Raw genomic sequence first — 48330 nt, 5'->3', positions numbered from 1 at the left:
CCCCCAATCACCGCTACACCCGCCCCACTCTCCCGCCGTTTCTCCGTCGCGCCGATGATGGATTGGACTGACCGTCACTGCCGGTACTTCCTACGCCTGCTGTCGAAAAACGCCCTGCTCTACACCGAAATGGTCACCACCGGCGCGCTGCTGAACGGTGATCACGAGCGCTTCCTGCGTCACAACGAAGCCGAGCATCCGTTGGCTCTGCAACTGGGCGGCAGTGTCCCGCTGGACCTGGCCGCGTGCGCCCGTATGGCGCAGGAGCACGGTTACGACGAGGTGAATCTGAACGTTGGCTGCCCGAGTGATCGGGTGCAGAACAATATGATTGGTGCGTGCCTGATGGGGCATCCGCAGTTGGTGGCGGATTGTGTGAAGGCGATGCGTGATGCGGTGTCGATTCCGGTGACGGTGAAGCATCGGATCGGGATCAACGGGCGGGACAGTTATGAGGAGCTGTGTGATTTCGTCGGCACGGTGCGGGATGCCGGGTGCACCAGTTTTACGGTGCATGCGCGGATTGCGATTCTGGAGGGGCTGTCGCCGAAGGAGAACCGGGACATTCCACCGCTGCGTTATGACGTGGCGGCGCGGTTGAAGGCGGATTTTCCGGAGCTGGAGTTCATTTTGAACGGCGGGATCAAGACGATGGAGGCCTGCCATGAGCATTTGCAGACCTTTGACGGTGTGATGCTGGGCCGTGAGGCTTATCACAATCCGTATCTGCTGGCCGAGGTGGATCAGCAGTTGTTCGGCAGTTCAGCGCCGGTGATCACTCGCGCCGAGGCGTTGGCGCAGTTGCGGCCTTATATTGCCGAGCATTTGGCGACTGGTGGGGCGATGCATCACATCACGCGCCATGTGCTGGGCCTGGGCACCGGTTTCCCGGGGGCGCGCAAGTTTCGGCAGTTGTTGTCGGTGGATATTCACAAGGCCAAGGATCCGTTGGCGTTGCTGGATCAGGCGGCGGAGTTGCTGGCGGGTCGTTGATCGAGGCGTTGAATGTGCGGGCAACGAATGACCGTTGCCCGCGGCTGTAATTCTTTTGATGTACTGACAGGATGTCTTTTGTTTATGCCCACGTTGAATTTCCCTGGCTTCAAGCGCTGCACCCTCCTTGCCTTGTTTTGCGTCACGTCCAATGTTCAGGCCCACTGCGACGGGCTGTGTCTGGGTAACACCGATACGCCATGGGAGGTGACCAAGCTGTCTGGTTTCACGCTTGTCTCTTTGCTGCTCACGCCCTTTACGGCCTCGCAAGAAACCACCGAAAGCCATAAACGCGTTTACTCCGCCGAGGAGCTGGAAGACGCGCGACTCTACCTCGCCAGCGACGGCATGCTGAAGGCTGCGTATTTCACGTCAGCCTTGCAGCGTTTTCGTCAGGAATCGCCTGATACGGAGTTGAGCGACCTCGCCGTCGCGGCGCTGATCAGCAGTCAGTGATCAGGCCGCCGCTTCCGTCCAGTTCACCCAGCCAAACACCCACGTCGCCAGGATCAGCAAGCCGAAGGCGATCCGGTACCAGGCAAACGCGGCGTAGCTGTGGTTCGCAATGAACTTGAGCAAGCCGCGTACGGCGATCATCGCGAACACGAACGCGGTGACGAAGCCCAGGGCGAACACAGGCAAGTCGCCCGCCTGGAACAGTTCCCGGTACTTGTAGCCTGAGTACACCGCAGCACCGACCATGGTCGGCATCGCCAGGAAGAACGAGAACTCCGTGGCGGCCTTGCGCGACAGGCCGAACAGCAAGCCGCCGATGATGGTGGAGCCGGAGCGCGAAGTACCCGGAATCATCGCCAGGCACTGTACGAAACCGATCTTCAACGCGTCGGACCAGGCCATGTCGTCGACGTGCTCGACGCTCACCACATGATCCCGACGTTCGGCCCACAACATCACGATACCGCCCACCACCAGTGCGACAGCGACGGTGATCGGATTAAACAAGTAATGATGAATGGCATCGGCGAATAACACGCCCAGTACGACCGCCGGGAAGAATGCGATCATCAAATTAAGCGTGAATCGTTGCGCATTGCGCTGGGTCGGCAGGCCTTTGACGATTTCGAAGATCTTCGGGCGAAACTCCCAGACCACGGCAAGAATGGCACCCAGTTGAATAATGATGTTGAACGCCATGGCGCGTTCGCCACCAAAATCGAGCAAGTCGGCAACGATAATCTGGTGGCCCGTACTGGAGATGGGCAAGAACTCGGTGAGACCTTCTACCGCACCTAAAATCAACACCTTGAACAAGGTCAGTAAATCCATTAATCCTCCGTCAGAACGCTCGTAAAGAGCGCCCGATCAACTGTATTCAGGCATTGGGTATCTGAAGTTAAACAATTGGTAGATCCAGACCCATTGCCCGACTCGGTGACGGAGAATATGTCTTATCAAAAGACACACTCAAGCCATGTTAATAATCGTCCGTCTGTGAACTTGTTCTCTTAGTAGCAAAAAAAGCCCTCACACCCTAAAATGTGACCCACCTCACATTCTCCAGTTTCAAGCCACGACCAATAGTGGCCATAGGACATAAAACAGGTCGCCATAATTACAAAATAGTGGCACCATTGCACATCGCCACCATCTAACGGCCTTCGTTTCGTTAGTTCACAGCCCCGAGAAAATCAACTAAAAGCTTGAAATGCTTAATTATTGTTAGAAAACTCGGGAGCCACGTCTAAAAACCGCGTAAATGTTACCAATTGTCAGTCACAGATGAGAACCGGTGCTTTAACATCCCGATGTCAGCACTTTTTCGAGTCAACGCATCATGCTTACAGGGAACTTGGCGACTAGCAGCCCACACCGGACAAACAACGAGCCAGGCGTTCTCACTCTGGCCCGTACCCGTGCTGTGGCTGAACATTTTAGAGCGTTGATCGCGCAGCATGTGCAGACCGATCTGGCTCTAGAGGCCAACTCCTTCACTAGTTCATATCAGCAAAATGAATATCACGGCTCATATCGAGCCATCTTCATCATCATCGACACTCCCCAGGCACTCGAAGACAATCTGGCGCGGGTGGAAAACCTGCGTGCCGACAACTTGAAGCCGATCATTTGCGCGGTCATTACAGGGCGCGGCGCCTACAGCAAGATCAAATACCATCTTGCGGGGGCCGACTTCTGTATCAAGCTCAATACGCTTGCCGACGAAGGCGCCGAGTTGTTCGGTGAGTTCTTCAGCAGTGAAGAATGGCTCAGGGATATAGACCTGGTGCTGGACCCGACCCGTATTTGCCTGTCGGACACCAGCAAGAAACTGGACATTTCCTTTGCCGAAATGAAGATTCTGGAAGCGTTTGCGCAGACCAGTAATCACATACTCAGCCATGATGAAATCGCCAGCATCATGGGGCTCAACAGCAATTTCTACGATCCCCGGGCACTGGAAAAATCCATCAGCCGCTTGCGTGGGAAAATCAAGGACGTGTACGGTACGAACGCCATACAGAGCATTCGCGGGTATGGCTACCGCCTGATGAGGGGGTTGATCTCGACCGCCTGAGTCAGGAAATCATCATTTGCAGCATACGAGGGAACGTCTGATGCAACGCTATGAAAATCCAACGTCTCACCGTTTTATCCGCAATATCTATCCAATAAAAAGCTGTCAATTGAATGAGCGCTGCAACACTTAAACATAACAATAAATCATTACTCTAAAAGCAGACCAAGTGGAACTTATCGCGGCCATAATTGGGCCCAGACCCTGCCTGTCGATTATTTCCGAGCGCGTTATTACTCGTCTGCCGAATACCTTTTAGCCATATTTGGTGCGTTATTTCAGGAGAGAGACATGGAAACCAGTACAACCCTCCCAAGAAAATATTTTGTTGTCGTGACGAACAATTCCGCGTCGCAGCGCGAGCTCGAGAGCATTCTCTCCAGTGAGCGTTTCAATTCGTTTGGTACGTCTCAGGCACAGATGTTTGTTGAAGGTGTTGCTTCGCCCTCTTCCACTCCCACGCTGATGGAGTTCACTTACCCACGCGGCACAAGGAAAAGCGTCGCTCGCAGTATTGAACATGATACCCAGCGAATATTGGCCACCCTCGAGTCCGAATGGCTGGCTGCACAATCTACTCATTCATTCCAGAACACCCAGGCCATAACGTCGGACGTCAACGACACTTCCCGGCCGGTCACAGAAGCCTGGCACCTCGACAATGATCAAGGCGTACTTGTCCGGGAGGATATCGAGATCAGTCTCACCGGCCTCGAAACCGCACTCGTCAGGAAAATGCTGCACCATGAAGAACGCGTTGTCAGTCGCGACGATCTGATTCTCAGCATCGGTCGGGAACCGGAACAATATCGCGGTCTGGAGATGTGCCTGAGCCGTCTTCAAGACAAATTCAAAAGTGCCAGTAACGGTGAGCGACTGTTTCGCGCTGTCCGTAATCGCGGTTATTGCCTGATCCAGGAAGTTGTTGCCTAAGCACAGCCTTCCCATCAATGAACAGAAGCAAGTGCAATTACAAAAATAAAAAAGCACTTTGCTTGGTTTAACCCTCCTTTGTCAGTAATGCCTCCCTCCTCACCCTTCCTACGATAGCAAACACAACAGGGATTATTAACCCTCCGCCCTTCGACCTTTTCTAACGTTTGATATTCTTCAATTCAAATGATTGGCACATTGCCATCTTGTTAGAACTCGTCAGACAGCTTCTTCCCCAATAACTTAGTCTATTGATTGACGACAGTTCGGCATACCGATGTTGTTACCTCAGAACATGGGCACCTAAAACAAAAACAAATCTGCTTAACAACTCGGATTTCAACTGTCGAAACCTGAATGGAAGTCTTTTGGGGATATCGCATATGGATCTCACTCTACGTATCAACCGAAACACGGGCCTCAAGGGACTTACCTTCTGGGGCCAATGGGCACTGGCACAGTGCTTTATTGTTTCACTGTTATTTATATTGGCTGAGCAGCACACGGGAACGGTCGAGTTCTATTACCGGATGTGCACCATGCTGGCGGTGTTGGCCTCGGTTCCGGCTTATACCTTCAGCGGCGCTTACCGAAAGCGAGACAACTACCTGACCGGTCTGGGACGGCTGTTCATGGGCTGGTCGATGACCATGGCCGGGCTGACGTTCATCGCGTTCATCTGCAAGGCCGATGAGCTGTTTTCGCGCCAGGTGATCCTTGACTGGGCGGTGTACGGCTTCCTCGGACAAGCGTTGCTGTATGCACCGCTGCATGCGTTCTCCAAGTACTACCAGCGTTCACGCAAAAGCGAGCACAAGACCCTGATCGTCGGCACTGGCGAACTGGCCCTGGGCCTGGCGAAGAAGCTCAGCGAACACGAAAACCTGCCGTTGGTGGGTCTGGTCAGCAACGGCACCCTGCCCGCTCTGGACGCAAATGCACCACGCGTCGTCGGCGATCAGGAAAACCTGCTGGAACTGATCAAACGCCACGACATCCGTCGCCTGTACATCACGCTGTCGCTGTCCGAAGCGGCGAAGATCGAAGCGATGTATGTCGATCTGCTGGATGCCAACGTGGACGTGGTCTGGGTGCCGGATCTGAACAGCCTGACGCTGCTCAATCACTCGGTAAAAGTCGTGGACGGCCTGCCGGCGATCTACCTCAACGAAAGCCCGCTGACCAGCCGCCCCACCGCCGCCCTGAGCAAGAGCCTGATGGAGAAAAGCGTCGCGCTGCTGGCCATCGTGCTGTTGAGCCCGGTACTGTTGCTCATCTCCCTGGCGGTTAAGCTCAGCTCCCCCGGCCCGGTGTTCTTCAAGCAGGATCGCCATGGCTGGAACGGCAAGGTGATCCAGGTCTGGAAGTTCCGCTCGATGCGCGTGCACGATGACCGCGACGTCAAACAGGCCAGCCGCAACGATTCGCGCATCACCGCCGTCGGACGCTTCATCCGCCGCACTTCGCTGGACGAACTGCCGCAACTGTTCAACGTGCTGCAAGGCCACATGGCACTGGTGGGCCCTCGCCCGCACGCCGTGGCGCACAACAACTACTACTCGGGGAAAATCCTCGCCTACATGGCGCGCCACCGAATCAAACCGGGCATCACTGGCTTGGCACAGATCAGCGGTTGCCGGGGTGAGACCGATACTCTCGACAAGATGGAGAAGCGTGTCGAGATCGACCTCAAGTACATCAACAACTGGTCGCTGTGGCTGGACGTGAAGATCCTGGTGAAGACGCCGTTTACCCTGTTGTCGAAGGATATTTACTGAGACGCAGAGCTGCAGAAAGCAACACTGCAAGGGGACGAAAGTCCCCTTTTTTGTGGGCGGGATTTGGGAGTTGGCGGGCAGCTTGCGAGCACGCTGGGTCAGTTGAATTGATGCCGACCGGACTGACGCCAATCGCGAGCAGGTTCGCTCCCACAAGGTTCCGGGCAATGCTGAAGATCAGGCATTACCCAATAACCTGTGGCAACGGTGGAAGGATCAACAAAGGCATCCACCACAAACAAAAACGGGAGCCGAAGGGCTCCCATTTTGGCTTCCCGGTCTCCCGGACTTACTCGGTAATTTTCCCGAAGTTGCGATAGAACATGTCGTCTTCGCGGCTATCGGTCATCGAGTGCAGCTGGAAGCTGCGATTGAGCCTCGCGCCACCGTCACGGGTCAGCGGCGCCCAGACCAGGTTGGCCCGGCGCATGGTCGACATGCTCATCATCTCGTCGAACGGAATGGACAGGTAAATGCCCTTGTCGAAACTACCTTCGCCGTATTCCGTACTGCCGGCGGTGGTGATGGTCGCCCACGCACCGAAGCGCACACCGTTGGAAAACTCTCGCGAGATATCCAGCGTGCCGCCAAAGTCGCCCGCCAGATAACGCCCGACGCTGACCGCCGCGAGCGTTTCGTAAGGCAAGTCGGTGTAGCCGGTGATGTGGCCGGTCAGCACCGAATAATCACGCAGGTCGAAACCCTGGTCGAATTCGCGCTGACGCACGTAGTTCAGGTCCGCACCGATCGCCCAGCGCTCCCCGGTCGGACGGAACAGCACCTCGCCGCCGACACCCGCGAACATCGATTCCAGATAACCGCCGTAGACCATGCCGTACAAGTCTTTGTCCAACTGCTCGGCGTGGCTGACCTGAAATAATGGCATGGTGGTTTCTGAAGTGGTCAGGTACTGGCGCAAGTCGGTGCGCACACGCGGCAGACCGCTAGGTGCGTCGTATTTGAACTTGTCGAAGTTGTTCGCCAGGTTCTGGCTGAGCATGCCGCTCCACCAGGTGTTGCGGTTGAAGCGGAACTCGGCGTCGAGGTCGGCACTGAATTGATAGAGCAAACCATCCGGGCCGCCGACGTTCTGCTTGAAGCCCAGACCGGCGCCATAACTGAAGTGCTGCGGCGCCTGGGTGTAGAGCGTCTTCTCGTTGTGCGGCATCGCCGGGTTGACCTCGGTGGTGCGGTGCAACGTTTGCAGCGGCTCCTCGTTGTTGATCACTTCGCGGAAGGTCTGGCGCGGCACACTGGTTTCTTCCAGCGGCAGGTCGTAGCGCTTGTTGACCACGGTGAACCAGTTGATGTCGTCGTTGACGCTGTTGTCCAGAATCCGGCTCGCACGGCCGACAGCCTTGGCCGAATGAAAATAACGCTGCTGCTCGCCGTACACGATCAACTCGGAATTACGCTGGGCGATGCGCTCGACCTGATAGCCCGCGTTCTGCTGCAAGCGTTGCGAAACGTTGGCCCAGTCGACCTGATCCGGCGCCGTGGTCGGTGCCTTGGCCGGCAACGGTTCCGGCGGCGGATCGAAGGTCTTCGCCGGGGCTTTGCGGCTGACGAAATTGGTGTGGAACGTGACGCCGAACATGGCCGTATTACCGCGTTCCCACGCCGCGCTCACGTCGAGGGAGTCGGTCACCTTGAACACCGCGCCGAGGTTGATCGGCGAGTCCTGCTTGATCACGTTGTCCTTCGGTTCGTGCTTGTAGTCGTTGCCTTCGTATTCGAGTTTCAGGCTCAGGCGATCCCATGGCGTCTGGTAACTCACACCGCCGAAGAACGATGGCTGGCCGCGAAAATACGAGCCGGCATTGACGTCACCGGTGCCTTCCATCGCCGGCCGGGTCTTGAAGCGATCGTCGAGATAGCCCAACGGGTTGTCGACATCTCCGCGATTGCCGATGTAACCCCAGGCAATGCCGGCGCTGAAATCCAGGTTGTCGAAGCGCTTGTTGGCCACCAGGAATTCACTGGCGAACAAACCCGTACCGCCGACGTCTCGGAAGCCCAATGCGATATCGGGCGCCCAATGGGTTTCTTCCCAGAGCCGGACTTTGACGTCGACCGCCTTGTCCTTATAGCTCTGGTTGCCGCTCATCGACTCCGGGCCGTAAGGGCGGTTGGTGATGGCGGTGTAGCGAAACGAGCCTTCGAGCCAGTCCAGCGGCTGCAACGAAACGCTGTAGCGGCTGTAAGGCTCGGTGCGGTTGGCGTTGACGCTCAACTCGCCGGCCGGGGCCATGCGCGCGGTGGGCGTCTGCAACAGACCGGTGCCACCAAAATCGCCCTGGGTAATGCGCGGCTCGGCATGGGCCAGGCCGCACGGCAATAACAACACAGCTGCAAAACGCAAATTCAACGAACCACCTCAGCCAACTGCGTGGCAATAAATTCGGCCAACTGCTGATTCAGTTCAGGGATAGGCGGGTCAAGATCATCATTTTTCAAGGGCACCAGAATCTTGCTGCCGGCTACGGGAAACTGCCCGCTCTCACGATTCCAATGGGCAATGCCGACGCGCCGCGAAACGCCGTTGGGCTGGATCAGCCACAGGTAATCGGCGTCGGCGTCGTCCTCCAGCAGTACGCAGCTGCTGAGGTATTCGCGCGCCTCGAGCAACGGTTGATAAGGCAGTCGGCAGGTCCCGGCAACGGCGCCGAGCACTTGCACTTCATCGACCCGCTGCGGGTAGATCAGGCGATCACCATCGTCCAGACGGATGTTGCGGGCGAACCCGACTTCCAGCGCCACCGGGTCCAGATCCGCGATCTGGCGCCCGGTGACCGGCATCTGCCGCACGTCCTCGGCCATGCGCACCGCCAGGGCTTTGCGGCTCGGTCGATCGAACAAATCGGCCATGCGTTGCAACACGTCCAGGTCGAACAGCACGCCGACCTTGAGCCGGGTTTGCTGCTCCAGCAGGGACTGGCGCAGCAACTCGCCCGCCAGCCAATAACCTTCGGCATTCGGTACGGCGACGCTGATCACATCGGTCAATCGCCCACCTGCCGGCAACTCGACCGGCCCCGGGTTGGCAACGTCGCCGGTGACGGTCACCGCTGCCTGGCCTGCGCCGGCGAGCAACATCAAACTCGCCGACAGAACCCTCAAGCGCTTCATGGCACGTGCCTGCGATCAGGGGTCAGCTGCACGATCTTCACTCGCAGTTGCGAGGTCAGTTGCTGCTCACTCTGCACAATGAAACCGTCAACCGGATCGACCCAGTAACGGTTGGTCGCCCGCAGGCCGATGGCCGGGACGTCGATACGCTCATCGACACGCAGCACGGCGTATTCCTTGTTGAGAATCTTCAGGGTTTCCATGGATTTTCGGGTGAAGCGGCTGTTGACGATCAGCCCGACTTCCTGGCCCTTGTAGAGATCGATCCAGCGCTGACTGGTGTCGCCATCGGCAACGTTGTGCAGACCACGCTTGAACGGCGACGCATCGGACAGCCGCGTGCCGTCCAGATCGCCTTCCGCGCCGAGGCCGATGGTGCGCACGGCGAGACCGTCGCGCAGCAGCAGAACCTGCTTGCCGGAGGCGACCCAGAACTGCAGATCCTCACGCTCGCGCACCAGTGCCAATACCCCGGAGCCGGACGGCGTGGTCAGTTTGAGTTGCGGGTAGTTGACCTCGGCCACCTGGGCCGGCGTCACGTCGATATCATCCGGGCCGACTACCGCCGACTTGAGGTTGGTCACCGACGCGACCATCAACGGGTTGCAGCCACACAGCAACAAGGCCGCCATCAGGCAGACGCCAACATTCAACGTTTTCACAGTCGGGCCTTATTTGCTGTTGTTGGTGAATTCGCTCCAGTTCTTCGCAGCGGAAGCACCCGTTCCGACAATCGATGCCGACGGCACCAACTGGCTGATCAGACGGTTCCAGCGAGTCACGTTGGCAGGCCCTACATAAACGACGTCCTGCGGGCGCACTTCGAAGTGCGTGGCGAGGACCATGGCGGTGGGAGATTCGGCTTCCAGTTGATAGATTTTCGCGGGTTCGACATCAAGGTTTTCCACGCCGCGAATGACGTACACGGCGTTGCCGTTGGCGGTGGTCTGGCTCAGGCCGCCGACCGAGCCGAGCACGTCGGACAGGTTCATGGTCGCGGTCTTGAAGCTCAGGGCGCGTGGCTGGTTGACTTCACCCATCACGTAGATGCGCTTGTTGTCGTTGTACGGCAGATACAGTTTGTCGCCACCCTGGAGGTAGACGTTCTGCAACTCGGAATCCTGCTGGTTGAGGTTATCCAGATTCAGCGGATAGACGCGTCCATTGCGCGTCAGCAACAGCCCGGACAAGTCGGCATTGTTGGTGTCGATGCCCGCCGAACCGAGGGCTTCGACCACACTCAGCGGGTTGGTGGAAATCGCTTGCGGGCCGGCCTTGGCGACGGCGCCGGTGACCACGACCTTCTGACTGGCGAAGCGCAGCACGGCAACATCCACTTGCGGCTCGGCGATGAATGCCGACAGCCGTTGTTCGATGTCGTCGCGCAGTTGCTGGATGGTCCGGCCGGCGGCCTGGACTTCCTTGATGTACGGGTAATACAACGTACCGTCGGAGCGCACCAGGCGACCGTTGGCGTCGATCTGCTGCTGCGCGCCCGACGGCGCGGTCAGCTCGGGATGATCCCAGACCGTGATGTACAGCACGTCGTTGTTGCCGATGCGGTATTCGGCAGGCGTCGCCAACAATTCCGTAGGCACCGACTCACGCTTCTGCGTGGCCCGGTTCATGGAGATCAGCTTGGGCGTGATCGGAATCAACTCGACCCGGCTGCTTTCACTGGCGCCCTGGCGGGTGATGCCAAAGGTGCTCAAGTGTTGACCGGGGGAAAACATGCAACCTTGCAGAGCGAGACTTGCCAGCATTAAAAGAGAAAAACTACGAGTCATAATGGCACTACGCTATTCAAGGGCGAATCCAAAACAAAGTCACCCGACTTTCGTCGGGCGACCTTGTACTGCACCAACAGTTACTTCAGTTAGTTGTGCGTGCCGGTTGTACCCGTGGTACCGGTGGTACCCGTTGTACCGCCGTTGGCACTTCCACCACTGTTGGACGCCGCTACGGCACTGGCGACCATTGCAGTACTGGCTGCAGGCGCTGTAGAAGCCGCGACACTGCCCGATACATTGGTCACCGCAGTAAGCGGCGCTTCAGCTGCGGATGCCCAGTTGCTCAACATCGTCAACAAGGCAATCGCCATCACTTTTTTCATATCAACTCCTTTCTAACATTGCACCGTTACATCGGGTGTTTCGTTAGAGGTGGTAGAGTTCAAGTCGCAAAAAGCGCGAACAAGATCCGCTGTTCTTTCACAGTCAGACTCAACTGATAAAGTCGAACGGCAGGTTATATCTACGGACTTGCAAAAGGCATTGCCAGTGTAATTTCCCGACGATATCTAACAACCTGACCGAAAATAACATTGGACTAAATGGCCATCATTCCAGGTAACCCCTGGGATGATTCGACTGCCAGCGCCAGGTATCGGTAACCATGTCCTGCAAGTTTCGTGTGGCTTTCCAGCCCAGTTCCTTTTCCGCTTTGGAAGCGTCGGCCCAACTCTCGGCAATATCGCCAGAACGCCGTGGCATCACCCGAAATGGCACCGGCTTCCCGCACGCCTGTTCGAAAGCTCGCAGCACTTGCATCACGCTGTAACCATCGCCGGTGCCGAGGTTCCAGGTATGAATGCCGGTGCGCCCGTCGATGGCCTGCAAGGCCTTCAGGTGGCCGTCCGCCAGATCGACGACGTGGATGTAATCGCGCACGCCGGTGCCGTCTGCCGTGGGGTAGTCGTTGCCGAAGATCGACAACTCCTGCAGGCTGCCGACCGCGACCTGACTGATGTAAGGCAGCAGGTTATTGGGGATGCCGCTCGGGTCTTCACCCATGTGGCCGCTGTCGTGGGCGCCGATCGGGTTGAAGTAACGCAGCAGCGCGATACTCCAGCGCGGCTCGGCCTGGCTCAGGTCGCGCAGCACATTTTCGACAATCAGCTTGGATTGGCCGTAGGGATTGGTCGGGATGCCCGTAGGGAAATCCTCGCGGATCGGCATCTGCTCAGGCTCGCCGTACACCGTCGCCGAGGAGCTGAACACTAGCCGGAAAACCCCCGCCGCTGCCATCGCCTGGCACAGCGTAATGCTGCCGCTGACGTTGGTTTCGTAATACTCGAGCGGCTTGCGCACGCTCTCGCCGACCGCCTTGAGGCCGGCGAAATGCAGGACGGCGTCGATCGAATGCTGCTGGAATATCCGGTCCAGCAACGCCCGGTCGCACACATCGCCGCGGACCATCACTGCACTTTTGCCGCAAATGCCTTCCACTGCATGCAGTGCCGCATCGCTGCTGTTGCAAAGATTATCCAGAACAACAACTTCATAACCTGCTTCAAGCAATGCAAGTGTGGTGTGCGAGCCGATATACCCGGCGCCACCCGTTACCAGAATCTTCATAGCGCGGTCCATAGTGGGGAAAGTGCCAACTAGCGTGTCAAGCCCCATTTGTTTAATGTGTGTCTTGCTTCACACAAACAAGGCGACAACAATCCAAAACAAAAACAGTTCCATCGCTGGCCAAAAATATTCTTAAAGGCCAAACTGTATTGCCCGGTACTTATTAGCACTCTCGCACTTTCACCACTATCTACAGATACCGACTAAAAATAACTGTTATTTATCAAGCCGACATCTAATAACATTACCCCGCTTTACACTAAGCTAACATTGCCACTTACAACCTGACTCAGGTATTAAAGTACAGCTTCATCAACTTGCAACTTTTCTTTATTGCAATGTAACCGATGGCTGTATGCCATGAATGTCCAGGAAACTTCTATGATTCGTAAATGTTTGTTCCCCGCTGCCGGCTATGGCACGCGTTTCTTGCCGGCCACCAAAGCCATGCCCAAAGAGATGCTGCCGATCGTCAACAAGCCGTTGATCGAATACGCCGTTGAAGAAGCACGGGACGCCGGCCTGCAGCACATGGCAATCGTCACCGGACGGGGCAAGCGCGCGCTGGAAGACCACTTCGACATCAGCTACGAACTCGAACACCAGATTCGCGGCACCGAGAAAGAGAAGTTTCTGGCCGGCACTCGCGAGTTGATCGACACCTGCACCTTCTCCTACACCCGCCAGGTGGAAATGAAAGGCCTGGGTCACGCGATTCTCAGCGGCCGCCCGCTGATCGGTGACGAACCCTTCGCCGTGGTCCTGGCCGACGACCTGTGCCTGAACCTCGAAGGTGACGGCGTGCTCACGCAGATGATCCAGCTCTACAAGAAATTCCGCTGCTCGATCGTGGCCATCCAGGAAGTCCCGCGCGACCAGACTCACAAGTACGGCGTGATCGCCGGCGAGGCGATTTCCGACGGTATCTACCGGGTCAATCACATGGTGGAAAAACCCGCGCCACAGGACGCCCCCTCGAACCTGGCGATCATCGGCCGCTACATCCTGACGCCCGACATCTTCGACCTGATCGCCGACACCGAGCCGGGCAAGGGCGGGGAAATCCAGATCACCGACGCCCTGATGAAACAGGCGCAGAACGGTTGTGTGCTGGCCTACAAATTCAAGGGTCTGCGCTTTGACTGCGGCGACGCCGAGGGTTACCTGCAAGCGACCAATTTCTGCTACGAGAACGTCTACCTCAAGGGCCGTTAAACCGCCCCCGCGCACATCCGACGAGGCAATCATGAACATCGCACAACATTCGACAGACATTGAACGGGAGGTGGACAACCTCGGGGTGATGAGCTGGTTGTCTCGTCATCAGCCGTTGCCCAGCGCCAACGAATCCTGGCTCGGGACCATCCTGCTGGTGGAGCGGATCGGCATGTTTCCTTCATCCGGGGACATTCGCCGGCCGCTGCGCGATCCCTATCCCCTGCTCGCCCATCTGAAACGGATCTACGGTGAACAGGCGCTGGAGGTCGATGACCACGACGGCCTGAAAGTGATTTTCAGCGACTGGCGATTCCGGGTGCGCATCTGCTGCAACGACCCGGCGATCATCATCACTGTGGAAACCCGCTGCGTGACGCAGTTGATGCCGCAAAAGACCGCAGAGCTTCTGGGTCACGTGGACAACTTCGACAAGGGCTGAACCCTTATTCCGAGGCGGCGCCGCAGGAAGCCCCGTGGTTGCCGCCGACGATCATCCGATAGAAGTAATCGGCAATCACCTTCCCGCCCGTGGCCGGCACCGGATGTATCTTGTCCGGGCCGATCATCGCCGCAGCGTAACGTTTGACGTCCGTACCGAACGCGCATTGCAGATTGGCGTAGCCCAGATGCTGCTCACGAGCCCAGGGCTCCAACACCTGCGCATACGCCGACATCGGATAGGCACTGGAGCGCGTGGTGTCCTGGCGCATGATCAGGTTGACGCTCGCTGTTGGCTGAATCTCGCGGACCATCCCGACCAGGCCCTGAACGTTCTTCAGGTACTGCTCCGGTTTCACCCCGAAACCCTGATCGTTGCCACCGAGCATGATCAAGTAGATGTCTGCGGGGATCTTCGAGACCACCGCTTTCCACTGCGCCTGCCATTGACCGTCGCCATGATAAAAGTCGGCAGAGGCCGCACCCGACGCCGCCAGTTTCGACACCCGCAAACCGGCCTGATCGTTGCTCATCCACAGACCGAACAGCGTTGGCGCGCCCTTCACCACTTCCAGCCTGAACGCCCAGTCCGTCGCGGCGGATGTACCTGACAACGGGACCTCCTGGACACCGGCACCGCTCAGTTTCAACGGCTGCCAGGATTGCGAGGGCGCCCAACGATAGCGGATTTCATTGGGTTCGCCGTTGCCGAGATAGAGCAGTTTTGCCTGGGTGACGGCGGTGTTTATCGTTTCGCTCGGATGAGCATCGACTTGCAGCCATGCACCGGGCCTTCCGGTTACGGTGCGGCTGTCGGGGCTGGCCTGGCCGAGGCTCGACACCTGCCAGTCGCCACCGAAGTATTTCTCGCTGCTGCGGGTGTACTTGAAATGGCTGCCGCCCAGCGCCGCGCCATGGTTGAAACCGACATAACCGGGGCCGGCAAAACCAACCTCACCGACCAACCGCTGCACCAGTTTGTTCAGATAGAAATCCTGCCCGGCGCTGTAGCTGTCACCGATCACCGAGACCGACAGAACCTTCCCGGCCTTGCCTTCGCGCCACTGGGCAAACCGCTGGCGAGCGTCGCCGACTTCGACCACCGATGCCGCGACCGGCGCGGCATCATCCACTGCAACCATCAAACACTTCCTTTAGCCGAGACTTGCGCCGGGGAGACGTTCCCCGCCGGTTTTTTCGCCGCCGCACGCTCGCCCAGAAACAGCACCGAAGTGAAGTTGAACCGACTGAAGATCGTCGACAGCAACACCGGCCCGAGCAAGCCGCAAGCCACGCCGCAGAACACTAGAACGCTTTCGTCCTTGATGCCCAGGCGTCCGAGCACCGAACGCGATGTCGCGGCGAACAGCACATGAAACAGGAAAATCGCGTAAGAGTAACCACCGAGCCAGGTCAGCGCCTTCGAGCGCATGTCACTCGACAGCAACGCAAAGCAAGACACGCAACCCACCGTCAGGCCGATCAGGCTGCGACGATCGATGATCAGCTCGCGATCCAGAGCCGCGATGTACAACAGCGTCAGGGAAATCAGCACGAACACCAACGGGCCGAGCACTTTGAATCGCTGCTTCAACGCGCTGACATTCTCTTGGCCAATCATCCCCGCCACAAAGAACGGCAACAGATAAGTCGCACCATTGATGCCGAACGCATCGAACGTGAACGGCGGCAGCAGAAACACCGCGGCGGAGAACGCGAACAGCAGGTACAAACGCGTCGCCGAACGCAGCAAGCCACGCCATTCCAGGAGGCCGACAAACATGAAGATGATGAACACCGCCTGCAAGAACCAGAAGTGGTTGATCGGCACAAAGAACGACAACAACGCATCGATCACGCCGACGTCCTTGTTCACGCCCGGCCCCACCGCCTGCAGCACGGAAAACGGCACACCGACGCAAAACAGCGGCACGATCAGCCGCCGCACCTTGCCGCTGAAGAACGCCGAAAAGTCATTGCCGCGAATCTTGTAGATGGAATAGATGTAGCCCGAGATAAAGGTGAACAGCGGCATGCGCACGTACACCATCGAATCGGCAATCACCCGGAACGGCGAGCCGATGTCGATCTTCAAACCGCCGCCCAACGGGCCGATCACGTGGTAGAGCACCAGCAACAGGCACGCGAGGCCGCGCAGGGTTTCGATCTCCAGCGACTTTTTCTTGCTCGACATAAAACACCCGCCTCAATTCAGAATTCTTGACTCGACCTGCACCGGTTTGTTCGCCCGCAACATCAACCCCAGGCCCACGAACAGCACTGGCACCACCATCGAAAAGTGCCGGGCGAACGAGCCGAAGTCCGGTTCGAACAGACCTTGAACCAACAGAAACGCCAAGGGAATCGCGATCAGCTCCTTGGGTTTGGTCTGGATCGGCGCGCCTTTGTAATCGGTCGAGGTGATGACTTTGAACAGCAGCAACGCGGTCATGATCATCAACGCCACGAAGATCACCTGACCCGGCCCGGACAGCAGGATCAGCTCCACGGGGAACGACAACCGGAAGAAGATGATCATCGAATCCAGGGCCTGCGAAACGAAGTCGCTACCGCTGAGCCACGAGACGATCAGCGACTTGGAACCCTCCTCGCCCGCCGTGCGCAGTTCGTTGTTGCTGGCACGAATCGACGACACCGGAAAGCCCAGCGCCAACTGAATCGCCATGGCCACCGCCAGATAGAACAGGAACAGCATCAGGAAGAAGGTCATGCGCGACACGTACTTCTTCATCATGCAGACGCCGACCCAGGACAGCGAAAACAGAATCCAGTAGGGCCGGATCAGCACGCCGTAGATCACCGCCGACAGGAAAAATCCGCCGCGGTATTTGCGCGTCAGCGAGCTGAACAGAATGCTCAGCACCGCCACCGACACGATGATTTCCTTGGTCAGGTTTTCCAGGAAAAACGAGCGGACGATGCCCCACAGACACAGCGTGCCGAAGATCGCCAGCGGCATGCGCCGGAAAACCACCACGGGAATCGCCGTGAGGAAGAAATTGCAGAACATCCCGTAGGCCCAGGCATTGGTCAGGTTGATCCCGGTGGGCCGCAACAGGAACGCCGAACACTCGTAGGACGAGCGATCCGGCGAGAACGGGTTCCAGAAATTGCAGTTGTCGGCCCGGGCATAAGACGACCACAAAGTCATCGCATCCGGGCCCGGATCGCGGGGGATCAGCAGCGGCATGGCCACCGACAGAAACAGGCCGGTGAACAGGATCAGGAACGACAGCGACGAGTCGAGTTTCTTGCCGCGAAACTCGATGCACGGCAGTTTCAGGCCCATGACACGACAGCCTTTTTCGCGCGCGTGGCACGGGTCAGCAGCGCAATCACGCCGAGTTGCACGATGATCCCGAAGACGTTGCCCCAGGCCGCGCCGTAGATCGAATAGTGCTTGATCAGCAGGTAGCTGACCGGTACCGAAATCAGCAGGCAAATGGCCGAACTGGCGAGGGATACCCGGCTGTTTTTCGACGCGATCAAGCCACCCCAGACGATGTCGCCAATGGCGCGCAGAGCAAAGGAAAAGATCAGCACACCGAGGATCCCGTTGTCCGGACGCGGCACCGCCGTTGCGACGTAATCGAGCACGATGTTGAAGAACAGGTAAATCAACACCGACACTCCGGCCGAGACCACCAGCGAACGCATCACCCACTTGTTCACGAACAACTGGGTGACCGTGAACGGTTGTTGATCCGCCTGATAACGCTTGGCGAGCACCGGAATGCCAACCACCGCCACCACCGCGTAGGACAACGCCTGCAAGGTGTTGGCCGCCGACCACGCGTACACATATTTACCGAGGCTGGCGTAGGGTTCGAGGTCGATGATCAGAAAGCGCTCGGCGTACTGACTCAAGGCGATCAGACCGGTGCCCAGATAGAACGGCAGCCCGGCTTTCCACACGGTCGCCGTCGCCAGCGTCCCTTCTTCGCGCCCACGATGAACGTTCACCACAATCAGGTAACCGGCGACGATCACCAACACGTTGGCGATGACCCACAGCCACAACACGCTGACGATCCCGGACACCCAGCCGAGCATCATTCCGCCCACGGCCAGCAGCGCCCAAAGACCAGTCTTGATGAAAAACAGCAGCGCACCCGCCGTGGCTTTCTGCGCGGAAAACACGAACGAGTTGATCTCGAAAGACAGGTGTTCGGTCAGCAGTACCAGCGTCACACAGGCGATCAATGCCGTCGTCGCCTCGACCTGCTGGAACAGTGAATAAATCAGCACTGTCACCACCGACAACAGCAACCCCACGGCCAGGTACAGCAGCAGAACCTTGTCGACGACCCGCTTCGAGCTGCCGCCGACACTGATCAACCGATTGATCTCGGAGCTGAAACCGACGCTGTAGAACTTCGACGCGATCAACGACGCCGCGACCACCACCCCGTAGAAACCCAGCGCCTCGTAACCGAGGTAATGGGTGATGGCGAGCACCAGCAAGAACTTCGCGCCCAGTGCTCCGCCGCGCAGCAACAAGCGGAATATCATCGAATGACGCCCTTGATGATGTCGTCCATGGCCACGGTTTTCGCCTCGATTTCACGGCAGGTGTCGGTCAGGCGTTTGCCGAAGTTCGACAGCGCGTTCGGCGCAAAAACCGTGTCGATGATGGTGTCGACATTGATGTCGCCGCCGTTGATCACCCAGTCCTCGACGCCCATGTCCTGATAGGCGCCGAAGCCTTTGCGCTCGTAGCTGATGTGGTACGCCGGCACCCCGGACAGCAGCGATTCGATCGCCCCGTGCAGACGCACGGAAATCACCAGGTCCGGTTGGTATTTGGCCAGCGTCGCCTTCAATGGCAGCAGGTCTTCGGTAATACCCAGTTCGTGATAGAACGCACCGTCGTCGTTGCCCCGCACAGCGCTCTGCACAGCGCAGACCACTTTGCTTTTGTTCTTCAAACGCTGCAGCAACACTTTCAGATTGGCCACGTAGGCGAGCTTCTTTTCCTTGCTCCACGCTGGCGGTTTGCGCAGCACCACGCACACCGTGGCCGGCGTCGAGGCGCAGCGGGTGAACTTGGGTTGCTGAAGGATTTTGCCGGCCAGGGCCTGCACCGCCAGGTCCGGTGCGCGGTAGACATTTTCGCAGGCATCGAACAACGCCGAGGAGCGGTTATCGCGCACGAACACCGCATCGGCGCTGGCGTAGTGGCCGACGATCTTGTCGCTCTCACCGTGGAACGGCCCGATGCTTTGCGGCAGGTACACCGACGGCACTTTGCTGAGGATCGCCGTTTCCAGTTGCTTGGCGTGGCCCAGTTTCAGCTTGATGTGTTCGAAGGCACTTTTGGAGCGCATGTAGCCGCCACCGACGCCGACGATCAGATCGGTTTTCTTCAACAGATCTGCCAGCCCCGCGTAGGACTGATTGAGGAATACCGCCTGCTTGACCCGGCCCAGGCCCTTGGCTGCCATGACCGGCGCATCGAAGCGCGGGTGCGGCAGGTATTTGAAAGAGTCCGGATCGGAGGCCACGACACTGATCGCGGTGTCCTCGCCAAAGTTGCGCTGCACCAGCGCGATGGCCAGATCGACCAGCAGACCATCGCCGGAATTGGAAGCACTGTAGCCATGCAAAATCGTTACGTTCATGAGCGAAGTTCTACTTAATAAGAGGGAGCGGAATACACGTCGTAGGTCTGGCGGATCATCAACGCGGCGCTGAAGCGCTCGCGGACGATGCGCCGACCTTCGAGGCCAAGGACCGACAACGCGGGTTTCTGGATCTGCTTCAGGCGATCGGCCAACGCGTGGTGATCGCCGGTGGGGAACACGTAGCCGGATACCCCGTGAGTGACCAGTTCCGGCAGCGAGGTGCAGTCGCTGGCGATCACCGGCAGGCCCAGCGCCATGCCTTCCAGCGGCACCATGGCGAAGCCTTCCCAACGACTCGGGACAATCAGCGCATCAGCCTGTTGGTACAGCGCGTTGACTTCGGCGGGCGTGACCCACGGCAGGTATTGAACGCCGTCCATTGGCGGGCACTCGACTGTTGCCTCGTTGACCGCACTGCCGACCACCGTCAGTTTCAGATCGTTACGCCCGGCCTTGGCATAGGCCTTGAGCAGCACGTCGAAACCTTTCTGATAGTCGAGCCGACCGACGAAGAGCAGATGAATCGGCTGCGGATCCTCGGCTTTGCGCGCGTCATCCTTGGGATGAATGCCGTTGTAGATCAGCCGCATGCGCTTGCGCTCGATGCCGAACGCTGCGGCTTTGTCCATCTCGTACTGGCTGACGCAGATGATCGTGTCGGTGACCTTCTGCAACACCCGCTCGATCCACGCATAGACTTTCTGCTTGATCGGCGAGCTTTCCATCAGGAACGAAAAGGCATGCGGGCAATAGACGATTTTCGGTTTGCGCCACGGCCGCAAAAGCACGCACACGCAACGGCCGATCACCCCGGAAAACGTACTGTGCAGATGCACGACATCGGGTTTTTCCTTGAGCATCACTTGCGTCAGGCGCCAGGCAAAACGCAGCAGCGAAGGCACATTGCGCCCGGTTCGATCGAAAGTACGGATCTGTTGCGGCGCGATGCCGTGCAGTTCCTTTTCCTGATCCTGCGGCACCAGATACACCAGCTCGTAGTTGGCGCGGTCATCTTCCGGGGACGCGGAAATCGTGCGGATCACCGTCGCGACGCCACCTTTGATCGTTTCAGCCACGTGCAGTATTTTTTTCACAACCCACCCACTTTCTTGCCGGTAAGGACAATCACTGATTTTCAGGACTTGTCGGACGCGTATTCGTAGTTGTAATAGCCGTAGCTGCCGTTGCCGTAGTAACTGGCCGCACGCTTCTCGACGCCGTTGAACACCGCGCCTTTCAACTCGATGCCGTTCTGGGCGAAGCGGCGAATCGTCAGTTCGATCTCTTTGGCCGGGTTCACCCCGAAGCGCGCGACGATCAGGCTGATGCCCGCTTCGCGACCGACAATCGCCGCATCCGTCACCGCCAGCAGCGGCGGTGTGTCGATGATCACCACGTCATAACGCTCGCTGAGTTGCGCCAACAGTTCGCGGAAATTGGCGTGCATCAACAGCTCGGACGGATTGGGCGGCACCTGGCCACGACTGATGAAATGCAGGTTGTCGACTTCGACCTTGTTGATCGCCTGTTCGAGGGTGCAGCGTTTGACCAGCAGGTCCGACAAGCCGTTGGTGATCGGTGTGTTCAGCGATTTGTGCAGATGCCCCTTGCGCATGTCGGCATCGATCAGCACCACCCGCTGCCCGCTCTGCGCCATGACTGCCGCAAGGTTGGAAGACACAAAGGTCTTGCCGACCTGCGGGCTCGGGCCGGAAATCATGATGCGGTTGTTGGTCGAATCCAGCGCCGCGAAATGCAGGCAGGTGCGCAGGCTGCGGATCGACTCGATGGACAGGTCCGTCGGATTGCGCAGGGCCAGCAGATACGCGGGGGTGTCCACCGTGACTTTGGCGCGGACTTTCTTGGTGTCCTCTTCCTGTTGCAGGGCGCTGTAAGGGATCGACGCGTAGACCGGCAAGCCGAGCTGCTCGATGGCTTCCGGCCCTTCCAGGCCCTTGCTCAACGACTTGCGCAACAGCACCAGGGCCACGCCGACAAAGGCGCCGAGGAAAGTCGCGATCAGCACGATCAGGGCTTTCTTCGGTTTGACCGGGCTGGTCAGGTCGACGTCTGCCGTATCCACCAGACGCACGTTACCCACGGCGCCGGCTCGGATAATGTCCAGCTCCTGGGATTTGTTCAGCAACTGGGTGTAGATCTGCGAAGCGACTTCGACATCGCGGGTCAGGTTGAGCAGTTCCTGTTGCGTGGCTGGCAGGTCTTGAACCTTGCCTTCCAGCGACCGCTGTTGCTGGGTCAATTCACCGATCTGGGTCATCAATGCGCGATAGGCCGGGTGCTGTTTGGTGAACTTGCGATCCATCTCCGCCTGTTGCAGTTTCAGCTCGGAAATCCGCGTTTCGAGGGCGACGGACTGGCCGAGCACCGATTGGGTTTCCAGGGAGATATTCACGGTCTTGCCGCGAGTCTGGTAGGCGTTGAGCGCATCGCTGGCCCTGGCCAGATCGCGTTTGACCTGCGGCAACTGGCTTTGCAGGAAGGCCAGGCTCTGCGCCGCTTCGGCCGAGGTGCGTCGTACGTTCTGATCGACGTACAGCGACGCGATCTTGTTGAGGATCTTCACCGCTTCAGCGGCGTCGCTGCTGGCCAGGGCCAGACGGATGATCCCCGATTCCTTGCCCTGCTCGGAAATATCCAGCGCGTCCTGATACCCCTGGATGGTCACGATTCGTGGGTAGCGCACCACTTCGAAACGGGTGCCGGGGTTGGCCAACAGTTGTGTGATCTGCCCTTCTACGCCGTCCTGCGCGAAGGCTTCGCCGGCAACGCCTTCTGCCAGCAGGTTGTCGTTGTCATCGAATAGCTGGAAGCGATGCTGCTCGCCGGCGATCAGGCTGAGTTTCTTGCCCAGCAGCTCCTTGGGCAGATCGAGCCGGGAAAACTCCAGGCGCTCACCGCCCCAGGCGTAGCTGTTCAGGCCGAAACGCGGCGGTGCGACGCTGAGTTCGGTCTCACCGCGATAGCGACGGGCGAGAAACCCGCCAATCACCGGAAAAGTATTCGGGGTGACATCGATGTCCAGGCGCAGATCGTCGACCGTCTTGCCGATCACTGCACGGGATTTGATGATCCCGATCTCGGTCACGGACGGCGATTGCCCGCCCAGCATGCTGTTGAGATCGGAAAAACCGAGCATGTCGTTCTTCTTCGGTTCGACCTGTACCAGCGCGTTGGCCAGATATACCGGCGTGGCCAGAATCGCGTAGGCAACGCCGGTCATCATGAACGCGCCGGTGAAGGCGCCGATCAACCATTTCTGATCGATCAAACTGCCAAATATGCCGAGAAGATCAATACTGTCTTGATCGTTGTCACGGGTGCCGACTACTGACGGTAACTGCATAAGTCTTTCTTACCATTCACTGTTCTGAAGAATATTCATCAATGCCCGAGGCGTTGTGCCCATGAGCCAACAGCATCTTCAATCAATGCATGGGCATGAATAAAAGCGGCCTGCCCTTGACGATACGGATCCTGTATTTCTCGCTCGTTCTGCCACTTGCCGAGAAGAAACACTTTGCCTCTGGCGTGAGAGGCAATCTTCAGTACTTGTTTTACATGTTCTTTTTCCATGACCAGAATCAGGTCTGATTCATTGACGATGTCTGCTGTCAGTTGCCGCGCCTTGAACCCTTCGGCGCTCTGTCCACGGTCTTCCAGCACCTGACGGGCCGTTCTCTCCATGGACTCGCCAACCCGTGCAGACAGGCCTGCGGAGGTGACCGTGATCGTCGAGGGCGCCAGCGCGTTACGCAGCAACAGTTCAGCTGTCGGACTTCGGCAAATATTGCCCACGCAGACGACAAGGATCTTTCTGAACAAGGTTTACATTCCCGTGTAATGTCAATCGGCCAACATGCCGTGTGGATTGAAATGAACCCACCGGACTTTCCTGCATTCGGAAATAGATTCGCCTGTTAGTACCGGTGCATTAAGTACCACGGGGTCTAAAAGTCACCCAACCAGAATTACCGGACTAAAAATAACTGTGATTTTCAGGGTATTTTCCCGACCGAAGTTTTCCGACAAAAAATAACATCGATGCACTTTGTACCGTTGCGACGCTCTAAAAACGTGCGATGTGATAACCAATGGCCAGTGTCATTTCTAACAAGGAACACAGAAATGAAATCAACACACCTCAAACGGCTTGCCGCCCTGACCCTGTCGGTGCTCGGTGTCACCAGTCAGGTTCACGCCACTGAATTGTTCCCTGAACTGCCCGCCAACAAGACCATTGGCGTGCAGGTGAAGATCCAGACCTTTTCCCCCACCGACGCTGCAAAGATCAAAGCGGCCGGCCTGGGTTTCGTGCGTTTTGGTGTCTGGACGGACAGCGTGGGTGACCCCAGCTATCAAAAACAGGTCAACGATGCCTTTGCGACCGCCCGGGCAGCCGGCCTGCCGGTGCTGCTGACCGTACGTTCGACCCAGGCGCTGACCTCCGCACCCGGCAACAACCGCGATTTCACCTCGGCCGGTGAGACGTTCGCCCGCGCGGTGACGACCCTGGAGAAAGCGTACGGCCCGCAACTGGTCGCCATCGAGATATGGAATGAACCGGATCTGGACACCTACTGGCCAACCGGCAATTTCAGCACCACGTTCGCGCCCTTCATGACCGCTGTGTGTAAAACGCTGCAGGGAAATCCACCGTCGACACCCCTGATCGGCTTCGGCTTCGCCCGGCCACCGAGTGACAGCTCTGCATCAACGGCGGCACTGAACAGCATCGTCAGTGCCTACCCCAAATGCTTGAGTGCGATTTCCTATCACCCGTACGGCATGACCACGACGCAGATCAGCAACGCACAGACGTTCATCCAGCAGAAATTCCATCTGCCGGGCGTCATCAGTGAATGGGGCGTGTCGTCACTCGCCTCCAATGGCGGGAATGCGGGACAGGCCAGCAAAATCGGCGCGTTCGTCACCGATATGAAAAGGCTCAACATCCCGCTGACATCGATTTACGAATGGAAAGACACCACGTCGGGCAGCAATGACCGGGAAAGGAACTTCGGCATGCTGAACGCCGACGGCCAGCCGAAACCTGCGGAAGTCACGGTTAAAGCCGAGCTCAATCCTATGTAATCAGCTGGCCCACAGAGTACTGACGGTCAGATGCCTTGAACCTGTGGCCGGTTTTGGCATCGTATTTATCGACATCGCGCCCCGATCATTCAAACAGCCGTTTTCAGGTTGTTGCCCACGGGGCAATCGATACATCCACATGCCCTTGAGTGGCCGTCAGCGCTCGGGTAATGTCGTCAGACCCATAGGACAGAGCACGCTCATGACTTCCAAGCTGGAACAACTCAAACAATTCACCACCGTGGTTGCCGACACCGGCGACTTCGAAGCGATTGCCCGGGTCAAACCGGTCGACGCCACCACCAACCCTTCCCTGCTCCTCAAGGCGGCGGCCATTCCGGCCTATGCCGAGCTGCTGAACGCCGCTGTTCGCGACTGCAAGGGCGATGTCGGCCTGGCCAGCGACCGCTTTGGCGTCGCGGTGGGTCAGGAAATCCTCAAAGTGATTCCGGGCCGCATTTCCACTGAAGTGGATGCACGTCTGTCGTTCGACAAGGACGCGATGCTCAAGCGTGCGCACCGTCTGATCGAGCTGTACGACAAGGCCGGCATCGGCCGTGACCGCGTGCTGATCAAGATCGCCTCGACCTGGGAAGGCATCCGCGCCGCCGAAGTGCTGGAGAAGGAAGGCATCCAGACCAACCTGACCCTGCTGTTCTCCTTCGCTCAGGCCGCTGCATGCGCCGATGCCGGCGTGTTCCTGATTTCGCCGTTCGTGGGCCGCATCTACGACTGGTACAAGAAGGCTAACGGCAACGACTACACCGGCGCCGATGATCCGGGCGTGCAGTCCGTCACGCGCATCTACAACTACTACAAGGCCAATGACTACAAGACCGTGGTCATGGGCGCAAGCTTCCGCAACCTCAATCAGATCGAGCAACTGGCGGGCTGCGACCGCCTGACCATCAGCCCGGACCTGATCGACAAACTGGCGGCAGACACCGGCAAACTGGAGCGCAAACTGGCTCCAGGTCACGCAGGCGAAGCACGCCTGAGCCTCAATGAATCGCAATTCCGCTGGTTGTCCAACGAAGACGCGATGGCCACCGAGAAACTGGCCGAAGGCATTCGTCAGTTTGCCCGCGACCAGGAAAAACTCGAGGCGCTGCTGCAAGCCAAGCTGTAATGGGCTGACGGCAAACGCAAAAAGGGCGAACCCTCACAGGTTCGCCCTTTTTTGTGCCTGATGGCGGGTGAATCAATGCCTTTCGAGGGCATTCACCAGATCATGGAAGGCTTCGCGATTGGAGTCGTTCAGGCCCATGAGGATCTTGTGCGCTTCCAGCACCTTGATCCGCACGACTTCCTCCGACTGATCCTGATCCGGCAGGTCATCGAGACATTCCGGGCAAGGCACGGGATGGTTGACGATATTGAACACCTGCTCGAAACCCATCGATTGCAGCAGACGGGTGATGTCGTCGTGGGTGGTGACCACGGTCGGAAGCAGGCCGACCTTCTGCCGCGACAGGATCGACAGCTTGGCCAGCAGGCCCAGCGTGGTGCTGTCGATGCTGCGGGTTTCGGTCAGATCGATCACGATCGCGTTGAAATTCAGCGCGGTGAAGATCTTCTCAATAGTCGCATCCAACGCCGAACACAGGGTCAGGCGAACTTCACCGACGAACTTCAGGACGAAGGTGCCGTCCTGTTCGGCGAACTGGATTCTACCGGTACTCATTAAAGATTCCTGCTCAACACCAACAAGGCGATATCATCCGGCATCTCCCCTAGCGTGGCCAATCCAAAAACCTGCCGCAGGCCATCCAGGCTGCCGCCCGCCGACTTGACCCGTTGGGGCAAGGCAGCTTCTTTCTCTTTGAGTGTGGGTTCTGGCAAAAGATCCAGAATGCCATCAGACATCAGCGTCAGGCTGAACGTCGGTGGCAGCTCGAGCACGTGATCTTCGTAGGTGGCTTCATTGAAAAGCCCCACGGGCAGACCGCGCCCCTCGAGGTAGCGAACACTGTCAGGCGTGTACAACACAGGCAACGGCAGATGGCCGCCGATGCTATAGGTCAACAAACCGGTCTCCTCGTCGATGACTCCACCGACCATTGTGACGTGTTTACCCAGCTTACAACTGATCAGCCCCCGGTTGATATGACCAAGGACTTCCGAAGGCTTGAATTCCGGCAAGGTGCCGTTGCGCTTGGACTCGAACAGCAGGCGCGTGGTCATGAACTTCAGCAGGACGGTGACGAAGGCCGAAGAGGCGCCATGGCCCGAGACGTCCGCCAGGTAGAACGCGACCCGACGCTCGTCCACCCGGAAATAGTCGACAAAATCACCCGACAGGTACAGCGACGGAATGATCTGGTGGGCGAACTTGAATTCGTCGATGGTCCACGGGCTGACCGGCAGCATGTTCATCTGCACCTGGCGACCGGCGTTCTGGTCTTCCTGGAGCAGGTTCAGGCTGGCTTCGAGCTCACGGTTGGCCTTTTCCAGCTTCTCGCGGTAGCGCTGGTTTTCCAGCAGCAGGCGCGCACGATCCAGGGCCCGGCGCACGGAGTGCTCGAGCACGGCCAGATCTTCGAGAGGTTTGATCAGGTAATCCGCCGCGCCCAGGCGCAGGGCCTCGACCGCATCGTTCATCACGCCGGCACCCGAAACCACGATCACAGGAGTCTGTGGTGACCGCTCGGTGACCTGACGGATGAGTTCGAGACCGCCCATCTGCGGCATGCGCAGATCGCAGATGACCAAGTCGGGCTTGTCTTGCTCGAATACCTGAAGACCCTGCTGACCGTTACTGGCCTGCAAGACGCTGAAACCACTGTCTTCCAAATAGGCCGCGAGGCTCGCGCGCACTACTTCGTCATCATCGATTATCAGCAGCGTGGCACTGGTTTTTGGCATGTGGGCAAACGGCGCCAGAATTAGGTTGGCGTAGCAGGCGGGGCAACGGCCCGGCGCAGACTACTGGATTCGCTTTCTAGCCTCTCTGCTGCACCGTTTCAGAGCGCTTGCCCTGTACACGGTTGCACCAGAGGTGCCCTTCTAAGGCGCAGACGGTACTCCCATCCGAGAGGCGTTTCAAGCATGCGCCGATGGTCGCTTGGAGACTTTGTTTGTCAAATCACTCGCAGTTATAAGAACGGCTTCAACCGTAACCCAATCATTGGACGCGCCCACAAAAAAGGCGACCTTGCGGTCGCCCCTTCATGTCGATCAATCGAGATCAAAAATCGTCTTCGACGTGACCGTCCTTGACCTTGAACTCGCGGTTCTGCAGGTAGGCATTGCGGATGAAGGTGTACTTGTCGCCGCTGATCAGCTTCTCGCTGGACAGCAGGCTGGCGCGGGTGTCGACGATGTTCAGGCCGTAGATGGTGTTACGTGCCGGGATGTCGTTCATGTAGCGGTACGGTGCGGTGTAGGTGTCGACATACTTGGACGGCGCGTCACGCAGAGTGCTCGGGCCCAGCAACGGCAGCATCACGTACGGACCGCTGCTGACGCCCCAGTAGCCGAGAGTCTGGCCGAAATCTTCGTCGCTGCGATGCAGGCCCATCTTGGTGCCGACGTCGAAGAAGCCGAGCAGGCCGAAGGTGGTGTTGAAGATCAGGCGCGCGGTGTCGACACCGGCAGCGGCTGGCTTGGCCTGCAGAATGTTGTTCGCCAGGTTGGTGATGTCACCCACGTTGCGGAACATGTTGTGGATGCCGTCTTCCAGGAATTGCGGCGTTACATATTCATAGCCCTGCGCCAGAGGTTTCAGCGCGTAGGTGTCGACGAAATCGTTGAACTGGAAGATCGGACGGTTGACGCTTTCCCAAGGGTCTTCTTCCGTTGCAGCGTTAGCGGCGAACGGCACCAGCATCACGCTGGCACATACACAAAGCTGAGCGAGAGGGTTGCTCCAGCGCATAGAAAACTCCTTGGATTGTACATACGCGGCAAGCGGGCCACGGTTATAAGAGGTGCAGTATAAGACGGAAACAAGGTTTTAGGCATTCCAGCATGAACACCTCTGTAGGACGGTGCGTCATGCGCTTGTCATCCAACTGTCACCGGCGATGCTTAGCCTGACTTCTATTTCAGGGACGTTTTCCATGCCTCAAGCCGAAGCCTTGCCCCTGTCCGCCCCCAACCTGACGGCCGTGCTGTTCGGGCTCAGCGGTTGCCTGGTGGACTTCGGCGCCCGCGCCCGTCACCACGCCAGCCCCGGCACAGAGCACGCCGACGCCACGCCGGGCGCGCTAGACAGCCTGCGTAGCCTGCAGCGTCAACTGATCCCCTGCGCCTGGCTCGATGACTTGCCCCCTGCCCTCACCCAGGTGCTGGCGTCCGGATTGCCGGGCTGGATCAAACCCTCGCAACATCCCGCAACAAACAATCCATGGCCGGCGCCGAATGCCTGCTGGCAAGCCTTGATGGCGTTGAATGTCGATCGCCTGAACGGCTGCGTGCTGGTCAGCGGTGAACCGCGCTTGCTGCAATCGGGCTTGAATGCCGGGCTGTGGACCATTGGCCTGGCCTCCTGTGGCTCACTCTGCGGCCTGGCCCCGAGCGAATGGCAAGCCCTCAGTCAAAAAGAACGCGAACAACTGCGCGGCAAGGCCACTGTGCAACTGTTCGGTCTGGGCGTGCACTCGGTGATCGATCACCTGGGCGATCTCGATACCTGCCTGGCAGACATCAGCCTGCGCCGCCTCAAAGGCGAAAAGCCCTGACCGGGATCATGCAGGTTCATCGAGAGTGGATTAGTCTTAAGGAGAGCCATAGACCTTTGGCGCACGGCTGCGGTCTATGCCAGTGCCTCTCGATAAAAGGAAAACACCATGCCCGCCCGCGAACTGCAAGAACAGCTCAACACCCTGCGCGAGCAACTGGATCAGAATCCGCCGCTTACAGAAGAAGAGCGCGAACATCTTCGTGAGCTTATGGCGCAGATCGAATCCCAAATCAAACTGGAGAGCGCGACGCAGGACGCCAGCATCGCCGATGGCGTGAATCTGGCAGTTGATCGCTTCGAGCTCGAACACCCTGCTATTGCGGGCACCCTGCGCAATATCGTCAATGCGCTGGGCAGCATGGGCATCTGATCGCCCTCCCCTGAAATGCAAAAAGCCCTGCCAGCAATGGCAGGGCTTTTTCATGTCCGCGTTACGGGTTACTGGCGAACCAGACGATGGTTCGGCAACTGCACGCTTTCAGTGCTGCGGTACGGATTGATATCCAGCCCGCCCCGGCGCACATAGCGTGCAAACACCGTGAGCTTTTCCGGTTTCAGCAAACGCTGCAGGTCGAGGAAAATCCGCTCCACGCATTGCTCGTGGAAGTCCGAGTGCTGGCGGAAGCTGACGATGTATTCCAGCAGACTGGCGTGATCCAGTGCCGCGCCACGGTACTCCACGACTACGCTGCCCCAGTCCGGCTGGCTGGTCACCGGGCAATTGGACTTGAGCAGATGGCTGTGCACGCTCTCCTCCACCACCCGCGAATCATCGCAACGCAGCAGTTCAGGACGCGGATGTTCGTAGTTGCTGACACTGATATCCAGATCGTCGATGCACACGCCCGGCAGCGCGACGACGCCTTCGGCTTCAACGTCTTTCAGGCTGCGAACCCGCACGCCCACGGGCTTGCCGGCAGCGGCGGACAAGTCCTTGACCAGCGTCGCTTCCAGGCTCGCGACGTCGGCGAACGGCGTCTGGTTCAACGAGTTCAGGTACAGCTTGAACGACTTGGATTCGATGATGTTCGGCGAGTCCGCCGGAATGCTGAATTCGCCGATCGCCACCACCGGTTTGCCCGACGGCAGCAACCACGACAGTTCGAAGCAGTTCCAGAAATCCACGCCTTTATACGGCAGGGTCTCGGCGGTCAGGCCCAGCTCGGCCCACTTCGCGGTGCGCGGGATCGGAAACAGCAGGGACGGTGTGTAAGTGGCGATGTATTCGCTGGATTTGCCCAGCGGCGAATGTTCGGCTGCGGGATGCATGGCGGAAACCTGACTGAAGAATCAGCGGATTCTATCAGCCTTTGCTCCCGCCTTTGAGTGCTTACTGACTGACAGTCAGTTTGCCGACCATTCCGGCCTGGTAATGCCCGGGAATGTTGCAGGCAAACTCCAGGTTTACGGCTTTGCTGAAGGTCCAGGTCAGCTCGGCGGTCTTACCCGGTTCGACCAGTACGCTGTTAGGGTCGTCATGCTTCATGACGTGCCCCATCGAGGCATGATCCATGCCCGCCATGTCGTGGGACATTTCCTTCATGCCGGTCGGCGTCAGCATGCCGCTTTGCTGCATCTGCAACATTTCCTGCTGGTGCTTGGCATGCATCGCCGCGTCGCCGAGGTTGAATTCATGCAGTAACTTGCCTTTATTCACCAAGACAAAGCGAATGGTCTCACCGGCCTTGATCTCGATGGCCTTCGGATCGAACGTCATGTCACCCATCACCACTTCAATGCTGCGACTGGCCTTGGCGGCCGGGGCGGGTTGGCCGAAGTCATAGGTGTGCGCAGGGTCGGCCCAGACGGATGAGCTCAACGCCAGCAGACAGGCGGCGACGGCCAGAGGGTTGCGCAAAAACATAGTCATACTCCAACTAGATAAGGTTCAGCCTGTGGGAAACTTTAGCCCGCCCGCGCTGGCAGCTACCTGACAGCCAGATTACAACTTTGTCAGGTTGGTCTGCATAACCGCCGCCCACGGTATAACGCCCTTGTTCTGTCTATTTGAGCTCCACACCCCATGAAACTGCTGATCGTCGAAGACCAACCGAAAACCGGCCACTACCTGCGCCAGGGCCTGACCGAGGCCGGCTTCAACACCGAGTTGGTGGCCGACGGCACCACCGGACAGCAACTGGCCTTGAGCGGTGACTATGCCTTGTTGATCCTCGACGTGATGCTGCCCGGTCGCAACGGCTGGCAGATTCTGCAAGCGGTGCGCAGTGCCGGGCTCGAAACCCCGATCCTGTTTCTGACCGCCAAAGACACCGTGGAAGACCGGGTTCATGGCCTGGAACTCGGCGCCGACGATTATCTGGTCAAGCCGTTCGCCTTCTCCGAACTGCTGGCCCGGGTGCGCAGCCTGTTGCGACGCGGCAGCGCCATTCCGCAGGAAACCTGCCTGCAACTGGCCGACCTGCGTCTTGACCTGATTCGCCGCCGCGTCGAGCGCAGCGGTCAGCGCATCGATCTCACCGCAAAAGAGTTCGCGCTGCTGGAAATGCTCCTGCGCCGCCAGGGTGAAGTGCTGCCCAAATCCCTGATCGCCTCCCAGGTCTGGGACATGAATTTCGACAGTGACACCAACGTGATCGAAGTGGCGATTCGTCGGCTGCGCCTGAAGATCGATGACGACTTCCCCAACAAGCTGATTCACACCGTGCGTGGCATGGGTTATGTCCTTGAAGAGCGTGCCGACTGATGCGCCGCCTGTCACTCGGCAGTCGGCTGGCGTTGCTCTTCGCCGCCTGTACCGCGACGGTGTCGCTGGTGGCGGGCGTGGTTTTCAATCGGGCCAGTGAGGCGCATTTCATCGAGCTCGATCAGCAACTGCTCGAAGGCAAGCTGATCAATGTGCGTCAGACACTGCTGGGTGATGGTGACGCCGCGCATATCACCGCTGAATTGAGCCAACAGGGCGATGTTACCCTGCGCATCAGCAGCCCTGAGGGGCAACGCTGGTTCGGCCGCTCCCTGCAAATGCCGGCGAACCTGCCGCAGCAGCCCGGCCTGGCCACCATCAACGACAACGGCACGGATTATCGCCTGCTCAACGCTCCGCTCTACCCGGAACAACCCGACTCGCCACAGTTGACCCTGCTGCTGGACATCACCCACCACCAGCACTTCCTGCAACGCATGCAGCATCTGATCTGGCTGACCGTCGGTCTTTCGGCACTGGCGACCGCACTGCTCGGCGCCTGGGCAGCGCGCAGCGGATTGCGTCCACTGCGCCGCATGAGTGCGGTCGCGCGCGGGATTTCGGCGCAATCGCTCAATGCCCGACTGCCGGAAGCGCAGATGCCTGCGGAACTCACGGAATTGGCCCACAGCTTCAACGCCATGCTCGGACGCCTCGACGACTCCTTTCAGCGTCTCTCGGCGTTCTCCGCCGACATCGCCCATGAACTGCGCACCCCATTGTCGAACCTGCTGACCCACACGCAGGTCACCCTCACCCGCCCTCGCCCACTCGAGGATTATCGCGAGGCCCTGCACAGCAACCTCGAAGAGCTGCAATGGATGGCGCAACTGGTCAACGACATGCTTTATCTGGCCAAGGCTGACCACGGATTGCTGGTTCCCAAGCGCGAACCGCTGGAACTGGCGGAAGAAGCCGATGCGTTACTGGAGTTTTTCGCACCGTTGGCCGAGGACGCTCAGGTCAACCTGAGTCGTGATGGTCAGGGGCGGTTCGAGGGTGATCGCGCGATGTTGCGCCGAGCGCTATCGAATCTGCTGGATAACGCGTTGCGCTTCACACCGGCAGCCGGCGAAGTACGCGTGCGGGTGGCCGAGCAGGCGAAGTCCTTGAGGGTGACTGTGGAAAACAGTGGCGAAGGCATTTCTTCGGATTTGTTGCCGCGCTTGTTTGACCGCTTCTACCGGGCGGACCCGGCGCGCCAGGAAGGCAGCTCGGAGCATGCGGGGCTGGGGCTGGCGATTACTCAGTCGATCATCCGGGCCCATGGCGGGCAGATTCATTGCGAATCAGCTTTGGGGTGGACGCGGTTTGTGATTGAGTTGCCGAAAAACGATTGAGGCCGGCAATGCCGGCCTCAACGGGGGAACTTACGAATAGCGCAACGCGTGCGCCGGCTCGATCTTCGCCGCTCGCCAGGCCGGGTAAACGGTGGCCAGGAAGCTGAGGATGAAGCCCGCCGAGCAGATCAGCAGCACGTCGCCACCCTGCAATTCCGATGGCAGGTTGCTGACGAAGTAAACGTCGGAACTGAAGATGTGCTGACCGGAGACTCGCTCGATCCAGCCCACCAATTCAGAGACGTTCAGCGCCGCAATCACGCCGAGCACACCACCAATGATGGTGCCGACAATCCCGATCACCGTGCCCTGCACCATGAAGATCGCCATGATCTGCCGTGGCGTGGCGCCGATGGTGCGGAGGATCGCGATGTCCGCGCCCTTGTCGTTCACCACCATGATCAGGGTCGCGATGATATTGAACGCCGCCACCGCGACGATCATCAGCAGCAACAGGCCGATCATGGTTTTTTCCATCTTCATCGCACTGAACAGGCTGCCCTGGGTGTGGGTCCAGTCGTCAGCCTTGAAGTCAGTGCCGAGACCGGTGGCGATGTCCGACGAGACCTTCGGCGCGGCGTACAGGTCTTTCACCGCCAGGCGCACGCTCTGCACCTGATTCGGTTCCCAGTGCTGCATCTGCGCGGCATCGGCGACGTGGATCAGGCCCATGGAACCGTCCAGCTCGGCGCCAACCTTGAACACACCGACCACGTTCAAACGCTGCATGCGCGGGGTAATGCCGCCCGGCGCGGTACTGACTTCCGGCACGATCAGGGTGATCTTGTCGCCGACGTTCAGGCGGAAGCGGCGGGCGGTGATCTCACCCAGCACTACGCCGAATTCGCCCGGTTTCAAGGCGTCGAGACGGCCCTGCACGATGTGCTGCGCAACGATCGACACCTTGCCTTCCTGGGCCGGGTCGACGCCGCTGATCTGGATCGGCTGCATCATGCCCTTGTAGGACAGCATGCCTTCCATCTCGGTGAACGGCACGGCGGCGGTCACTTCGGGATTTTTCAGGGCTGCGGCAGCCACCGGTTGCCAGTCATCGATCGGCTTGACGCCAACGATGGTCGCGTGGGGCACCATGCCGAGGATGCGCGAGCTCATTTCGCGCTGGAAGCCGTTCATCACCGACAACACCACGATCATCGCCAGCACGCCGAGGGCGAGACCGATCATCGAGGTCATCGAAATGAACGAAACAAAGCGATTGCGGCGCTTGGCGCGGGTATAGCGCGTGCCGATAAAGATCGATAACGGTCTGAACATTCGCTGGGGCACCGTATAAAAATAAAAGACCCGAGGCCTTTTCAGGCATCGGGTTTCAAGCCGTCAGATAGGGGTCAGGCAACCTTCCTGCAAATGCAGGACGCGGTCCATCTGGCGAGCCAGGTTCATGTCGTGAGTCACCACCAGGAACGCCGTGCGCATCGACGTGCTGAGTTCCAGCATCAAGTCCTGTATGCCCTGTGCGGTGTGGGAGTCGAGGTTGCCGGTTGGCTCGTCGAGCATCACCAGGCCAGGCTTGTTGACCAGCGCACGGGCAATCGCCACACGCTGACGCTCACCGCCGGACAGTTCGGCTGGTTTGTGCTCCAGACGATGGCCCAGACCGACTCGCTCCAGCAACGCGGTGGCGCGCTGACGCGCTTCCGGGATCGGCGTCTTGCCGATCAGCAGCGGCATGCAGACGTTTTCCAGTGCGGTGAATTCCGGCAGCAAGTGGTGAAACTGATAAACGAAGCCCAGCGAGCGGTTACGCAGCAGGCCGCGCTTCTTCTCGCTGAGGGCCGAGAGTTCTTCGCCGTCGAGCCAGACGCTGCCCTTGGTCGGCGTGTCGAGGCCACCCAGCAGGTTGAGCAAGGTACTTTTGCCCGAACCCGAGGTACCGACAATCGCTACACGCTCGCCCGGATGCAACTCCAGTTGCAGACCGGCCAGTACTTCTACCGATTCCGGGCCTTCCTCGTAGGATTTGCCCAGGTTGCGGCAGCTCAAGATTGCTTTTTCACTCATGCCCGACTCACTCATAACGTAGCGCCTCCGCCGGCTGGGTGCGCGCGGCACGCCAGGCTGGATACAGGGTGGCGAGGAAACTCAGGACCAACGCAGCGGCGCAGACCATGATCACATCCTGGCTCTGCACCTGCGACGGCAGGTAATCGATGAAATACACGTCGGCGTTGAGGAATTTATGTCCGATCACGCCTTCAAGGGCCGAAATCGCGGCGCTGACGTTGAGCGCGGCAAAGATCCCGACCACGGCGCCGATGGCCGTACCGACCACACCGATCACCGTGCCTTGCACCATGAACGTGCGCATGATCGTGCCCGGCGTGGCGCCCAGTGTGCGCAGAATGGCGATGTCGCCCTTCTTGTCGTTCACCACCATCACCAGCGTGGAAATGATGTTGAACGCGGCAACCGCGACGATCAGCAGCAACAGCAGGCCGATCATGGCTTTTTCCATGCGGATCGCCTGATACAGATTGCCGTGGGTGCGGGTCCAGTCGCGGGCGTAGTAATGGTCTTCACCAAGCCGTTGAGCGATGTTCCACGCTTCACGCGGTGCCTGGAACAGGTCGTCGAACTTCAGACGCAGGCCCTGCACCTGATCAGGCTTCCAGCGGTGCATCTTCGCCAGATCCTGCAGGTTGGTCACGCCCAGGTAACCGTCCAGCTCGCCGGCGCCGACATGGAAGATGCCGACCACGGTGAAGCGCTTCATGCGCGGGAACATCCCGGCCGGCGTCACGCTGACCTCCGGTGCGACGAAGGTGATCTTGTCACCGATGCCCACGCCGAGCTTGGTCGCGGCCTTGTCGCCGATCACGATGCCGAAGCTGCCCGGCGTCAGGTCGTCGAGTTTGCCCTGCTTCATGAAGTTGTCGATGATCGAGACGTTGCGCTCCAGCGCCGGATCGATGGCATTGAGCAACACCTTGGACACCTGGCCGTTGTTGGTCAGCAGCCCCTGCATCTGGGTGAACGGCGCGACGGCCGCCACCTGCGGGTTCTGCTTGACCTTGGCGGCCAGGCTCGGCCAGTCGCTGATGGCTTCACCGGACTCGATGGTCGCGTGGGGCACCATGCCCAGCACGCGGGTGCGCATCTCATGATCGAAGCCGTTCATCACCGACAACACCACGATCATCACGACCACGCCAAGGGCGAGCCCGATCATCGAAGTCAGGGAAATGAATGACACAAAATGATTGCGACGCTTTGCACGGGTATAACGCGTGCCGATAAATACGAAGAGAGGTCTGAACATGTCGGGGCTTGTTCGGAGGGAAAAGGAACGTCCTTGTGGCGGGGGTCGATAACCAGCTTTACACTCAGACCACCGCCGCTACCATGGGTTCGCCATGTCGACATTAGATGAAGAAGATCGCCGCGAATACTACCGTATCGAGGACACGATCGCACTGGAAATTAGGCCCCTGTCCGCTCCCGAAGCCGCAGGCCAGGAAGTGTTGCAGGATGCTTCCCCACTGTTCAATCTGCTCAGCGAACTGCACCTGAGCGAATTCGAGTCGCAGCACCTGCTGCGCCAGATCAGTGAACGTGACCGCGCCATCGCCGCGTTCCTGAAATCCCAGAACAAACGCATTGACCTGCTCAGCCAGGTGGTCGCCCTGACCGTGCTCGGCCACATCGGCGAGCCGCAGCCAGTGATCATCTCCGAGGGCGGCATCGACTTTCAGTACCCGACCCCGATCGCCACCGGCGCCCACCTGTCGGTCAAACTGGTGCTGATGCCCCAGGCGCTTGGCCTGTTGCTGCGCGCCCGGGTGACCCATTGCGACCGCAAGGGCGACGGCTACGACATCGGCACCGAGTTCGAACACTTGACCGATGCCCAGCGCCAGTTGCTCGCCCGCTATATCTTGCAAAAGCAGGCACAGGAACGACGTCTGGCCCGCGAACAGAACGAATCAGGCATTTAATTAAGGAAGAACCGTGACCCTTATCTACGGCCACCGCGGCGCCAAGGGCGAAGCACCGGAAAACACCCTGACCAGTTTTCAGGAATGTCTCAAGCACGGCGTACGCCGTTGCGAACTGGACCTGCACCTGTCCAAGGACGGTGAGTTGATGGTCATCCACGACCCGACCCTCAAGCGCACCACCGAGCGCCGTGGCAAGGTGGTCGAGCACTCTGCTGCCGATCTGGTGACCTACGACGCCCGCAAGGGCGGCCCGGGCTGGATCAAGCCGTGTCCGATTCCGACGCTGGAAGCACTGTTCGAGCAATGTGATTTCGATCACTGGCAGCTCGAAGTCAAAAGCGCTTCACGCACCCGCGCCGCGACCACCGTGCTGGCCATCCGTGAAATGGCGGTCAGGCACGGGCTGCTCGACAAGGTGACGATCACCTCGAGTTCAAGGGAAGTATTGAAAGCTGCACTGGATCTGGTGCCCGACGTATCGCGCGGCCTGGTGGCCGAATACGCCTGGCTCGACCCGTTGAAGGTCGCTCAGAGTTATGGCTGCGAGATTCTCGCGCTGAACTGGACGCTGTGTACGCCGGAACGCCTGCAGAAGGCGCAGCGTCAGGGGCTGCACGTGTCGGTGTGGACCGTCAACGAGCCTGCGCTGATGCGCAGACTCGCCGACTTCGGCGTTGACAGCCTGATTACAGACTTTCCCGGTTTGGCCACTGCCACCCTTGGGAATAGCTGAAATCGGTCTCCCCGGCCGGCTCAGGCCACCGGCCGGAGCCCGTCAAAAAAGCCGGTTGAGGCCGTCGTACGCCGCTACCCGATAGGCTTCGGCCATGGTCGGGTAGTTGAACGTGGTGTTGACGAAGTACTTCAGGGTATTCAGCTCACCCGGCTGGTTCATGATCGCCTGACCGATGTGCACGATCTCCGATGCCTGATAACCGAAGCAGTGAACGCCCAGCACTTCCAGGGTTTCACGGTGGAACAGGATCTTCAGCATGCCTTGCGGCTCGCCGGCGATCTGCGCACGCGCCATGCTCTTGAAGAACGCCTTGCCCACTTCGTACGGCACTTTGGCCTGGGTCAGTTCCTGCTCGTTCTTGCCGATCGAGCTGATCTCCGGAATGGTGTAGATGCCGGTCGGCACGTCATTCACGAAGCGCCAGCTGCCATTGTCGACGATGCTGCCGGCCGCCGAGCGACCCTGGTCGTGGGCGGCACTGGCCAGGCTCGGCCAGCCGATCACGTCACCGGCACCGTAGATGTTCGGCACGCAGGTGCGGTAGGCCTCATCGACTTCGATCTGGCCACGGCTGTTGACCTTGACGCCGATGTTTTCCAGACCCAACTGATCGGTGTTGCCGGTCCGGCCGTTGCACCAGAGCAAGGCGTCGGCTTTGATCTTCTTGCCGGACTTCAGGTGCAGGATCACGCCGTTGTCCACGCCTTCGACGCGGTCGTAGTCTTCGTTGTGGCGCACGGTGATGTTGTTGTTGCTGAAGTGGTAGCTCAACGCCTGGGAAATTTCCGAGTCGAGGAAGCTCAGCAACTGACCGCGGTTGTCCACCAGCTCGACCAGTACACCCAGACCGCTGAAGATCGAAGCGTATTCGCAACCGATCACGCCGGCACCGTAAACGATCAGTTTGCGTGGGGTGTGGCCGAGGCTGAGGATGGTGTCGCTATCGTAGATACGCGGGTGGTGGAAATCGATGTCCGCCGGGCGATAAGGGCGCGAACCGGTGGCGATGATGATGTGCTTGGCCACCAGTTTCTCGACCACACCGTTGGCGCAGACCACTTCGATGGTCTGCTCGTCGGCGAAGCTGCCGGTGCCGAAGAACACGTCGACGCGGTTACGGGCATAGTAGCCGGTACGCGAAGCGACTTGTTTGGAGATGACTTTCTCGGCGCTTTTCAACACGTCCGGGAAGGAGAACCAGCGCGGCTCACCGATCGCGCGGAACATCGGGTTGGTGTTGAACTGCATGATCTGCCGCACCGAGTGACGCAAGGCCTTGGACGGGATGGTGCCCAGGTGGGTGCAGTTACCGCCGACCTGACGACGGCTGTCGACCATCGCCACCTTGCGCCCTGCTTTGGCGGCGTTCATTGCCGCGCCTTCTCCCGCCGGGCCGGAACCCAATACCACCACGTCGTAGTTGTAGACAGCCATGCGTACTCCTCAGAACAGGCCGCGGTGCCAGCAGCACCGGCGGCTAAATCACGCCGAACGGCGGCGCGAAGGAACAATTGGGGGCCAGTAGAAAACCCGGACACAGTCTATAGAAGCGTCAACGCCGCGCACATTAACCCTTGGTCGCGTCGTAGGCTACTTTTGCCTGCACTACAACGCCAGTTTTCGTACTGTCTTCAGTCAACTTTTGCGCCACTGAGCCGCTCGAAAGCCTGACTGGTGCGGGTGACGAAACCTGTATCGGCACGAATCACAAAGAATGCACCAATGTCGTGTTTTTCGGCATAGTCCCAGGCCCTTTCCGGCCCGAGAATCAGCAACAGTGTCGATAGTCCATCGGCCATCAACGCTGAAGGATGAATTACCGTGACCGACGCCAGATCGTGTAGGACCGGCGCCCCGGTGCGGGCATCGAAGGTGTGGGAATAGCGCCGGCCATCCTGCTGAAAATAGTTGCGGTAGTCGCCGGACGTGGAGAGGCCATAGCCATCGACGTTGATGACGCGCTCCGCCACCTGCTGATCGTCACGGGGTTCTTCCAATGCGATGCGCCATGGCGAGCCATCGAGTTTCTTGCCGGACGCCTTGAGCTCGCCCGTGGCTTCGGCGAGGTAATCATGAATGCCCATGGCATCGAGCCGCGCGGCAATGGTGTCGACCGCATACCCGGCAGCGATGCTGTTGAAATCGACTTCGACCGCCGCGTCTTTGCACAACTGGTCGCCATCGACACGCAGATGCCGGTAGCCCACCCGTTTCTGCACTTCAGCCAGCACCGCCTCGCTCGGGACTTTTTCCTCACGCCCCTGCGGACCGAATCCCCAGAGATTGAGCAGTGGCTCCACCGTCAGGTCGTAGGAACCTTCGCTTTGTTGCGACAGCTGCTCACCAACCCTGACCAATTCGAGGATCGGCGCCGGCATGGTCTGACAGCGATCGGCGGGTAACGCGTTGAAGCGCGAAATATCGGAGTCCGCACGGTAGGTGGACATCTGCTGGTCGACGTCGGCGAGGATCTTCTCGACTTCGACGCGGACATCCTGAGGGGCAGGCAGATTGGCGCGGCGCACGTACTTGATCGAATAAGTGCTGCCCATGGTCGGGCCGCCGAAGCTCTCCATCGAGTCGCCGGAGCCGCAGCCAGACAAAACACCGAGAAGAATCACGAAAACTACCCATCGTCCAGTTAACAATTCTTCATCTCCGAGCAAAACCGAGCCCGCCATTATGACCACAGAGCCCGCTAGCTCCCAAACGGATGCAACGCTTTCATACAAAATCAAAAAAGTGAGTACCTGAACATGTCCTCCACCACGGGCAAAGGCAAAGCGATTTTTCGCGTTGTCAGCGGCAATTTTCTCGAAATGTTCGACTTCATGGTCTATGGCTTCTACGCCGTAGCCATCTCCAAGACCTTCTTCCCCACCGACAGCGCCTTCGCCTCCCTGATGCTCGCACTGGCGACGTTCGGCGCAGGTTTCCTGATGCGTCCATTGGGGGCGATTTTCCTCGGTGCCTACATTGACCGTCACGGCCGTCGCAAAGGCCTGATCATCACCCTCGCGCTGATGGCGGCCGGTACGGTGCTGATCGCCTGCGTGCCGGGCTACGCCACCCTTGGCGTTGCAGCGCCGCTGATCGTGCTGTTCGGCCGATTGCTCCAGGGCTTCTCGGCCGGCGTGGAACTGGGCGGTGTGTCGGTGTACCTGTCAGAGATCGCCACGCCAGGCCGCAAGGGTTTCTTCGTCAGTTGGCAGTCCGCCAGCCAGCAAGCGGCGGTGGTATTCGCCGGTCTGCTCGGCGTCGGCCTCAACCACTGGCTGAGCCCGGAACAGATGGGCGACTGGGGCTGGCGTGTGCCGTTCCTGATCGGCTGCATGATTGTTCCGGTGATCTTCGTCATTCGTCGCTCCCTGGAGGAAACGCCGGAATTCCAGGCACGTAAACACCGCCCTACCCTGCAGGAAATCGTCCGTTCGATCGGTCAGAACTTCGGCATTGTCATCGCAGGCATGGCGCTGGTGGTGATGACCACCGTGTCGTTCTACCTGATCACCGCCTACACCCCGACCTTCGGCAAGGCGGAACTGCACCTGTCGGACTTCGATGCGCTGCTGGTGACGGTGTGCATCGGACTGTCGAACTTCTTCTGGCTGCCGGTGATGGGCGCACTGTCTGACAAGATTGGTCGCAAACCCTTGCTGCTGGCGGCGACGATTCTGGCAATTCTGACCGCTTACCCGGCGCTGTCGTGGCTGGTGGCGAACCCGAGCTTCAGCCATCTGCTGATCGTCGAGCTGTGGCTGTCGTTCCTGTACGGCTCGTACAACGGCGCGATGGTGGTGGCGCTGACCGAAATCATGCCGGTAGAAGTTCGTACGACCGGCTTCTCGCTGGCCTACAGCCTGGCGACCGCGACCTTCGGTGGATTCACGCCAGCCGCCTGCACTTACCTGATTCATGTGCTGGACAACAAAGCAGCGCCGGGGATCTGGCTCAGCGGTGCAGCAGTGCTGGGATTGATCGCGACATTGGTGCTGTTCCATGGCAACAAGCACGAACTGCGCACGGCACAAGCCGCCATCCCCAACTGACCTGAATCGCGCACAAACAAAAACGCCCCGACCAAAGTCGGGGCGTTTTTTGTTTGCGGCTAAGGCTTAGCGCGGGAAGGCTGGCGGGTTTACACCGGCCATGTCTTCCATCACGCGGATCACCTGGCAGCTGTAACCGAACTCGTTGTCGTACCAGACGTACAGAACAACGCGGTTATCCTGGGTGATGGTCGCTTCAGCGTCGACAACACCGGCGTGGCGCGAGCCAACGAAGTCGGTCGAAACCACTTCCTGGGAATTGACGAAGTCGATTTGCTTGTGCAGATCGGAGTGCAGCGCCATGTAGCGCAGGTACTCGTTCATCTCTTCACGGGTAGCGGCTTTCTCAAGGTTCAGGTTGAGAATGGCCATCGACACGTTTGGTGTCGGAACACGGATCGCGTTACCGGTCAGCTTGCCGGCCAGCTCAGGCAGGGCCTTGGCAGCAGCGGTGGCAGCACCGGTCTCGGTGATTACCATGTTCAGCGCGGCGCTACGACCACGGCGATCGCCCTTGTGGAAGTTGTCGATCAGGTTCTGGTCGTTGGTGTACGAGTGAACGGTTTCGACGTGGCCGTTGACGATGCCGAACTTGTCATTCACAGCCTTCAGCACCGGCACGATGGCGTTGGTGGTGCAGGAAGCAGCGGACACGATCTTGTCGTCAGCAGTGATTTCGCTGTGGTTGATACCGTGAACGATGTTCTTCAGCTTGCCTTTGCCAGGCGCGGTCAGAACAACGCGGTCGATACCCGGGCACTGCAAGTGCTGACCCAGGCCATCGGCATCACGCCATACACCAGTGTTGTCCACCAGCAGCGCATCTTTGATGCCGTACTGGGTGTAGTCCACTTCGGTAGGGTTTTTCGCGTAGATAACCTGGATCAGGTTGCCGTTGGCGGTGATGGTGTTGTTTTCTTCGTCGATGGTGATGGTGCCGTTGAACGAACCGTGTACCGAATCGCGACGCAGCAGGCTGGCGCGTTTGGTCAGGTCGTTTTCGGCGCCTTTGCGCACCACGATGGCACGCAGACGCAGGCCGTCGCCGCCACCGGTTTTTTCGATCAGGATGCGCGCCAGCAGACGGCCGATACGACCGAAGCCGTAAAGCACAACGTCAGTGCCTTTGCGGGCCGAAGCGTTCTGCTGGCCAACCACGTCAGCCATTTCTTCACGAACGAATTGCTCGGCGGTACGGCCGTTGCCTTCGTTGCGGAATTTGAACGCCAACTTGCCCAGGTCTACCGAAGCCGCGCCGAGCTTGAGCTCGCTCATGGCCTTCAGCAGAGGGAATGTTTCGTGGACGGAGAGTTCGCTATCGTCGGAAGAACGATGGCGAGCAAAGCGGTGAGCTTTGAGAATCGCGATGACAGACTGGTTGATCAGGCTGCGGCCATAGATCGAGCTCACCACGTTGTTATTGCGGTAGAGCTGACCGATAAGCGGAATCATCGCTTCTGCGAGTGCTTCACGGTCGATCCATTCACCAAGACACTGGTCGGGCTTCTGAGTCACGGGAACCTTCCACATGTAGGGGCAGAAAAAAGGGGCTACATTATGCCGCCGAGAAGCTCTCGTAGCAATGCGCGCTTGTCGCGCAAACGGTAACAAAATTCCGTCCAAAAAAATAACGCTCTCCGCCAGCCCAGTAAAACCGGGGCTTTCAGCGCAGTCAGTTTTTCGACGACTGTTAGACGATGTCTGTAACCCTCCGTAACACCGCCCACTTTCGGCACTACATAATCGTCAAAAAAGTGCTCGTTTTTATGGTTACCACTACATTTCGCTGAAACAGCGCAGATAGACGCAGTCTGCAACTGACAGGCGGCACCGGACGCCGCTACAATTACCGACTTTGTCGCAACGCCTGGAGCTCAACCTTCCGTGCCTGTTCTGCGTCTACCGCTTCTCCCTGCCGCGGCAGGTAAACAGCACTGGGGCAACCTCCCCGGTGCCGCCCTGAGCCTGGCCATTGCCGAGGCTGCCAGCGCTGCCAAGCGCTTCACGTTGCTACTGACCGCCGACAGCCAGAGTGCCGAACGGCTGGAGCAGGAGCTGAGTTTCTTCGCCCCGGATTTGCCGGTGCTGCATTTCCCGGACTGGGAAACCCTGCCCTACGACCTGTTCTCGCCGCACCAGGACATCATCTCCCAGCGCATCGCCAGCCTTTATAGACTGCCGGAACTGGAACATGGCGTGCTGGTGGTGCCGATCACCACCGCCCTGCATCGTCTGGCACCGACCAAGTTCCTGCTTGGCAGCAGCCTGGTGCTGGATGTCGGACAGAAGCTCGACGTCGAGCAAATGCGCTCGCGGCTCGAAGCCAGCGGCTATCGCTACGTCGACACGGTTTACGAACACGGCGAATTCACCGTACGCGGTGCACTGATCGACCTGTTCCCGATGGGCAGCAAACTGCCGTATCGCATCGATCTGTTCGACGACGAAATCGAAACCCTGCGCACCTTCGACCCGGAAAACCAGCGCTCCATCGACAAGGTCGATTCGGTCAAGCTGCTGCCGGCCAAGGAATTCCCGCTGCAGAAGGACGCGGTCACCCGCTTCAAGGCGCGCTTTCGCGAGCGCTTCGACGTCGATTTCCGACGCTGCCCGATCTTCCAGGATCTGAGCAGCGGTATCACGCCGGCCGGTATCGAGTACTACCTGCCGTTGTTCTTTGAAGAGACCTCGACCCTGTTCGACTACCTGCCCCAGGACACCCAGGTGTTCTCGCTGCCGGGCATCGAGCAAGCGGCGGAAAACTTCTGGAACGACGTGCGCAACCGGTATGAAGAGCGCCGCGTCGATCCATCGCGTCCTTTATTGCCGCCAGCCGAACTGTTCCTGCCGGTAGAAGACTGTTTCGCCCGCCTGAAGAACTGGCCGCGAGTGGTTGCCAGTCAACAGGACGTGGAAACCGGTGCCGGCCGCGAACGCTTCCCGGCGCAGGCCTTGCCGAATCTGGCGATCGAAGCCAAGGCCACGCAACCGCTGGCCGCGCTTTCCGCCTTCCTCGACGAATTCCCGGGGCGCGTGCTGTTCACCGCCGAATCCGCCGGCCGTCGCGAAGTGCTGCTGGAATTGCTGGAACGCTTGAAGCTGCGACCGAAAACCGTCGACAGCTGGCCGGACTTTGTCGCGAGCAAGGATCGCCTGGCGATCACCATTGCCCCGCTCGACGAAGGACTGATGCTGGACGACCCGGCGCTGGCACTGGTCGCGGAAAGCCCGCTGTTCGGCCAGCGCGTGATGCAGCGTCGCCGCCGCGAAAAACGCGCCGACGCCAACAACGACGCGGTGATCAAGAACCTCACCGAGCTGCGCGAAGGTGCGCCGGTGGTGCACATCGACCACGGTGTCGGTCGCTATCTCGGCCTGACGATTCTGGAAATCGACAATCAGGCCGCGGAATTCCTGACCCTCGAATACGCCGAGAACGCCAAGCTTTACGTGCCGGTGGCCAACCTGCATTTGATCGCCCGTTACACCGGCAGCGATGATGCACTGGCGCCGCTGCACCGCCTCGGCTCCGAGACCTGGCAGAAGGCCAAGCGCAAGGCTGCCGAGCAAGTCCGCGACGTGGCTGCCGAACTGCTCGACATCTATGCCCGTCGTGCTGCCCGCGAGGGTTACGCGTTTGCCGATCCGAAAGCCGACTACGCAACCTTCAGCGCCGGTTTCCCATTCGAGGAAACCCCGGACCAGCAATCCACCATCGAAGCCGTGCGCGAAGACATGCTCGCGCCGAAACCGATGGATCGGCTGGTCTGCGGCGACGTCGGTTTCGGCAAGACCGAAGTGGCCATGCGCGCCGCGTTCATCGCCGTGCACGGCGGCAAGCAAGTGGCGATCCTGGTGCCGACCACCCTGCTCGCCCAGCAGCACTACAACAGCTTCCGCGACCGCTTCGCCGACTGGCCGGTAACCGTGGAAGTGATGAGCCGCTTCAAGTCGACCAAGGAAGTGAACGCTGCGGTGGCCGAGCTGGCCGAAGGCAACATCGACATCGTCATCGGCACCCACAAGCTGCTGCAGGATGACGTCAAGATCAAAAACCTCGGGCTGGTGATCATCGACGAAGAACACCGTTTCGGCGTCCGTCAAAAAGAACAGCTCAAGGCCCTGCGCAGCGAAGTCGATATCCTCACGCTGACCGCCACGCCGATTCCGCGCACGCTGAACATGGCGGTGTCGGGCATGCGCGATCTGTCGATCATCGCCACACCGCCGGCGCGACGCCTGTCGGTGCGCACCTTCGTCATGGAGCAGAACAAGAGCACGGTCAAAGAAGCCTTGCTGCGTGAGCTGCTGCGCGGCGGCCAAGTCTATTACCTGCACAACGATGTGAAGACCATCGAGAAATGCGCCGCCGAACTGGCCGAACTGGTGCCGGAAGCGCGAATCGGCATCGGCCACGGGCAGATGCGCGAACGCGAACTCGAGCAGGTGATGAGCGACTTCTACCACAAGCGCTTCAACGTGCTGATCGCCTCGACCATCATCGAGACCGGCATCGACGTGCCGAGCGCCAACACCATCATCATCGAGCGCGCCGACAAGTTCGGCCTGGCGCAGCTGCACCAGTTGCGCGGGCGTGTTGGCCGCAGTCACCACCAGGCTTACGCCTACCTGCTGACTCCGCCACGCCAGCAGATCACCGGTGATGCGGAAAAGCGCCTGGAGGCGATTGCCAATACTCAGGATCTGGGCGCGGGCTTCGTGCTCGCGACCAACGACCTGGAAATCCGTGGCGCCGGCGAACTGCTGGGCGACGGACAGAGCGGGCAGATTCAGGCGGTCGGCTTCACGCTGTACATGGAAATGCTCGAGCGCGCGGTGAAATCGATCCGCAAGGGCGAACAGCCGAACCTCGATCAACCGCTCGGCGGCGGTCCGGAAGTCAACCTGCGGGTGCCGGCGCTGATCCCGGAAGATTACCTGCCGGACGTGCATGCACGCTTGATCCTCTACAAACGCATCGCTTCGGCCACCGACGAGGAAGGCCTGAAGGATCTGCAAGTGGAGATGATCGACCGCTTCGGCCTGCTGCCGGAACCGACCAAAAATCTGGTGCGCATCACGGCGCTGAAATTGCAGGCTGAACAGCTGGGCATCAAGAAAGTCGATGGCGGCCCGCAAGGCGGACGCATCGAGTTCGCGGCGCAGACGCCGGTCGATCCGATGACCCTGATCAAACTGATCCAGAGTCAGCCAAAACGCTACAAATTCGAAGGCGCCACGATGTTCAAGTTCCAGGTGCCGATGGAGCGCCCGGAAGAGCGCTTTAATACTGTGGAGGCGCTGTTCGAGCGCCTCATCCCGAAAACTGCTTGAAGGACGCCGCATGCGCCTGTTTCGCTCTCTGACTTTGCTACTGACTCTGGTAGCGCCCTCGGTGTTTGCCGATGACCTGTATCAGGTCGAAATGATTCTGGTGCGCCAGAACGCCGTGCCGGCCATCGTCAGCCGTGCCGCACCCGAAGACTGGGCCGCAGGCGCCCAACGCCTGGGTGATGACAGCAAGCGCACCACCGCGCTGAACGACGTCGCCACCAAACTCACCGCCAGCGGCGAGTACAGCGTGCTGATGCACAAAGCCTGGCAGCAGACACTGGGCGAGACGCCGGCGAAGGTCGCGGTCAGCGAAGGTCAGGAGCAGTTCGGCCAGTTCCCCATCGAGGGCACGATCGAAATGAAGCTCGGGCGCTTCACCGACGTGAACG

Annotated in this window: 44 protein-coding genes (1 of these 44 cut by a window edge); 18 read left to right on the top strand and 26 right to left on the bottom strand. The window is 59.2% G+C overall.

Features of this window, described 5'->3' with window-relative positions:
• Positions 1-993, top strand: a 993-nt coding sequence (gene dusA / locus AC3WRD_RS25545) for a tRNA dihydrouridine(20/20a) synthase DusA (RefSeq protein ID WP_371858596.1), incomplete at its 5' end; no start/stop codon positions are given.
• A gap of 84 nt (positions 994-1077) precedes the next feature.
• On the top strand, positions 1078-1449 hold the full coding sequence (locus tag AC3WRD_RS25540) for a DUF2388 domain-containing protein (protein WP_102621819.1): 372 nt from the start codon (positions 1078-1080) through the stop codon (positions 1447-1449).
• Here the strand turns inward: AC3WRD_RS25540 and AC3WRD_RS25535 are convergent, their stop codons facing one another.
• Positions 1450-2280 carry an undecaprenyl-diphosphate phosphatase gene (locus tag AC3WRD_RS25535; RefSeq protein ID WP_102621820.1) on the bottom strand — a complete coding sequence of 277 codons (831 nt, stop codon included), beginning with the start codon at positions 2278-2280 and terminating at the stop codon, positions 1450-1452.
• A gap of 505 nt (positions 2281-2785) precedes the next feature.
• Between AC3WRD_RS25535 and AC3WRD_RS25530 the strand changes: the two genes are divergently transcribed.
• The 3 genes from AC3WRD_RS25530 (at position 2786) to AC3WRD_RS25520 (ending at position 6237) form a co-directional block, all read left to right on the top strand.
• On the top strand, positions 2786-3526 hold the full coding sequence (locus AC3WRD_RS25530; RefSeq protein ID WP_102621821.1) for a winged helix-turn-helix domain-containing protein: 741 nt from the start codon (positions 2786-2788) through the stop codon (positions 3524-3526).
• 291 nt (positions 3527-3817) lie between these two features.
• Positions 3818-4459, top strand: coding sequence for a winged helix-turn-helix domain-containing protein (locus AC3WRD_RS25525; protein ID WP_102621822.1), 642 nt, complete (start codon positions 3818-3820; stop codon positions 4457-4459).
• A gap of 383 nt (positions 4460-4842) precedes the next feature.
• Positions 4843-6237: an undecaprenyl-phosphate glucose phosphotransferase gene (locus AC3WRD_RS25520; RefSeq protein ID WP_102621823.1), complete on the top strand. Its 1395-nt coding sequence runs from the start codon at positions 4843-4845 to the stop codon at positions 6235-6237.
• Positions 6238-6526: 289 nt separating this feature from the next.
• On the opposite strand, the gene AC3WRD_RS25515 is transcribed toward AC3WRD_RS25520, so the two are convergent.
• The 6 genes from AC3WRD_RS25515 to galE all read right to left on the bottom strand — a co-directional run bounded on the left by AC3WRD_RS25515 (position 6527) and on the right by galE (position 12722).
• Entirely contained in the window at positions 6527-8605 is a 2079-nt protein-coding gene (locus AC3WRD_RS25515) for a YjbH domain-containing protein (RefSeq protein ID WP_102621824.1), read from the bottom strand.
• Positions 8602-9366: a capsule biosynthesis GfcC family protein gene (locus AC3WRD_RS25510; RefSeq protein ID WP_102621825.1), complete on the bottom strand. Its 765-nt coding sequence runs from the start codon at positions 9364-9366 to the stop codon at positions 8602-8604. The genes AC3WRD_RS25515 and AC3WRD_RS25510 overlap by 4 nt, the downstream gene beginning before the upstream one ends.
• Positions 9363-10028 (bottom strand): YjbF family lipoprotein, encoded by a 666-nt coding sequence (locus AC3WRD_RS25505; protein ID WP_102621826.1) that lies wholly within the window; start codon positions 10026-10028, stop codon positions 9363-9365. Before AC3WRD_RS25505 ends, AC3WRD_RS25510 begins: the two co-directional genes overlap by 4 nt.
• 9 nt (positions 10029-10037) lie before the next feature.
• The gene (locus AC3WRD_RS25500) at positions 10038-11153 is read right to left on the bottom strand and encodes a polysaccharide export protein (protein ID WP_141401799.1); all 1116 of its coding nucleotides are present in this window, start codon (positions 11151-11153) and stop codon (positions 10038-10040) included.
• 89 nt (positions 11154-11242) lie between these two features.
• Positions 11243-11479, bottom strand: coding sequence for a hypothetical protein (locus AC3WRD_RS25495; protein WP_003226528.1), 237 nt, complete (start codon positions 11477-11479; stop codon positions 11243-11245).
• A gap of 226 nt (positions 11480-11705) precedes the next feature.
• Positions 11706-12722 carry a UDP-glucose 4-epimerase GalE gene (gene galE / locus AC3WRD_RS25490; RefSeq protein ID WP_102621827.1) on the bottom strand — a complete coding sequence of 339 codons (1017 nt, stop codon included), beginning with the start codon at positions 12720-12722 and terminating at the stop codon, positions 11706-11708.
• A 381-nt stretch (positions 12723-13103) separates the two neighbouring features.
• Between galE and galU the strand changes: the two genes are divergently transcribed.
• Together galU and AC3WRD_RS25480 are read left to right on the top strand one after the other, a co-directional pair.
• Positions 13104-13937 carry a UTP--glucose-1-phosphate uridylyltransferase GalU gene (galU, locus tag AC3WRD_RS25485; RefSeq protein ID WP_085733509.1) on the top strand — a complete coding sequence of 278 codons (834 nt, stop codon included), beginning with the start codon at positions 13104-13106 and terminating at the stop codon, positions 13935-13937.
• A 31-nt stretch (positions 13938-13968) separates the two neighbouring features.
• A complete protein-coding gene (locus AC3WRD_RS25480) occupies positions 13969-14379 on the top strand; it encodes a phosphohexomutase domain-containing protein (protein ID WP_102621828.1) in 411 nt (136 codons plus the stop codon).
• Positions 14380-14383: 4 nt separating this feature from the next.
• Here AC3WRD_RS25480 and AC3WRD_RS25475 read toward each other — a convergent pair whose 3' ends face one another.
• From AC3WRD_RS25475 to AC3WRD_RS25440, 8 genes are read right to left on the bottom strand one after another with little or no spacing between them, the layout of a single operon-like run.
• Complete coding sequence (locus AC3WRD_RS25475; RefSeq protein ID WP_102621829.1) at positions 14384-15520, bottom strand: SGNH/GDSL hydrolase family protein; 1137 nt, start codon at positions 15518-15520, stop codon at positions 14384-14386.
• Positions 15520-16572 carry an acyltransferase family protein gene (locus tag AC3WRD_RS25470; protein ID WP_102621830.1) on the bottom strand — a complete coding sequence of 351 codons (1053 nt, stop codon included), beginning with the start codon at positions 16570-16572 and terminating at the stop codon, positions 15520-15522. Before AC3WRD_RS25470 ends, AC3WRD_RS25475 begins: the two co-directional genes overlap by 1 nt.
• A 12-nt stretch (positions 16573-16584) precedes the next feature.
• Complete coding sequence (locus AC3WRD_RS25465) at positions 16585-17688, bottom strand: hypothetical protein (protein ID WP_102621831.1); 1104 nt, start codon at positions 17686-17688, stop codon at positions 16585-16587.
• Positions 17679-18911, bottom strand: a complete 1233-nt coding sequence (locus AC3WRD_RS25460) for an MATE family efflux transporter (RefSeq protein WP_102621832.1) — start codon at positions 18909-18911, stop codon at positions 17679-17681. The genes AC3WRD_RS25465 and AC3WRD_RS25460 overlap by 10 nt, the downstream gene beginning before the upstream one ends.
• The gene (locus tag AC3WRD_RS25455) at positions 18908-20020 is read right to left on the bottom strand and encodes a polysaccharide pyruvyl transferase family protein (RefSeq protein WP_102621833.1); all 1113 of its coding nucleotides are present in this window, start codon (positions 20018-20020) and stop codon (positions 18908-18910) included. Before AC3WRD_RS25455 ends, AC3WRD_RS25460 begins: the two co-directional genes overlap by 4 nt.
• A gap of 14 nt (positions 20021-20034) precedes the next feature.
• Complete coding sequence (locus AC3WRD_RS25450; RefSeq protein ID WP_102621834.1) at positions 20035-21117, bottom strand: glycosyltransferase; 1083 nt, start codon at positions 21115-21117, stop codon at positions 20035-20037.
• A 41-nt stretch (positions 21118-21158) separates the two neighbouring features.
• Positions 21159-23387, bottom strand: a complete 2229-nt coding sequence (locus tag AC3WRD_RS25445; protein WP_102621835.1) for a polysaccharide biosynthesis tyrosine autokinase — start codon at positions 23385-23387, stop codon at positions 21159-21161.
• A gap of 38 nt (positions 23388-23425) precedes the next feature.
• Positions 23426-23866 carry a low molecular weight protein-tyrosine-phosphatase gene (locus AC3WRD_RS25440; protein ID WP_096822067.1) on the bottom strand — a complete coding sequence of 147 codons (441 nt, stop codon included), beginning with the start codon at positions 23864-23866 and terminating at the stop codon, positions 23426-23428.
• Positions 23867-24169: 303 nt separating this feature from the next.
• On the opposite strand from AC3WRD_RS25440, the gene AC3WRD_RS25435 reads away from it, so the two are divergent.
• Together AC3WRD_RS25435 and tal are read left to right on the top strand one after the other, a co-directional pair.
• On the top strand, positions 24170-25135 hold the full coding sequence (locus tag AC3WRD_RS25435; protein WP_102621836.1) for a cellulase family glycosylhydrolase: 966 nt from the start codon (positions 24170-24172) through the stop codon (positions 25133-25135).
• Between the two features lie 202 nt (positions 25136-25337).
• Positions 25338-26264, top strand: a complete 927-nt coding sequence (tal, locus tag AC3WRD_RS25430; protein ID WP_096822069.1) for a transaldolase — start codon at positions 25338-25340, stop codon at positions 26262-26264.
• Positions 26265-26336: 72 nt separating this feature from the next.
• On the opposite strand, the gene rssC is transcribed toward tal, so the two are convergent.
• The 3 genes from rssC to AC3WRD_RS25415 all read right to left on the bottom strand — a co-directional run bounded on the left by rssC (position 26337) and on the right by AC3WRD_RS25415 (position 29012).
• Complete coding sequence (rssC, locus tag AC3WRD_RS25425) at positions 26337-26819, bottom strand: anti-sigma factor antagonist RssC (RefSeq protein WP_042560140.1); 483 nt, start codon at positions 26817-26819, stop codon at positions 26337-26339.
• A complete protein-coding gene (gene rssB, locus AC3WRD_RS25420) occupies positions 26819-28000 on the bottom strand; it encodes a two-component system response regulator RssB (RefSeq protein ID WP_096822070.1) in 1182 nt (393 codons plus the stop codon). Before rssB ends, rssC begins: the two co-directional genes overlap by 1 nt.
• 322 nt (positions 28001-28322) lie before the next feature.
• A complete protein-coding gene (locus AC3WRD_RS25415; RefSeq protein WP_096822071.1) occupies positions 28323-29012 on the bottom strand; it encodes an MlaA family lipoprotein in 690 nt (229 codons plus the stop codon).
• Between the two features lie 184 nt (positions 29013-29196).
• Here AC3WRD_RS25415 and pcrP point away from each other — a divergent pair, with 184 nt between their 5' ends.
• Both pcrP and AC3WRD_RS25405 read left to right on the top strand, forming a co-directional pair.
• The gene (gene pcrP / locus AC3WRD_RS25410; RefSeq protein ID WP_102621837.1) at positions 29197-29817 is read left to right on the top strand and encodes an HAD superfamily inactivated hydrolase PcrP; all 621 of its coding nucleotides are present in this window, start codon (positions 29197-29199) and stop codon (positions 29815-29817) included.
• 108 nt (positions 29818-29925) lie between these two features.
• Positions 29926-30189 carry a DUF4404 family protein gene (locus AC3WRD_RS25405; protein WP_096822073.1) on the top strand — a complete coding sequence of 88 codons (264 nt, stop codon included), beginning with the start codon at positions 29926-29928 and terminating at the stop codon, positions 30187-30189.
• 68 nt (positions 30190-30257) lie between these two features.
• Here the strand turns inward: AC3WRD_RS25405 and queF are convergent, their stop codons facing one another.
• A complete protein-coding gene (gene queF, locus AC3WRD_RS25400) occupies positions 30258-31088 on the bottom strand; it encodes an NADPH-dependent 7-cyano-7-deazaguanine reductase QueF (RefSeq protein ID WP_096822074.1) in 831 nt (276 codons plus the stop codon).
• Positions 31089-31149: 61 nt separating this feature from the next.
• Positions 31150-31683: a copper-resistant cuproprotein CopI gene (gene copI / locus AC3WRD_RS25395; RefSeq protein ID WP_102621838.1), complete on the bottom strand. Its 534-nt coding sequence runs from the start codon at positions 31681-31683 to the stop codon at positions 31150-31152.
• 159 nt (positions 31684-31842) lie between these two features.
• Between copI and AC3WRD_RS25390 the strand changes: the two genes are divergently transcribed.
• Both AC3WRD_RS25390 and AC3WRD_RS25385 read left to right on the top strand, forming a co-directional pair.
• On the top strand, positions 31843-32523 hold the full coding sequence (locus tag AC3WRD_RS25390) for a heavy metal response regulator transcription factor (RefSeq protein WP_102621839.1): 681 nt from the start codon (positions 31843-31845) through the stop codon (positions 32521-32523).
• On the top strand, positions 32523-33863 hold the full coding sequence (locus AC3WRD_RS25385) for a heavy metal sensor histidine kinase (RefSeq protein WP_102621840.1): 1341 nt from the start codon (positions 32523-32525) through the stop codon (positions 33861-33863). Before AC3WRD_RS25390 ends, AC3WRD_RS25385 begins: the two co-directional genes overlap by 1 nt.
• Positions 33864-33893: 30 nt before the next feature.
• On the opposite strand, the gene AC3WRD_RS25380 is transcribed toward AC3WRD_RS25385, so the two are convergent.
• The 3 genes from AC3WRD_RS25380 to AC3WRD_RS25370 form a co-directional block, all read right to left on the bottom strand.
• Positions 33894-35138 (bottom strand): lipoprotein-releasing ABC transporter permease subunit, encoded by a 1245-nt coding sequence (locus AC3WRD_RS25380; RefSeq protein WP_096822078.1) that lies wholly within the window; start codon positions 35136-35138, stop codon positions 33894-33896.
• Between the two features lie 63 nt (positions 35139-35201).
• The gene (gene lolD / locus AC3WRD_RS25375; RefSeq protein ID WP_169844077.1) at positions 35202-35885 is read right to left on the bottom strand and encodes a lipoprotein-releasing ABC transporter ATP-binding protein LolD; all 684 of its coding nucleotides are present in this window, start codon (positions 35883-35885) and stop codon (positions 35202-35204) included.
• A 7-nt stretch (positions 35886-35892) separates the two neighbouring features.
• Entirely contained in the window at positions 35893-37143 is a 1251-nt protein-coding gene (locus AC3WRD_RS25370) for a lipoprotein-releasing ABC transporter permease subunit (RefSeq protein WP_096822079.1), read from the bottom strand.
• A gap of 94 nt (positions 37144-37237) precedes the next feature.
• Between AC3WRD_RS25370 and AC3WRD_RS25365 the strand changes: the two genes are divergently transcribed.
• Together AC3WRD_RS25365 and AC3WRD_RS25360 are read left to right on the top strand one after the other, a co-directional pair.
• On the top strand, positions 37238-37819 hold the full coding sequence (locus AC3WRD_RS25365) for a PilZ domain-containing protein (RefSeq protein WP_096822080.1): 582 nt from the start codon (positions 37238-37240) through the stop codon (positions 37817-37819).
• A 13-nt stretch (positions 37820-37832) separates the two neighbouring features.
• A complete protein-coding gene (locus AC3WRD_RS25360) occupies positions 37833-38555 on the top strand; it encodes a glycerophosphodiester phosphodiesterase (RefSeq protein WP_096822081.1) in 723 nt (240 codons plus the stop codon).
• A 42-nt stretch (positions 38556-38597) separates the two neighbouring features.
• Here the strand turns inward: AC3WRD_RS25360 and sthA are convergent, their stop codons facing one another.
• Positions 38598-39992 carry a Si-specific NAD(P)(+) transhydrogenase gene (sthA, locus tag AC3WRD_RS25355; RefSeq protein WP_007984277.1) on the bottom strand — a complete coding sequence of 465 codons (1395 nt, stop codon included), beginning with the start codon at positions 39990-39992 and terminating at the stop codon, positions 38598-38600.
• Between the two features lie 197 nt (positions 39993-40189).
• On the bottom strand, positions 40190-41239 hold the full coding sequence (locus AC3WRD_RS25350; protein ID WP_102621841.1) for an FAD:protein FMN transferase: 1050 nt from the start codon (positions 41237-41239) through the stop codon (positions 40190-40192).
• Between the two features lie 75 nt (positions 41240-41314).
• Here AC3WRD_RS25350 and AC3WRD_RS25345 point away from each other — a divergent pair, with 75 nt between their 5' ends.
• On the top strand, positions 41315-42607 hold the full coding sequence (locus AC3WRD_RS25345; protein WP_096822083.1) for an MFS transporter: 1293 nt from the start codon (positions 41315-41317) through the stop codon (positions 42605-42607).
• 66 nt (positions 42608-42673) lie between these two features.
• On the opposite strand, the gene AC3WRD_RS25340 is transcribed toward AC3WRD_RS25345, so the two are convergent.
• Complete coding sequence (locus AC3WRD_RS25340; RefSeq protein ID WP_096822084.1) at positions 42674-44137, bottom strand: glyceraldehyde-3-phosphate dehydrogenase; 1464 nt, start codon at positions 44135-44137, stop codon at positions 42674-42676.
• Between the two features lie 354 nt (positions 44138-44491).
• Between AC3WRD_RS25340 and mfd the strand changes: the two genes are divergently transcribed.
• The gene (mfd, locus tag AC3WRD_RS25335; RefSeq protein WP_102621842.1) at positions 44492-47941 is read left to right on the top strand and encodes a transcription-repair coupling factor; all 3450 of its coding nucleotides are present in this window, start codon (positions 44492-44494) and stop codon (positions 47939-47941) included.
• Between the two features lie 10 nt (positions 47942-47951).
• On the top strand, positions 47952-48330 hold the 5' portion of the coding sequence (locus tag AC3WRD_RS25330) for a CsiV family protein (protein WP_096822086.1). It continues 188 nt past the right edge of the window; 379 of the gene's 567 nt are visible here — the first part of the coding sequence; its start codon is at positions 47952-47954; the stop codon falls past the right edge of the window.

This window comes from Pseudomonas sp. FW215-R2, from assembly GCF_058789255.1.
Note: the sequence above shows the minus strand (reverse complement) of the source record. Positions and strands in the feature narration are given on the sequence as shown.

What these genes read in the sequence shown, in the direction of transcription:
- AC3WRD_RS25540 (WP_102621819.1), top strand. Translation starts at nt 1,078, where the DNA reads ATGCCCACGTTGAATTTCCCTGGCTTCAAGCGCTGCACCCTCCTTGCC.
- AC3WRD_RS25535 (WP_102621820.1), bottom strand. Translation starts at nt 2,280, where the DNA reads ATGGATTTACTGACCTTGTTCAAGGTGTTGATTTTAGGTGCGGTAGAA.
- AC3WRD_RS25525 (WP_102621822.1), top strand. Translation starts at nt 3,818, where the DNA reads ATGGAAACCAGTACAACCCTCCCAAGAAAATATTTTGTTGTCGTGACG.
- AC3WRD_RS25520 (WP_102621823.1), top strand. Translation starts at nt 4,843, where the DNA reads ATGGATCTCACTCTACGTATCAACCGAAACACGGGCCTCAAGGGACTT.
- AC3WRD_RS25510 (WP_102621825.1), bottom strand. Translation starts at nt 9,366, where the DNA reads ATGAAGCGCTTGAGGGTTCTGTCGGCGAGTTTGATGTTGCTCGCCGGC.
- AC3WRD_RS25500 (WP_141401799.1), bottom strand. Translation starts at nt 11,153, where the DNA reads ATGACTCGTAGTTTTTCTCTTTTAATGCTGGCAAGTCTCGCTCTGCAA.
- AC3WRD_RS25495 (WP_003226528.1), bottom strand. Translation starts at nt 11,479, where the DNA reads ATGAAAAAAGTGATGGCGATTGCCTTGTTGACGATGTTGAGCAACTGG.
- galE (WP_102621827.1), bottom strand. Translation starts at nt 12,722, where the DNA reads ATGAAGATTCTGGTAACGGGTGGCGCCGGGTATATCGGCTCGCACACC.
- galU (WP_085733509.1), top strand. Translation starts at nt 13,104, where the DNA reads ATGATTCGTAAATGTTTGTTCCCCGCTGCCGGCTATGGCACGCGTTTC.
- AC3WRD_RS25480 (WP_102621828.1), top strand. Translation starts at nt 13,969, where the DNA reads ATGAACATCGCACAACATTCGACAGACATTGAACGGGAGGTGGACAAC.
- AC3WRD_RS25475 (WP_102621829.1), bottom strand. Translation starts at nt 15,520, where the DNA reads ATGGTTGCAGTGGATGATGCCGCGCCGGTCGCGGCATCGGTGGTCGAA.
- AC3WRD_RS25470 (WP_102621830.1), bottom strand. Translation starts at nt 16,572, where the DNA reads ATGTCGAGCAAGAAAAAGTCGCTGGAGATCGAAACCCTGCGCGGCCTC.
- AC3WRD_RS25465 (WP_102621831.1), bottom strand. Translation starts at nt 17,688, where the DNA reads ATGGGCCTGAAACTGCCGTGCATCGAGTTTCGCGGCAAGAAACTCGAC.
- AC3WRD_RS25460 (WP_102621832.1), bottom strand. Translation starts at nt 18,911, where the DNA reads ATGATATTCCGCTTGTTGCTGCGCGGCGGAGCACTGGGCGCGAAGTTC.
- AC3WRD_RS25455 (WP_102621833.1), bottom strand. Translation starts at nt 20,020, where the DNA reads ATGAACGTAACGATTTTGCATGGCTACAGTGCTTCCAATTCCGGCGAT.
- AC3WRD_RS25445 (WP_102621835.1), bottom strand. Translation starts at nt 23,387, where the DNA reads ATGCAGTTACCGTCAGTAGTCGGCACCCGTGACAACGATCAAGACAGT.
- AC3WRD_RS25435 (WP_102621836.1), top strand. Translation starts at nt 24,170, where the DNA reads ATGAAATCAACACACCTCAAACGGCTTGCCGCCCTGACCCTGTCGGTG.
- tal (WP_096822069.1), top strand. Translation starts at nt 25,338, where the DNA reads ATGACTTCCAAGCTGGAACAACTCAAACAATTCACCACCGTGGTTGCC.
- rssC (WP_042560140.1), bottom strand. Translation starts at nt 26,819, where the DNA reads ATGAGTACCGGTAGAATCCAGTTCGCCGAACAGGACGGCACCTTCGTC.
- rssB (WP_096822070.1), bottom strand. Translation starts at nt 28,000, where the DNA reads ATGCCAAAAACCAGTGCCACGCTGCTGATAATCGATGATGACGAAGTA.
- AC3WRD_RS25415 (WP_096822071.1), bottom strand. Translation starts at nt 29,012, where the DNA reads ATGCGCTGGAGCAACCCTCTCGCTCAGCTTTGTGTATGTGCCAGCGTG.
- pcrP (WP_102621837.1), top strand. Translation starts at nt 29,197, where the DNA reads ATGCCTCAAGCCGAAGCCTTGCCCCTGTCCGCCCCCAACCTGACGGCC.
- AC3WRD_RS25405 (WP_096822073.1), top strand. Translation starts at nt 29,926, where the DNA reads ATGCCCGCCCGCGAACTGCAAGAACAGCTCAACACCCTGCGCGAGCAA.
- queF (WP_096822074.1), bottom strand. Translation starts at nt 31,088, where the DNA reads ATGCATCCCGCAGCCGAACATTCGCCGCTGGGCAAATCCAGCGAATAC.
- copI (WP_102621838.1), bottom strand. Translation starts at nt 31,683, where the DNA reads ATGTTTTTGCGCAACCCTCTGGCCGTCGCCGCCTGTCTGCTGGCGTTG.
- AC3WRD_RS25390 (WP_102621839.1), top strand. Translation starts at nt 31,843, where the DNA reads ATGAAACTGCTGATCGTCGAAGACCAACCGAAAACCGGCCACTACCTG.
- AC3WRD_RS25385 (WP_102621840.1), top strand. Translation starts at nt 32,523, where the DNA reads ATGCGCCGCCTGTCACTCGGCAGTCGGCTGGCGTTGCTCTTCGCCGCC.
- AC3WRD_RS25380 (WP_096822078.1), bottom strand. Translation starts at nt 35,138, where the DNA reads ATGTTCAGACCGTTATCGATCTTTATCGGCACGCGCTATACCCGCGCC.
- lolD (WP_169844077.1), bottom strand. Translation starts at nt 35,885, where the DNA reads ATGAGTGAAAAAGCAATCTTGAGCTGCCGCAACCTGGGCAAATCCTAC.
- AC3WRD_RS25370 (WP_096822079.1), bottom strand. Translation starts at nt 37,143, where the DNA reads ATGTTCAGACCTCTCTTCGTATTTATCGGCACGCGTTATACCCGTGCA.
- AC3WRD_RS25365 (WP_096822080.1), top strand. Translation starts at nt 37,238, where the DNA reads ATGTCGACATTAGATGAAGAAGATCGCCGCGAATACTACCGTATCGAG.
- sthA (WP_007984277.1), bottom strand. Translation starts at nt 39,992, where the DNA reads ATGGCTGTCTACAACTACGACGTGGTGGTATTGGGTTCCGGCCCGGCG.
- AC3WRD_RS25350 (WP_102621841.1), bottom strand. Translation starts at nt 41,239, where the DNA reads ATGGCGGGCTCGGTTTTGCTCGGAGATGAAGAATTGTTAACTGGACGA.
- AC3WRD_RS25345 (WP_096822083.1), top strand. Translation starts at nt 41,315, where the DNA reads ATGTCCTCCACCACGGGCAAAGGCAAAGCGATTTTTCGCGTTGTCAGC.
- AC3WRD_RS25340 (WP_096822084.1), bottom strand. Translation starts at nt 44,137, where the DNA reads ATGTGGAAGGTTCCCGTGACTCAGAAGCCCGACCAGTGTCTTGGTGAA.